The sequence below is a fragment of the Nocardiopsis yanglingensis genome, assembly GCF_045809185.1.
Lineage (GTDB): Bacteria > Pseudomonadota > Gammaproteobacteria > Xanthomonadales > Xanthomonadaceae > Stenotrophomonas > Stenotrophomonas yanglingensis.
Genome location: NZ_JBJNRH010000010.1, coordinates 1 through 56,674, shown reverse-complemented (window position 1 = coordinate 56,674; position 56,674 = coordinate 1). Strand labels below are relative to the sequence as shown.

The window sequence follows — 56,674 nt, the reverse complement described above, 5'->3', positions numbered from 1 at the left end:
ATCGGCAACGTGCCCGTTCACCGCGGCCCACGCCGCGCTCATCGGCGAGGCCAGCAGCGTGCGCGAACCGGGGCCCTGGCGGCCCTCGAAGTTGCGGTTGCTGGTGCTCACGGCCAACTGGCCGGGTGCGACCAGATCGCCGTTCATGGCAATGCACATCGAGCAGCCCGGCTCGCGCCACTCGGCACCGGCCGCGCGCACGATCTCGTGGATGCCCTCGGCCTCGGCCTCGCGCTTGACGATCTCCGAGCCCGGCACCACCAGCATGCGTACCCGCTCGGCGACGCGACGGCCGCGCAGCACCTGCGCCACTTCGCGCATGTCGCTCAGGCGGCCGTTGGTGCACGAACCGACGAACACCACGTCCACCGGTGTTCCGGCCAGCGCCTTGCCGGCCTGGAAATGCATGTAGTCCAGGCCCTTCTGTGCGGCGGCGTCGTTGGCCGCGGGAATTGGCGCATCCACCGCGATGGCGGTGCCCGGGTGGGTGCCCCAGGTCAGGGTCGGGCGGATGTCGGCAGCGTCGATGTGTACTTCGCTGTCGAAGCGCGCGCCCTCATCGCTGCGCAGCTGCTGCCAGCGCGTCACTGCAGCATCGAAATCGGCGCCCTTGGGCCCGCGCGGCGTAGCGGCGACGAAGTCGAAGGTGACCTGGTCGGGAGCGACCATGCCGGCGCGCGCGCCCGCTTCGATCGACATGTTGCACAGGGTCATGCGCTGTTCCATGTCCATCGCTTCGATGGTGCTGCCACGGAACTCGATGACATGGCCGGTACCACCGTTGACGCCGATCACGCCGATGATATGCAGGACCACGTCCTTGGCGCCGACGCCCGGCGCCAGCGGGCCGTCGACGGTGATCGCGAAGGTCTTCGCCTTGCGCTGCAGCAGGCATTGCGTAGCCAGCACGTGGCCGACTTCGCTGGTGCCGATGCCGAACGCCAGCGAACCGAACGCACCATGGGTGGAGGTGTGGCTGTCGCCACAGACGATGGTCATGCCGGGCTGGGTGAAGCCCTGTTCCGGCGCGATCACGTGGACGATGCCGCGGTTGTCCGAAGCCATGTCGAACAGTTCGATGCCGTGCTCGGCGCAGTTGCGTGCCAGCGTGGCGACCTGTGCCTCGGAGGCGGCGCTGGCGTAGGGCAGCGTTCCGTCGGCGGCGGCCGGCAGGGTCGGCGTGGAGTGGTCCATCGTCGCTTTGGTGCGGTCCGGCCTGCGCGGTGACAGGCCGCGTTCGCGCAGCTCGGTGAACGCCTGCGGCGAGGTTACCTCGTGGATCAGGTGCAGGTCGATGTACAGCACGGCGGGCGCGCTGTCGGATTCGGGAACCACCACGTGGGCGTCCCACAGTTTGTCGTACAGGGTGCGGGGTGCGGAAGTCATGCGTATGCCTGGCAGAAGTACGAAATAGCGAACATCAGAAAAGAATGCGGAACGGTCAAGTCAGCGACGGCGGGCGAGCACGCGCAGCCGCACGTAGTCGGCCAGCGGCTGGCCGGCGGCATTGCGCGGCAGCTCCGCCAGCAGCGCGGTTGCGGCCTCGCGCACGGTAGCGCGTGCCTCGGCCGGCAGGTCGTCCAGCAGCGGTGCGGCGAATACCCGCAGCCAGCCGGCCACGCCGGTCGGCAGTGCGGTCGGGCGCGGCGTGCACTCGATCAGTTGCACCTGGAAGCCATGCTGGCGCAGGCGGTCGGCATAGGCATCGGCAGTGGGGAAGTACCACTGGAAGGCACTGGCGCCGTGGCCGTGGGCTACGCGTGCAGCCTGTACCGCAGCAATGATCGTGGCCACGTTGCCATGGCCGCCGAATTCGGCGACGAAGCGGCCACCGGGACGCAGTGCGCGACGCACACCTTCCATCACCCGGTCGGGGTTGCCCATCCAATGCAGTGCCGCATTGCTGAACACCGCATCGAACTCGGCGTTGAAGGTCAGTGCGTGGCCATCCATCACCTGCGCATCGACGCCGCGCGCACGCGCGGCGATCACCAGTTCCGGCGAGGCATCCACACCGTGGATGTGCGCGCCGCTGAGCGCCAGCTCGGTGCTGAGCACACCATCGCCACAGCCCAGGTCGAGGATGCGTTCACCGGCGCGCGGGTCGAGCAGGCGCGATACCGCGCCGCCGAGCAGCGGCACGAAGCCGGCGTCGATTGCATAGTCCTGGGCGTTCCACTGCTGGCCAGCGGTGCTGGTCGGGGTGGGGGTGTCGAAGGCGCTCATGTCGGGTTCCTCAGGCGGTGGCAGGGGTGGCAACGTCGGTGCTGCTGTGGGCGGCAGCCTGACGCTGGCGCAGCAGGCGGTTGGCCACATCCAGCCATGCCAGCGCGGAGGCTTCGATGATGTCCTTGCTGGTGCCGGTGCCGTCGTACTCCACGCCCTCGTGGCGCACGCTCAGATTGGCTTCGCCGCGCGCATCGGCACCGATGCCGACGCTGTGCACGTGGTAGCTGTCCAGCATCAGCTGCACGCCGGTGGCAGCCGACAGCGCGCCGAACAGCGCATCGACCGGGCCGTCGCCCTGCGCGGTCTCGGCTACGCGGTTGCCGTCCGGGTCGGACAGTTCCACCAGCGCATTCGCGCGGCTGCCGACGTCGCTGATGGTCATCGACGCCAGTCGATAGCCCTGTGCATTGGAGCCGCCCTGCATCAGCGTCTGCAGGTCGGCATCGGTGACCACGCGCTGCTGCTCGCACAGGCCCTTGAACTGCTCGAACACCAGCTTCAGCTCGTCTTCGTCCAGCCAGAAGCCCAGCGCACGCAGGCGTGCTTCGACGGCAGCGCGGCCACTGTGGCGGCCCAGCACCATCTGCGAGTCTTCCCAGCCCACGTCTTCCGGACGCATGATTTCGTAGGTGCCGCGATGGCGCAGCATGCCGTGCTGGTGGATGCCTGATTCGTGGGCGAAGGCATTGGCACCGACGATGGCCTTGTTGCGCTGTACCGGCATGCCGACCAGGCGCTGCAGCAGCTGCGAGGTGCCGACGATGCGCGGGGTGTTGATGGAACTGTCCTGCTCGTAGAAGGCCTGGCGCACCTTCAGCACCATCGCGATCTCTTCCAGCGAGCAGTTGCCGGCGCGTTCGCCGATGCCGTTGATGGTGCACTCGACCTGGCGCGCGCCGCCTTCGATGGCGGCCAGCGAGTTGGCCACGGCCAGGCCCAGGTCGTTGTGGCAGTGCGCGCTGAAGATCACATTGGCGGCATTCGGCACGTCGGCGACGCCAGCGATGACCTGCTGGAACATCGCGCGGATCTCTTCCGGCGTGGTGAAGCCGACGGTGTCGGGCAGGTTGATGGTGGTGGCGCCGGCGGAGATCGCCGCGCGCGACACTTCGATCAGGTAGTCCAGCTCGGTGCGGGTGGCATCCTCGGCCGAGAACTCGACATCGTCGATGTACGAGCGGGCCAGCGATACATGCTTGCGTACCGACTCCAGCACCTGCTCGCGGGTCATCCGCAGCTTGTGCTCGCGGTGCAGCGGGCTGGTCGACAGGAACACGTGCAGGCGCGGGTTGGCCGCGGCTTCCAGGGCACGTGCCGAGGTTTCGATGTCCGCCTGCAGGCAGCGCGACAGCACCGCCAGGGTCAGGCTCGGGCGGCGCAGTTCGCGGCCGATCAGTGCCATCGCCTCGCGGTCGGACTGTGAGCTGGCCGGGAAGCCGGTCTCGATGATGTCCACGCCCAGTTCGTCCAGCGCACGCGCCATCACCAGTTTCTGCGGCGGGCTCATGCTGCAGCCGGGGGACTGCTCGCCGTCACGCAGGGTGGTGTCGAAGATGCGGATGCGTGGGGTGGTAATTCGTTCGATGGTGGTCACAGGGAAATCTCCTCGACAGCGGGCGTGACGGCTTGCAGGGGGGAAGGGGAAGAGGTGTGGGAAGCGGTGGCGCTGGCCTTGCTGGGCGAGCGCGGGGATTCGCTGCGTCGTCGCCGCGGTTTGCGTGGCGGGCGCGGACGGATGTCGGTGAGCAGGCCGGCCAGTACGCCGGCATCGATGTTGCCGCCGGAGACCACCGCGCATTTGCGGCGGCCGGCGACGCGGCGGCCGGCGGCCAATGCCAGTGCACCGGCGCCCTCGGCGATGATGTGTTCTTCCAGCGCCAGCCGCACCAGGGTCTCGCGCAGCTCGGCTTCGCGCACGATCACCACGTCGTCCAGCAGCGAGGTGCACAGGCGGCGGGTCAGGAAGCCGGGAATCTTCACCCGCACACCGTCGGCCAGCGAGGCAACGGGAGCGATCTCGCGCACGTCGCCACGGATCGCACGTGCCATCGAATCCACGCCCTCCACCTGCGCGCCGACCACGCGCACGCCCTGTGATTTCAGTGCCAGTGCAACGCCGGAGGCCAGCCCACCGCCGCCGATCGGCACGATCACCACGTCCGGCGCGTGCGCGGCCAGCTCGATGCCGACGGTGCCCTGGCCGGCGATCACATCGGCATCGTCGAACGCGGACAGGAAGCGGTAGCCATGGCGCTGTGCCAGTTCGACCGCGAAGGCGTAGGCCTCGTCATAGCTGGTGCCATGCTGGCGCACGGTGGCGCCCCAGTGAGCGACGCCGGCGATCTTGGTGGCCGGTGCGCCGTGTGGCATCACGGTGATGGCCGGCACGTCCAGGCGGTAGGCCGCCCACGCCACGCCCTGGGCATGGTTGCCGGCCGAAGCGCAGATCACTGGCCGGGTATCGCCGCGCTCGCGACCGGCCAGCAGCGCGTTCAACGCGCCGCGTACCTTGTAGGAGCCGGTGCGCTGCAGGTTCTCCAGCTTCAGCCAGGTGCCGAAGCGTTCGGCATGGTGCAGCGGCGTGGGCGGCAGGAAGCGGCGCAGGCGGGCCTGCGCTGCCAGAACGTCGGCGACGCTTACGTCGCCGACATCGCTTTCCTGGCTGGTGTCAGCGGCCGGCATGGGCCACCAGCGCGGTGCGGAAGACCGCCGCATGCGGGCACGGGCGACGAAGAAGACGCCTCCGTACCGGCACCGTGGTCGCTACGGTACGGGTGTTCATACGGATGCTCCTTCCACGGCGGTGACCTGCACGGACACGCAGTCGTAGATCTTCTCGATCTGCCGGCACAGCGTTTCCGCCGGGCGCTGGCCGTCCACCACCAGCTGCAGGTGCCAGCGGCCATCGTCGGCGGCCACCGGTGCGCCGTTGATCGCACGCGGCGCAAAACCGCGACGTTCGGCCATGCCGATCACGCGCAGCAGCGCGCCTTCGGCCGGGTGCAGCACCAGGTCAAGCCGGTATTGCATTGGGGGTCTCCTGGCGGGCGTGGGCGGGATTGCTTTCCAGCATCGTGCTGTTGGCGGTGTTCGGCGGCACCAGCGGCCACACGTTGGCGCGTGCATCGATGGCCACGTGCAACAGTGCCGGGCCCGGTTCGGCCAGCAGCGCGGCCAGGCCGCCTTCCACGTCGTCGCGGTTGTCGATGCGGGTGGCGGCGATGCCGAACACCTGCGCCAGTGCCACGAAGTCCGGGTTGTCGGACAGGTCGATCTCGCTGTATCGCTCGGCGAAGAACAGCTCCTGCCACTGCCGCACCATGCCCAGCGAACTGTTGTCCAGCAGCACGATCTTCACCGGCAGGCGGCAGCGCGCGATGGTGGCCAGCTCCTGCACGTTCATCATGAAGCTGCCGTCGCCGGACACCAGCACCACGGTGCGATCGGGGCAGGCAAACTGCGCACCCATCGCAGCCGGCAGGCCGAAGCCCATGGTGCCCAGCGCGCCACTGGTCAGGTGGTTGCGCGGGTGGTTGAAGCGGCAGTGCTGCGCCACCCACATCTGGTGCTGGCCGACATCGCAGGCGATCACTGCATCGGCCGGTGCCAGCTCGCTCAGGCGCTTCAGCAGCGCCGGGGCGTAGATGTGCTGGCCCGGCGCGTCGTAGCGTGCTGCGAAACGATCGCGATGCTGTGCACAGCGCTTGCGCCATGCGTCCTGGTGGGCCTTGGGGGAGGGGAAGGCCGCACGCAGGGCGCGGATGGCATGGCCGACATTGCCGGGCACGGCGACATCGGCGCTACGCAGCTTGGAGATCTCGTAGGCGTCGGCATCGATGTGGACGACACGGGCGAACGGTGCGAACTCGGCCAGCTTGCCGGTGGCACGGTCGTCGAAGCGTGCACCCAGCACCAGCAGCAGGTCGCTTTCCTGCACCGCCATGTTGGCCGCGCGGGTGCCGTGCATGCCCAGCATGCCCAGCGACTGCGGATGACTGGCCGGCAGTGCACCCAGGCCGCGCAGGGTCATCACGGTGGGGATGGCGCTGGCCTCGACGAAGTCACGCAGGTCCTGCACCGCATCACCCAGCGCGATGCCACCACCGGCGTAGACCACCGGCTTCTCCGCCGCCGCCAGTGCGGCGATGGCCTCGGCGATGGCGGCCTCGGCCGGCGCCGGCGGCGGTTCGACGCTGCTGGGCAAATGGGCCGGCAGATGGCTGGCATCGGCCAGCTGCACGTCCTTGGGCAGGTCGATCAGCACCGGGCCGGGACGGCCCTCGCGGGCGATGCGGAACGCATCGGCGACCACGCGCGGCAGGTCATCGACGCTGCGCACCAGCCAGCTGTGCTTGACGATCGGCATCGTCAGGCCGAACACATCCAGCTCCTGGAAGGCGTCGGTGCCCAGCAGCGGTGTGCCGACCTGGCCGGTGATGCAGACCATCGGGACCGAATCCAGCATCGCATCGGCAATGCCGGTGACCAGGTTCGAGGCGCCCGGGCCGGAGGTGGCCACGCAGACGCCGACCTGGTTGCTGGCGCGGGCGTAGCCGTTGGCGGCCAGCGCCGCGCCCTGCTCATGGCGTACCAGGATGTGCTTCAGCGACGAATCCACCAGCGCGTCGTAGAACGGCATGATGGTGCCACCGGGATAGCCGAACAGCGTACGGACGCCTTCGGCCTCCAGCGCCTGGGTCAGCCAGCGCGCGCCGTTGGGCGGCGGGCTGCGATGTGTCGAAGAGTTCATGGGGGAACCTTGCAAAGCGGGTGGGGGAGGTCGCGTGGTTACGCGGCCTGTCCTTGCAACCAGACCATCTTGGCGCGCAGTTCCTTGCCCACCTTTTCGATCGGGTGCTCCAGGTCGGCCTGCTTGAACCTGTTGTAGTTCGGCAGACCCGCTTCGTACTCGGCCACCCAGTTCTTGGTGAAGGTGCCGTCCTGGATGTCCTTCAGCACTTCCTTCATGCGTGCCTTGGTGCCGGCGTCGATCACGCGCGGGCCGCTGACGTAGTCGCCGTACTGCGCGGTCTCGGAGATGAATTCCAGCATGCGCGAGATGCCGCCTTCGTAGAACAGGTCCACGATCAGCTTCAGTTCGTGCAGTACTTCGTAGTAGGCGATCTCCGGCTGGTAGCCGGCTTCGACCAGGGTCTCGAAACCGGCCTGCACCAGCGCCGAGGCGCCGCCGCACAGCACCGCCTGCTCGCCGAACAGATCGGTCTCGGTTTCTTCCTTGAAGGTGGTCTGGATCAGGTTGGCGCGGGCGCCGCCGAGGCCGGCCGCATAGGCCAGGGCGTACTCGGCCGCCTTGCCGCTCTTGTCCTGGTAGACCGCCCAGATGCACGGCACGCCACGGCCGATTTCATACTCGCGACGCACCAGCGCGCCGGGGCCCTTGGGTGCGACCAGCACGACATCGAGGTCCTCGCGCGGCGTGATCATGTCGAAGTGCACGTTCAGGCCGTGCGCGAACAACAGCACCGCACCCTGTTTCATGTTCGCAGCCAGCACGTCGTCGTAGAGCTTCTTCTGCACCATGTCCGGGGTCAGCACGGCAACCAGGTCGGCATCCTTCACCGCGTCGGCCGGTGCTTTCACGGTGAAGCCATCGGCCTGTGCCTTGACCTCGGTCGGGCCGCCCGGGCGCAGGCCTACCACCACGTCGAAGCCGGATTCGCGCAGGTTCAGTGCGTGGGCGCGGCCTTGGCTGCCGTAGCCGATGACGGCGATCTTGGTCTGGGGCAGGTCGTTGGTGCTCATGGGGGAGGTTCCTTGCGGTGGGAAGAAAAAAGAACGGCCGGTCGTCGAGGTGACGTGCCGGCCGGTCAGGGGAAAGCGGTGGAGGAGGCGACGCGCATCGCACAGGCACAGCCACCACGAGGCGTCGTGGTGGTGTGGGTCCGGGTTTTGCGTTGGGCGTTGTGCATGGTGGTTGCGTCTGAAACCAGGTTCTGAAATGAAAAAACCCGCACCGGGGCGGGTGCGGGTTTTTGAAGAGTTCCGGTGTGTTTGTTGCTTACACGCTGGCTCGTCCCGCACCTGTTGGTTGGGTAATAAGTACGAGCACAAGAATCGAACGCAGCGAGGCGGCGCCGGTGTCGGCGGCTTCGATGTGGGTTCGCGGTGGCGTGTTGTGATGCAACATGTGATCGAGAGAAACACAGCCGTTTCGGCGATGTCAACCCTCGCGACGGATTTTTTATCGGTTTCCAGTGCATCCAGCGCAATCGCTTGCAGCACAAGGATGGTTGCCGCTGAAAGTGTTTCAGTGAACCCGAATTCACTCCTTTCAGGGCAGTTTTTGCGCGGAATCCGGTGGGTTTTCGCCTTGGTGGGTGCGGACCTTCCGCACCCACCCCAGGATCAACGTCCATGACCTCTGCCCGATACCGCATACAGGCCGCAGCGGCGAAGATCGAGGGACCACCCTTCCATCGGAACCCGACCGTGTCCCGACGCCTTGCCCGTTCCCTGCTGGCCGCCGCTGTACTGGCCGCTGTGCCCGCACTGTCTTCTGCTGCCGACCGCATCACCGGCCACACCTTTGCCACCCGTTCGGAGGTGATTGCCCCGCATGCGATGGCCGCCACCTCACAGCCGCTGGCCACCCAGATCGCGCTGGACGTGATGAAGGGCGGTGGCTCGGCGGTGGACGCGGCGATTGCCGCCAATGCCGCGCTTGGCCTGATGGAGCCGACCGGCAACGGCGTTGGCGGTGACCTGTTCGCCATCGTCTGGGACCCGAAGACGCAGAAGCTCTATGGCTACAACGGCTCGGGCCGCTCGCCGAAGTCGCTCACCCTGGCCGAGTTCCAGCGCCGTGGCCTGAAGGACATCCCGGCCACTGGCCCGCTGCCGGTGTCGGTACCTGGCGCGGTCGACGGCTGGTTCGCACTGCACGACCGCTTCGGTCGCAAGCCGATGGCGGACAACCTGGCGCCGGCCATCCGCTACGCCCGCGAGGGCCACCCGGTGGCCGAAGTGATCGCCTACTACTGGGACCGCTCGGTGCCCAAGCTGTCGCAGTACCCGGGCTTCAAGGAGCAGTTCACGATCAACGGCCACGCCCCGCGCAAGGGCGAGATGTGGAAGAACCCGAATCTGGCCAGCACGCTGCAGAAGATCGCCGACGGCGGACGCGACGCCTTCTACAAGGGCGACATCGCCCGCACCATCGGCGACTACTTCAAGGCCAACGGTGGCTACCTGAGCTATCAGGACATGGCCGACCACCACGGTGAGTGGGTCGAACCGGTCAGCAGCAACTATCGCGGCTACGACGTGTGGGAGCTGCCGCCGAACAGCCAGGGCATCGCCGCGCTGCAGATCCTCAATGTGCTGGAAGGCTACGATTTCTCGAAGATCCCGTTTGGTTCACCGGAGCATGTGCACCTGTTCGTTGAAGCGAAGAAGCTGGCCTTCGCCGACCGCGCGCGCTTCTACGCCGACATGGCGTTCCAGCCAGCGCCGGTGCAGAAGCTGATTTCCAAGGACTACGCCGCACAGCGCCGCGCGCTGATCTCGATGGACAAGGCGCTGAAGGAAGTGCAGCCGGGCACGCCGAAGCAGCTGGAGGAGGGCGACACGATCTACATGACCGTGGCCGACGCCGACGGCATGATGGTGTCGCTGATCCAGTCCAATTACCGCGGCATGGGCAGCGGCATGGCGCCGCCGGGGCTGGGCTTCATCCTGCAGGATCGTGGCGAGATGTTCGTGCTGCAGAAGAACCATCCCAACGGCTACGCGCCGGGCAAGCGCCCGTTTCAGACCATCATCCCGGCGTTCATCACCAAGGGCGGCAAGCCGTATGCCAGCTTCGGCGTGATGGGCGGCGCGATGCAGCCGCAGGGCCACGCGCAGATCGTGATGAACCTGGTGGACTTCGGCATGAACCTGCAGGAAGCCGGTGATGCACCGCGCATCCAGCATGAAGGCTCGACCGAACCGACGGGTCAGGCCACGGCGATGACCGATGGCGGCGAAGTGAATCTGGAAACCGGCTTCCCGTACGAAACGGTGCGTGCGTTGATGCGCAAGGGGCATCGCATCGTGTTCGCCGATGGTCCGTATGGCGGGTACCAGGCGATCATGCGTGATCCGGAATCCGGCGTTTACTACGGTGCGTCTGAGAGTCGAAAGGATGGGCAGGCGGCGGGGTATTGAGGTTTCCCGGCCACCGGGCTGAGCCCCCTCTGCGGTGGATTCCGTAAAGCTGGGTTTGGCCGGGCGGGTGGATTGTCTGGGGGCCGCTGCAAGTACGTCCATGTAAGCTCGGTCGCCGCATCCTTGCGGCTCCCGCCCCCAGCCAATCCACCCGCCCGGCCACGGACAGTTTCCTGTGGCTGCCACCGCAGGAAGAGAAAGAAGAAGATCAAAAGCAAAGGCAACAGCAACAGCAACAGCTGCGCGCTTTGGGTTGGGGTCGGATCCGTTTTCCGGAGGAAAACGAATCCGACCCCTTCTTGTTTTCCGATACACCTCATCCACGCATGGCGTGGAAAACCCACCGTCACACGGAAACTGTCGGAGGCGGGGAGGGGGCAGATGGCGGGACCGTCCACGGCATGGATGCCGTGGCCGAGCCTACAGGGACGTACTTGCGGCGTGTCCCGCCATCTGCCCCCTCCCCGCCAAGCAAGCAGCAACCGAGAGCTGTTCTGGCTTTTGAACTTGCTCTTGCTTGAAAGAAAAGCGGTGCAGCCGCAGGCTGCAAAACCCCCTCAATCCTGATCGTGCGCGCGCGCCGCCTCCGCCTGGGTCTCCTCCTGCGCCGCCATCTCCCGTGCGATCCACGCATCGATCATGTGCCGCTGGCGCTGCGCCTGCCGCCGCTCCCGCGTGTACTCCTGGTCCAGCACCCGGTACAGCGACACCATCACCAGCACCATCAGCAGCGCGAATGGCAACGCCGCAATCGTGATCATGCCCTGCAGTGCATCCAGGCCACCGGCCAGCAGCAACGCCGCTGCGATCAGCGCCACCGCGATGCCCCAGGCCAGCTTGCGCTTCAACGGCGGATCGCCTGCCTCGTCAGTGGACATGCTGGCCAGCACCAGCACCGCCGAATCGGCTGATGTCACGAAGAAGATCATCAGCAGCACCAGTGCGATGCAGGAAAGCAGCAAGGGTAGCGGCATGCTGTCAAACAGGGTGAACAGCACCGTTTCATAGCCGTTGCCCAGCGCCTGCACCAGGTCGGCGTGGCCGAAGATCTGCGCCCACAGCGCAGTGCCACCAAACACCGCGAACCAGAAGAAGCCCAGCACCGTGGGTGCCAGCACGACGCCGATGACGAACTCGCGGACGCTGCGCCCACGCGAGATGCGCGCGATGAACGAGCCGACGAACGGGGCCCAGGAAATCCACCACGCCCAGTAGAAGATGGTCCAGTCCGCTACCCATGTGCTGCCCGAGAACGGCGACATGCGCAGGCTCATCGTCACCAACTGGTTGAGGTACGACCCCAGTGTGGTGGTGAACGTATCGAAGATGAATCCGGTCGGGCCCAGCACCAGTACGGTGGCCGCAAGAAGCGCGGCCAGTGCAAGATTGAAGTTGGACAGCCACTTCACCCCGCGCTCGACACCGCTGGCGGTGGAGGCCATGTACAGCACGAACGCGATGGCGATGATGGTCAGCTGCAGTGGCACACCCGCGTGCAGGCCGAACACGCGTTCCATGCCGGCAGCGATCTGGATGGTGCCGAAGCCCAGCGTGGTGGCCACGCCAATGGCAGTGGCAACAACCGCGGCGATGTTGACCACGCGTCCGATCCAGCCGCGATGGTGCCGGCCGATGATCGGTTGCAGCATGTCACTGACCAGTCCACGGCCGTTGCGGTTGAACTGGAACCAGGCCATGGCCAGGCCGATCAGCGCATAGATGGCCCAGGGGTGCAGGCCCCAATGGAAGAACACGTAGCGCATGGCAGCACGCGCAGCGTCCATGCTTTCAGGTGCCAGCCCTTCCGGTGGCTTGCTGAAGTGCGAAATGGGCTCGGCAGCGCCCCAGAACACCAAGCCGATGCCCATGCCAGCGGCGAACAGCATCGACATCCAGCTGGCGCGCGAGAACTCGGGTTCGGCGTCTTCGCCACCGATGCGCAGGTTGCCGAAGCGGCCAAAGGCCAGGTACATCAGGAACACGAGCGCAAGGAACACGACCAGCAGGTACAGCCAGCCGATGCCGCGGATGAGTTCACCGAGGATGCTCTGCACCACGGTATTGAAGGGGCCGGGGGCAACACCGGCGAGCAGCACCAGCAGCAGAACCAGTGCAATGGAAACGCGAAACACCATGAAGGGGCTTCTCCGATCAAGGGATTGAGGGGAGCGAGCAGAGCTTGCTGCGAGGGGCCGGCGACATGCAGCACAGACCGGGCAGGGGCCGCGAAGGCGGCGAGGAAACACCGGCCGCAGCGGCATGATGCGCGTGCACGTTACTGAATGCGATGTCACGGTTCTGTTAATACAGAAACAGCAGATCCACGCCGTGCGTGGATGGAACCACCAGGAGCTGCAGTGCGTTCTATGCTCTAATGCACACCAAGAAGCGGGGGTACCGCGGCCATGTGGCCACGGTTGAGACAGTCCCTTGGAACCTGATCCGGCTCATACCGGCGTAGGGAAGCTTTGCAATGCAGCCAAGCCCGGGCTCCGCCCAAGGACCGTCCGGGAGCGGCAGCAGTGCGCCGCCGCTTCGTCCCTGACCTTCCTGGACGATGCCCGATGAACGCACAGCTCTCCGCCCTGCAGCAACAGGCCCAGCAACTCTCCGAATCCGTGACCCGGCCGATCCCCGGTTCGCGCAAGATCCACGTGCCCGGTTCACGCCCGGATCTTCAGGTGCCGATGCGCGAGATCGCGCTGACCCGCACGCCGACGCTGTTCGGCGGTGAAGAGAATGCACCGGTCACGGTCTATGACACGTCGGGCCCGTATACCGATCCGGACGTGCGTATCGATCTGTCCGTCGGCCTGCCGACGCTGCGTCGTGGTTGGGTGGAGGAACGCGGTGATACCGAGCAGCTTGAAGGACTGAGTTCTTCGTTCGGCCGCGACCGTGAGCATGACCCGAAGCTTGATGCCGTACGCTTCCCCGCGCGCAGCCTGCCACGCCGTGCACGCGCAGGCGCGAACGTCACCCAGATGCACTACGCGCGCCGCGGCATCATCACGCCGGAGATGGAGTTCGTCGCCATCCGCGAAAACCAGCGGCTGGACGCGATCCGCGATGCCGGCCTGCTGCAGCAGCACCCAGGCGAAGCGTTCGGTGCATCGATCCAGAAGATCATCACACCCGAGTTCGTGCGCGATGAGATCGCCCGTGGCCGCGCGGTGCTGCCCAACAACATCAATCACCCGGAAAGCGAGCCGATGATCATCGGCCGCAACTTCCTGACCAAGATCAACGCCAATATCGGCAACAGCGCCGTGTCCTCCGGCATTGCCGAGGAAGTGGAGAAGCTGGTGTGGGCGATCCGCTGGGGCGGTGACACGGTGATGGACCTGTCCACCGGCAAGCACATCCATGAGACCCGCGAGTGGATCATCCGCAACTCGCCGGTGGCGATCGGTACCGTGCCGATCTACCAGGCGCTGGAAAAGGTCGATGGCCGTGCCGAAGCGCTCACCTGGGAGATCTTCCGCGACACGCTGATCGAGCAGGCCGAGCAGGGCGTGGACTACTTCACCATCCACGCCGGCGTGCTGCTGCGCTATGTGCCGCTCACCGCCAAGCGCGTGACCGGCATCGTCAGCCGCGGCGGTTCGATCATGGCCAAGTGGTGCCTGGCGCACCACAAGGAGAACTTCCTCTACACGCATTTCGAAGACATCTGCGAGATCATGAAGGCCTACGACGTGACCTTCTCGCTGGGGGATGGCCTGCGCCCGGGCTGCATCGCCGATGCCAACGACGCCGCGCAGTTCGGCGAGCTGGAAACGCTGGGCGAGCTGACGAAGATTGCCTGGAAGCATGACGTGCAGACCATGATCGAAGGCCCCGGCCACGTGCCGATGCAGCTGATCAAGGAGAACATGGACAAGCAGCTGCGTGAGTGTGGCGAAGCGCCGTTCTATACGCTGGGGCCGCTGACCACCGATATCGCACCGGGCTACGACCACATCACCAGCGCGATCGGTGCGGCAATGATCGGTTGGTTCGGTACGGCCATGCTCTGCTACGTGACGCCGAAGGAGCATCTCGGCCTGCCCAACCGCCAGGACGTGCGCGACGGCATCATGGCCTACCGCATCGCCGCGCATGCGGCCGACCTGGCCAAGGGGCATCCCGGTGCGCAGGTGCGCGACAACGCGCTGAGCAAGGCGCGCTTCGAGTTCCGCTGGGAAGACCAGTTCCACCTTGGCCTGGATCCGGAGAAGGCCAAGGAGTTCCATGACGAGACCCTGCCGAAGGATGCGCACAAGCTGGCGCATTTCTGCTCGATGTGCGGCCCGCACTTCTGTTCGATGAAGATCACCCAGGACGTGCGCGACTACGCCGAGGCCGGCATGAAGGAGAAGTCGAAGGAGTTCCGCGCCGCCGGCGCCGAAGTCTACCGCCAGGGGTGACCTGGAGCGGGCAGTGCCGGCCACCGGCCGGCACTACCGTTCATCACGCCGCGCCCGGCTATCCTCCGCGCATCGCCCAGGGGAAAGGACGCCATGCCCATTGCCATGACCACCCGCTGGCTGGCCATCGCCCGCCGCCATCCTTCGGCCTGGTTGTTGGCCGCCCAGTTGATCGCGGTGCTGCTGTATCCCGCACTCGATGACACCGCCGGTGGCCGGGCGGCGCTGGGCATGTTCGGCATGGCGGTACTCGGCCTGGCGCTGTGGGTGGTCCAGCGCAGTCCGCTGGGCACGTGGCTGGCGTTGCTGCTGGCCATTCCCTCGGTGGTGTTCTCGCTGGCCGGCGCGCTGTTGGACCGCACCGGCCTGATCACCACGGCGCAGCTGCTGGAGAGCCTGCTGTACTTCTATACGGCCGGGGCGTTGATCGCCTACATGCTGCAGGACCATAAAGTCACCCGGGACGAACTGTTCGCTGCGGGAGCGACCTTCACCTTGCTGGCCTGGGCCTTCGCATTTGCGTTCGCCGTGTGCCAGCAGTGGTACCCGGGCAGTTTCCACGGCACCGGGGGTGGCGATCAGCGCAGCTGGATGGAGTTGCTTTATCTGAGCTTCAGCTTGCTGTCCGGGGTGGGATTAAGCGATGTCGTACCGCTGCACCCGCAAGCGCGGGCTTTGGTAATGCTGGAGCAGTTCGCAGGCGTGATGTACGTCGCGCTTGTGGTGTCGCGGCTGGTCGGATTGACGATGCTGCGACGCATGTGAAAATGAACGCCAGATAAAAATATCGCGCCCAGAAGGGCGCGAATAGTGAAGCAGATTATGTGAATGCGTCGGCGAGAGAGAGCCTGAGTGTCGACCCCGTCATAGGCGGGGTAACCGGCTTAGGCTAATATCCGTATGCGTAATTGTTTTTGCGGTATGCGCCGATGCTTTGTGCGGAATCTGGCTTTTTGTTGTCCCCGCAGGGGGACGGTATCGCTGGTGAAACCTGCCCAGGCCCGTCCCTACTGTATATCGGAAAATGAACAGCAGCGAAATCCAGCCGCCCGACGCTGACCGTATCCAGGTTGGCGAATGCGTCGTCACCTTGTCCTCGCGAGAGGTCGAGGTTGCGGGTGCGCGTCGTCCACGCCGGCTCACGCCAAAGGCACTGGGTGTACTGCGGGTGTTGCTGCGGCAGCCGGGGCGGGTGGTGACCCGCGAGGAGCTGTTTGCCGAGGTGTGGCCCGACACGCTGCCCACCAACGACGTGCTGACCCAGGCGGTCACCCAGCTGCGCAAGGCGTTTGCCAACGACGAAGACAACGGGCAGGCCTACATCGAGACCATCGCCAAGAGCGGCTACCGCCTGTTGGTGCCGGTGCAGGTGCTGGACACGCCCGAGCCTGTCGTGGACACCGTCGAGTTGGCCGATCCGTCCTTGCCATTGGCAGGCGCCGTAGTTGCGGCCCCGGCCGGTGCTGCGTCGCCGGTGCCGGGTCTGCGCAGGACATGGCGGCAGGTGCGGCGCCAGATATTGCTGGCCACCGGCATCTTGATGCTCGTGACGGTGATCGTGCTGACGATGCTGTTGCTGCGGCGCGCTCCGGCGGCAAGTTCACCGGTCGACGAGGCTGTCGAGAACGGTGTCCGTGTGATCGGCAGCCCGCAGCGGCCGTACCGGCTGATCACCGCGACCAGTGGGTTCGAGACATATCCAACGCTTTCGCCGGATGGCTCACAGGTTGCCTACGAAGGTGCCAATGAGGACGGCAACGGCGGCGGAGCGATCAAGGTGCAAACGTCCGGCAATGCGCCCGCCCGCCAGTTGTTGGCGCCCCCGGCCGGAGCCAGTGATCGTTTCCCGAGCTGGTCGCCGGATGGGCGCGAGATCGCATTTGCGCGGTTCAGTGCCGATGGCGGCTGCCAGGTGCTGATTGCCAGTGCCACGGGCGGCGCCCTGCGCCAGGCCACGCGCTGTGATGGCACCGAACTGCTCAGCTTCGACTGGACCCCGGACGGCCGTGGACTGGTGTTTGGCAGCATGGTCGGGCGCTACGCGCATCGCGGCATCCGCGTGCTCGACCTGGCCAGTGGCCAATGGCGCGACCTGGACTACAGCGTCGATGCCGATGACTTCGACTATGCGCCGCGTTATTCGCCCGACGGCAAGTGGCTGGTGTTCGTGCGCAATCCACAGATGGGTGATCTGTGGCGGATGCCCGCCAGTGGCGGTACTCCGGAGCAGCTGACCAACGAGGCGGCGGAACAGCGGGGCTGGGCCTGGCTGGAGGATGGCCGCACCATCGTATTCGGCCGTCGCGTCGACAGCGAAGTGCGCCTGTATTACCTCGACGTTGAGCGCCGTACGCTGCGCGACGCGGGCCTGGACGATGCGCAGTGGCCCGCGGTCTCGCGGCATGGCGGTGTATTGGCGTTCGTTCACCGGCGTGCACAGTTCGGCGTATTCAAGGTGCCCACCGAGGGAGGCCACGCGGAGCGCCTGTTTGCCTCCAGTGGCCGTGACGGCCAGCCGATGGCCGCGCCGGATGGTCGGCAGCTGGTTTTCACCTCCGACCGTTCCGGCAGTTTCGCCCTGTGGTGGGCGGACATGCAGCGGCCGGATTCGCTGCGGCCGATCGAAGGCCTGCGGCCGGAGGGACGGCAGGCACCGGACTGGTCCGCCGACAGCCGCCACCTGCTGGTGGTGGGGCGTGATGAACACGGGCGCACGGTGGTCTATGAGATCTCACCACGCGATGAGCGCCTGCAGCCGTTGCCGGTGCCCGCGGAACAACCGTTGCAGGCGTTGTACGCGGCAACCGAGAACCAGCTGCTGGTGGTCGAGCGCGACGCCGACCAGCGCACCCGCTTGAGCCTGTTTGATCGCAGCACACAACCGTGGCGTCGGTTGGCCAGCATCGATGGGGTGTCGCAGGCGCGTTTCGATCGCGGCAGCGGACGCGTCCTGTTCACGCGCCTTGCCGCTGGCGGGCTGTGGTCGGTCGATCCTGCATTGTCGTCGGCCAGCGTGCGCCAGATCAGTGAGGACCGGCCGAGCCGCTGGCGCTATCGCACCTGGACCGTGGCCGGCAGCGGTGGCGTCGGCTATCTCGGAACCTCCACCCAGTGCGGCACGACCCTGGTCAGGATCGAGGCGGGAACCGAGACGCCGGAGCGCTGCCTCGACCCGCAGCGGCTCAGTGCAGGCAATGGAATCAGTGCCAGCGCCGATGGGCGCGACCTCTATGTGGCCCTGGCGGTCAGTGACGGTGCAGACATTGGCGTCATGCGTCTGCCCGAGCAAGCCCCGACGCTGTTTCCGGCGTTCTCCAGAGTATTGATTCTCAAGAAGAATTTTTCTTCGTAATTCTTTCGTGTGGTTCTCGTCGCGAATTCGTGGCGATCTCGGCTGACTTTCCTGACACGCTGCCGCCCGATTGGGCAAAACGGAGGCCTGTACTTGGCAAATCCGTGGTGCCCCCATGCGTCAACTCTCACTGGCCGATCGTGGCCAAACCGTTTCCCTCGACAAGGCCCTTGATGACGTGGCGCCCACCTGCCTGGGGGTTGCCCGGCTGGGCAGCCTGCAGACCGCGGGCAACAACTTCACGGTCTGGATGCAGGTTCGTGGCAGTTCCTGGGTGGAGGCCAAGGAAGGTCGCTTCCGGTTGCGTCAGGGCGAGTGGATCGCCTTCGAGAAGGAATCCCGGCCGTTGGTGCAGGCGGGCCGCAACGGGCTCTGCGTGGGATTGAACCTGAATGTCGAAGCGCTGCGGGTGCTGACCGAGATGGCCGACTGTGGCCTGTATGCCGGCCGCGGCCGGATGGGGCGCAGTGATGCGCGGGTCGGCCTGCGGCTGTGGCGCGATGCGTTGGCCAGTGGCCAGCCCGCCCAGGCTTTGCGGCCCCTGCTGCTGCACCTGGCCAGCCTACAGCGGGGCCTGGCCGAGAACGTGCAGCGCTGCCCGGGGCGTTCGCGCAGCCGCAAGCGCCAGGTGTTCGGGCGCATGCAGCGCGCGCGGCTCTACCTGGAGGGCAACAGCCACCGCGTGGTGCGGATCGGTGAGCTGGCCGAGCTGACCAACTTCTCCAGCTGGTACCTCTCCAAGACCTTCCAGAGCCTGTACGAAGAAAGCCCGCAGTCGCTTTCGGCCCGGTTGCGCCTTGAGCGTGCGGCTGACCTGCTGCGTGATACCGACATGATGGTGGGCGAAGTGGCCGCTGCCAGCGGTTTCGACAACTGCTGCAGCTTCGCGCGTGCCTTCCGCGCCCGTTATGGCCAGTCGGCTTCGCGGTTCCGCGAGAACGGCGGTCTCCTGCCGCCACATTCTGCAAAGTCTCCGGTTGGGTCGCGCAAATACAGCGTCGCAACGCAATCGTAACGTGCTGGGGTGTTTTAACACACTGCTAACACGTACCTTGGAGAGATAGATGAACGTTTGTAATCCCGCAGTGCGGCTCGGCCTGCTGCCCGCCGGCATCGCGCTGGCGCTGGCGCCGGCCTTTGCTTCCGCTCAGGAAGCAAAGGCCACGACCGACCTGGACCGCATTTCGGTCACCGGCTCGCGCATCCGCCAGGCGAGCATGGAAACCGCGCAGCCCGTGATCGCGCTGCAGCGTGCCGACATCGAGAAGCAGGGCTTCACCAGCGTCGGCGACATCGTGCAGAACCTGTCGGCGACCGGTTCGCCGGCCATCAGCCGTGCCGATGCCCTGACCTCGGGCGAAGAAGTGGGCGGCCAGTACGTCGACCTGCGTGGCCTGGGCCCGGAGCGCACCCTGGTGCTGCTGGACGGCAAGCGCATGGGCGTCAGCACCGGTGGCTACACCGACCTGGCCTCCATCCCGACCTCGGTGGTCGAGCGCATTGAAGTGCTGACCGACGGCGCTTCGGCGATCTACGGCTCCGACGCCATCGCCGGCGTGATCAACATCATCACCCGCAAGAACTTCGACGGTCTGGAAGCCAGCGTCTACGGCGGCCAGTACAGCAAGGGCGACGGCGAAAAGCAGGTCTACAACTTCGTCTACGGCCAGACCGGTGAGCGTGGTTCGATCACCTTCGGCGCCGAGTACAGCAAGGAAGATCCGGTCTGGGCGAAGGATCGTGCCTTCAGCCGCTACCCGAACGGTCAGTTCCACCCGAACCCGACGGATACGGACGCCAACGGCTGGTCGCCGGCGTCCAACCACGGCGTGCTGATCGACAGCAACGACAACTGGTACACCCGCGCCAACAACGGCTCGGGCAACACCATGGCCGATTTCCGCGAGTTCGGCACGGCCGACTACACCAATGCCAGCCAGGAAATGTGGCTGCAGAACAAGCTGACCCGTCGTTCGGTGTTCGCCAACGGCAACTACGACTTCACCGACAACATCCGCGGTACCGCGAATGTGCTGTACACCAAGCGTACGGCGACCCAGCAGATCGCTGGCTATCCGTACCAGTCGGAGGTCTATGAGACCCCGCTGTCGGCCGACAGCATCTACAACCCGCTGGGCACGGACGCGAACTTCATCCGTCGTACGTCCGAAGTGCCGCGCCAGACCGAATCCGAGCAGGAGACCTTCCGCTTCTCGGCCGGCCTGGAAGGTTCGTTCGAGTTCGGCGACAAGTTCTGGGATTGGGACGTGGGCTACGTCTACAACCAGAACAAGGGCGTGAAGACCGGCACCGGCAACCTGTTCATTCCGAACGTGCAGAACGCGGTCGGCCCGTCCTTCATGGATGGCGACGTTGCCCGTTGCGGCACCCCGGGCCATGTCATCGCAGGCTGCACCCCGTGGAACCCGCTGGCACCGTACGGCTCGACCGGCAACGGCTCGCTGGCCGATCCGGCGCTGCAGGCCTACCTGTACCTGCCGAGCCACGATACCTACACCAACACCACCAAGGCATACAGCGCCAACATCGGTGGCTCGCTGTTCTCGCTGCCGGCCGGTGAGCTGGCCATCGCCGCCGGTTACGAGCACCGTGAAGAAAGCGGTGAGTACAACCCGGATGCGCTGCTGCAGTCCGGCCTGAGCACCGATCTGGCTGGCAAGCCGACCAAGGGCAGCTACAAGCTCGACGAGTTCTACGTCGAACTGAACGTGCCGGTGCTGGCCGACATGCCGTTCGCCAAGGAGCTGTCGCTCGACATGGCCGGCCGTTACTCGGACTACAACACCTTCGGCGATACCATCAACAGCAAGTTCGGCCTGAAGTGGAAGCCGATCGACGACCTGCTGGTGCGTGCGACCTACTCGACCGGCTTCCGCGCCCCGAGCATCTCCAACATGTACGGTGGCACGTCGCAGACCTTCGACGCCTACACCGATCCGTGTGACAGCAGCTTCGGCTCGGCCGCACGCAACGCCTCGGTGGCGGCCGCCTGCCAGGCACGCGGCGTTCCGGCCAACTTCCGCCAGATCACCTCCGGCGGTGCGCAGTCGACCGGCCCGGGCACCCAGTCCTACAGCGCTTTCGAGTCGGGCTCCAACCCGGAACTGAAGCCGGAAACCTCCAAGACCTGGACCGCCGGCCTGGTGTACAGCCCGAACTTCGTGCAGGGCCTGGACGTCAGCCTCGACTGGTGGAAGATCCGCATCAACAACGTGATCGCCGCCGAGTCGGTGACCTCGATCCTCAACCAGTGCTACGTGCTGGGCGTGGCATCGGCGTGTGAGCGTTTCGAACGCGGTACCGACGGCCGTGCCGTCAACCAGGTGGTCGACGTCACCCGTACCCTGATCAACGGTGGTTACCAGGAAACCGCAGGTTACGACCTGGGCGTCAAGTACCGCCTGCCGGAGTTCTCCTTCGGCAAGTTCGTCATCGACTGGAAGACCACCTACGTCGATTACCTCGAGTACAAGCGTGACAACGAAGCCGAAACCCCGGTCGAGCAGCACAACAGCTGGGCGACCGGCGATTGGGGTGCCAACTTCCGCGTCCGTTCGAACCTCAATGTCGACTGGACCCTGGGCAACCTGGGCGTGAACTGGGGCGTGCGTTACTACTCGGGCATGAAGGAGCCGTGCTCCTACGATACCGAGTGCAACCTGCCTGACTTCACCTCGGCCTACACCCTGGGTCAGCCGAGCCGCAAGGTGGGTTCGAACACCTTCCACGACGTGCAGGTGCGTTACAACCTGCCGTGGGAAGCCACTGTCTCGCTGGGCGCCAACAACGTGTTCAACCACGAAGGCCCGGTCATGTACAGCCAGCCGAACTCGAGCTTCTCCTACTACGGTGGCTTCGATATCGGTCGCTTCTACTACATGAAGTACACCCAGCGCTTCTGATCGTTCGAAGTGCGATAGCAGTACCGGGAGGGCGGACCGCAAGGTCCGCCCTCCTTCTTTGTAAGGGAATTCCGAAATATCTCGGAAGGTGAGCGGAGTCACGTTCCTGTCGTGTCGTAATCAACACAGTTGCTGGGTCCACTTGCGGACACTTGCACATGGAGAGAGCGATGAAGAGCACGCTGTTGCACAAACTGTCTGCTGCTGCACTGATCTATGCAACATTGGTGGGTGCGGTGTTCGCCCAGACCGGTGGCGTCTGTGGGGGCGGGCTGTACTGCGAGGAGCTGCGTCAGGAATGCCTGGCCGCAGGCAAGTCGAAGGTCCTGTGCGATCTTCAGTATCGTCACTGCGTGCAGGACGCCTGCGGCGCGCGCTGATGCAAAAAAGGGCGCGCCGTCAGGCGCGCCCCTTGAGTCTTCCTGGCATGCAGGGGGCTCAGGCGTCGCTGGGTACCAGCCCCATCAACGCATTGGCATGCTCGCGCCATTGCGGCAGCTTGTTGAGCACACCTGCGCGCTGCAGGTAGTCCTCATCCACCGGATCGCCATTGACCAGTGCCAGCGCCACATGCACCGCGCCGGTCACCCAGAAGCTGCGCGTATTGGCGCGTTGCGGCTGCAGGTGGAACGCCACCGCTTCGATGATCGGCATCGGCAGGCCCCACAGGCCAAGCAGATAGGCGCCGGCTTCGGCATGACCCGGGCGGGTGTCACCGGCCAACGATGGCTCGGTGCGCTCGTTGCGTACCCCCGGCAGCAGCAGGCCGATGTCGGCCAACAGGGCGGCGGTCGCGCCCAGTTCGGCGCTGGATTCGGGCAGCAGGCGTGCGGCCAGGCGCGAGGCGAGCAGGGCACGCTGCTGCAGCGAATTGCGTTCGGCCGTGGACAGTGTCGGTGCCGAGAACACCTCGCTGGCCAGCACCAGGTCGCGCAGCGTCGACAGGCCGAGGCGGGTCACGGCGGTGCGCAGGTCGGCAATGGTGCGGCCCTGGCTGAAGAACGCCGAGTTCGACAGCTGCAGCACCTTCGCGGCGATGGCCGGATCGGCCGCCACCAGCTTGGCGACGTCGGCGCTGTCGGCGTCATCGTCATGTTCCAGTGCCTGGGTCAGGCTCAGGTACAGGTGCGGCGGCGAGGGCAGCTTCTCGATACGGCCGATGGCATCGCGCAGGCGTGGGCTGTCCAGCACTTCGCGCAGCTCTTCCAGGCTGGTCAGCGCTTCCAGCAGCACTTCCGGCGCCAATGGCAGCGGCAGGAAGCGATGGGCCACGCCGATCAGGCGTGCCGGCGGCGGCCGGTTGCCATGCTGGGCATCCACCAGCGCAATGCGGATGGTTTCCGGGCGCAAGGTCCGGATCTGGCCCAGCAGCGTGGTGGCATTGAGGTCCGGCAGCTGTGGGCAGACGATCACCGCATCCACGCCCTGCGTGGCCACCGCGGTCATCGCGGTCTGGCCATCGGCGGCGGTCAACGGCTGCCAGTCTTCCCCAAGATCGGCAATGAATTCGGTCAGCTCAGCCGGCAGGCTGGCTGCATCCCCAACAAGCAGAATACGCACGACACATTCCCCTGGCTGTCTCGACGATGGATGTCGACGACGTGTGAAGTGACGCAATTTACCTAATACGGCGGCAAGAGTGATGTGCCGTCGTCATGAAACGTGACCCGCATCGCTCCGGCGGGGTGCCGCCGGAGCGATCCGGTTCAGGCTCAGGCCTTGCTGTCGAGATGGCGCTGGTGCGCCTCGATCAGGATCTGCTTGGCCTCAGCGGCGCCGCCCCAACCGTCCAGCTTGACCCACTTGCCCTTCTCCAGGTCCTTGTAGTGCTCGAAGAAGTGGCCGATGCGCTCCAGCCAGTGGCTGGACACCTGGGCGATGTCTTCGACGTGGGCGTAGCCACTGAAGATCTTCGAGACCGGCACGGCCAGGATCTTCTCGTCGCTGCCTGCCTCATCGCTCATCTTCAGCACGCCGACCGGGCGGCAGCGCACGACCGAGCCCGGCACCAGCGGCAGCGGCAGCACCACCAGCACGTCGGCCGGGTCGCCATCGCCACACAGGGTGCTCGGCACGTAGCCGTAGTTGCACGGGTAGCGCATGGGGGTGGACAGGATGCGGTCGACGAAGATCGCGCCGGTTTCCTTGTCCACTTCGTACTTCACCGGCTCCGAGTCCTTCGGGATCTCGATGATGACGTTGATTTCTTCCGGCGGGTTCTTGCCGGGCGAGACGAGTTCCAGACCCATGGTGTGCTCCAGGTGGGGGATATAGACGGATAGCTCCCCATTTTATGCCTTTGCCGGGCGCTGTGCAGGGGAGGGGGCCGACAGTACGGCACGGCGGCCGCCCACACGTGCTGGTGGGGTTGCCCGATGGGGACGTCGGGGCGCCGGGTGCAGGCTGGAACCCTCATCCCAAGGAGCTCCCGCATGAAAGTATCTGCCCTGTCGATCGGCCTGACCTGCGCGCTGCTGATGGTGTCGCCGGTACAGGCGTTTCCCTATGTCGACCTGATCGACTACCCGCACCAGGAGGCCAACTGGGACCGCTTCTTTGCCCTGGAAGGCCGTTTGCAGCATGGCTTCGATGCCATCTGTGGCGACACCTTCTGCGAGGGCGAATACAGCGACATCCAGGCGCTGCGCCTGCGCTGTTCGGTGGATGCGGTGCGCGGCACCGTGCACGAGTGCCTCTGGGCATTTGCCGCCAGTGACCTGGCCGTATCGCGGAATGACGGTGCGATCGTGGCCCGGCAGCCGACCTGGCTGTGCCGGCTGCCGCTCATGCCGGGCACGGCGGTGGAGGACTTCCATGCCGCGCTGGCGGCTCGCAATCCGCTGCACGACCCGCTACCGGGGACGTCGCAGAGCGTCTACGACGGACTGACCGAGTGCATCCACTGATGAGAACGTGACTGATTCGTATTTACGGAGTAGCATGCGCGGCGCCTTCTGCCTGTCGTCCCGGTTCCGCGCATGTCCTCCAATGTCGCCTCCCTTACCGAACTGCTGATCCGCGAGCGGCCCGCGCTGCTGCGCCGGGTGCAGCGCATCCTCGGCGGCGACAACGGCGCCGAGGACGTGATCCAGGCGGTGTGGTTCAAGGCCCGCGGGGTCGACGACAGCCAGGCCATCGACAACCCGCGGGCCTATCTGTACCGGCTGGCCGCGAACCTGGCCACCGACCACGGCCGCGAATCGACCCGTCGCAGCCGCCTGCTGGCCGACCACTACCTGTGGGGGCCGGACGAGGTGATCTCGACCGAGGAGCAGGTGATGGCACAGGACGAGTTGCAGCGGGTGCTCGACGCGGCAGGACACCTGCCGGAGCCGACCCGCACCATCTTCCGGCTCAACCGCCTGCAGGGCCTGACCCAGGCCGAGATCGCCCGCCGCCTCGGGGTGTCGGTGACCACTGTCGAGAACCATGTGCGCACCGCACTGCAACGCCTGGCCTGGGCGCGCAGCGGCCGATGATCGCCCCGGCTTGGGGCTGGCTCTCGATGAAACGTCTTGATCACTGGACCGTGGATGCGGTCTAGTTCCTCCGTCCGCGCTTGAATGCGCCTGTCCGCCAGCCGATGAGCCCGCCGAACACGCTGCCCGCCGCCAATGACGATGCCCTGGCCGAACAGGCCCGGGGCTGGATCGCGTGGCTGGCTTCGGGTGACATCGGCGAGGGGCGCATGCACGAGTTCGAGCGCTGGCTGGCACAACCGGGGCACCGACGCGCTTTCGAACACGAGCGCGCGCTGTGGCGCAGTGTCGGGCCGCGCCCGCAGGCCACGCCCGTCGAACGCCGGCGCCCGCATCGAATGCGCTGGGCAATGGCCGCTGCAGCTGCGCTGGCGATGCTGGTGGCATGGCCGGAGGCCTGGTTGCGGCTGCAGGCCGACCATCGCAGTACGCATGTCGTGCAGAACGTGCAATTGCCCGATGGCAGTCGCGCCGTGCTGGATGCGGACAGCGCGATTGCCGTGCGCTTCGATGCACATGCACGCGAGATCGAGCTGCTGCGCGGGCGGGCCTGGTTCGAGGTCAGCCCGGATGCGCAGCGACGTTTCAGCGTGCGTGCGGGCAACGGCGTGGTCGAGGACATCTCGACAGCGTTCTCCGTCGCACGCGACAACAATCAGGTGGAAACCCAGGTCGGACAGGGCAGGGTGCGCGTGGCCAGCCCGGCCGACGGTGGCTGGACCTACCTACAGGTGGGACAGCGCGCGGTCTATGGCGAGCGCAGTGGCGTGACGCGTCTGCAGGATGTGGCGGCCGACAGTGTCGGTGCCTGGCGCCAGGGCGAGCTGCTGCTGGAGCAGGCCAGCGTCGCCGACGCCGTGCAATGGGTGGGGCGCTATCGTGCCGGCCCGACCTTCGTGCGCGGTGACCTGTCGCGACTGCCCGCAGTGAGCGCCGCATTGCGCATCGATCGCCCGGAGCAGGCGCTGGATGCGTTGGCGGCAACAGCAGGTTTTCAGGTCACCCGCCTGCCGCTCGGCGTCGCCATCATCCATCAGTAGATCCACGCCATGCGTGGATGACGGTCCCTGTGCCGACCAACGGTTGGCACCCACCGCAGCAACCAGCCGACCCACGGTCGGCACCCACCGCGACCGCAAATCGCCCTTGGGGTTGCCACGCTTTCATCCGTCTTACTTGGCGAACGTACCCGCCGCCGCCAGTACGTCGCCGTGTCCGCCCGTGTTGCGGATGACGCCGCGCCCGCGGCACTGATTACCTGACAGGTTCCCCCATGTTCGATTTCCATCGTCCGGGCCGCATGCCGCGCCCGTCCCGCCTGTGCATCGCCCTGCTGGCGGCCGGCCTGGCCAGCGCCGCGCCGTCGGTACTGGCGCAGAACACCAGCGGTGACCACGCTGCCGTGCAGCGCTTCGATATCCCCGCGCAGCCGCTGGATGAAGCGCTGCGCAGCTATATGCGCCAGTCCGGCGTGCAGGTCGTGTATCCGGCCACCCTGGCCCGGGGTGTGACCTCGCGTGCGGTCAGCGGCAGCCTGTCGGCCAGCGAGGCGCTGCAGCATCTGCTGCAGGGCAGTGGCCTGGTGGTGCGCCGGGTCAGTGCCGATGCGGTCACCCTGGAAGCGGCAGCGTCGGCGCAGGCCGACAGCGGTGTGATCGTCACCGATACGCTGAGCGTGGCCGGCGACCGTATCGACAGCGGCGCAACCAGCGACGAGGCGCGCCTGCTCGACGGCTATCGCAGCGTCGGCTCCACCACCACGCTCAACCGCACGCACCTGGAGCGATTCCGCGGTACGTCCAACGGCGACATCGTCAAGGGCGTGGCTGGCGTCACCGCCGGTGATCCGCGCGTGGGCAACGGCTTTGACGTCAACATCCGTGGCATCCAGGGCCAGGGCCGCGTGCCGGTGATCATCGACGGTGGTCAGTCCAGCATGGATACCTACCGTGGTTATGCCGGCCAGTCGCAGCGCACCTACCTCGACCCGGACCTGATCTCCAGCCTGACCATCACCAAGGGCCCGAGCTTGCAGGCCAACGCCTCCGGTGGCATCGGCGGCGTGGTCGAGATGGAGACGCTGAAGATCGGTGACGTGCTGCGCGAAGGCCGGGACTTCGGCGTGCGCGTGCGTGGCGGCCTGGCCAACAACAGCGCCAACAACCTGCCGTCCTACAGCGCCGCGCCGCGCAGCGACCGCAGCGCCACTGGCAGCCAGTTCTTCAACGTGGCCGCTGCGGGACACTGGGATCGCTTCGATCTGGTTGCCGCCTATGCCTACCGCGACAACGGCAACTACTTCTCCGGCAAGCATGGCTACGATGACTTCCCGCAGACCCGGCGCACGCTGGCGCCGCTGAACCCGCCGCGTACCGAGGTGTTCAATACCTCGGCGCGCTCGAAGTCGGCGCTGCTCAAGGGCACCTGGCGCATCGACGATGCACAGACACTGGAAGCAGGCTATCGCCGCTACGAAGGCACCGCCGGCGAGATCATGGCCTCGCAGATCATCCGTGTGGATCGTGACCGCATTCCGCAATGGGACCCGGGCCACGTCGACATGGACAGCTACACCCTGCGCTATCGCTTCAACCCGGACAGCGAGCTGGTCGACCTGCGCGTCAATGCCACGTACACCGACACCGACAGCGTGATGTACAACAGCCTGACCGGCATCACCCCCTGGTACTTCGATCGTCGTACCGAGTGGTACGACGCACCCAGCTTCAGTGGCGACCCCGGCTACAAGGATGCCTACCGCAACCCGCTCCGACAGAAGCGCTTCGGCCTGGACGCCAGCAACACCTCGAAGTTCGATACCCGCGCCGGCGCGTTCACCCTCGACTACGGTCTGTCCTACAGCGACGAAGACATCGCGCCGGGCAGCTCGGGGCCGGTCATGCACGACGATCTGATCAACAACCGCTTCCTGCGCAACGCCGAGCGCAAGGAATACAGTGCCGTGGCCTCGCTGAAGTGGCAGCCCGATGAGCATTGGGAACTGCTGGCCGGCGGCCGCTGGAACCGCGTGGATGTGCACGATCGCAACCGCCTGGCCACGCCCGATGCCTATGAGGTGCAGGGCCAGTACCGCTACACCGAGCTGCTCAATGGCAACCCGGCGCTGCCGTCGTGGCGGGCCAAGCGCATCGCGCTGCTGAACTGGTATCCGGATGCCAACGGCAACTTCACCCAGGAATCGCTGCTGGCCTCACCGTACAAGAAGGGCACGGTGGGCGACATCGGTGGCTGGAACTTCTACGACGCCGGCAAGGCGCAGGACCTGGAAGTGCCGGTCAGCTGGACCTGGTCGCAGCCGATCCGACGTCGTGACACCGCGTTCTCGCCGACCGCCAGCGTGGCCTACCGCTTCAGCGAAGACACCATGGTCTACGTGAAGTATGCCGAAGGCACCAAGCTGCCGAGCCTGTTCGAGACCACGCTGGGCCTGTTCACCGCCGCCAAGCCGGTGGGTGAGCTGAAGCCGGAGCGTGCGCGCAGCTGGGAGATCGGTGCCAGCACCATCCGCTATGACCTGTTCACCGCCGGCGACCGCCTGGCGCTGAAGCTGGCGTACTTCGATACCCGCATCGACGACCTGATCACCCGTGACTACCGCACGCTGTCGGCAGGCCTGATCCGCAACGTCGACCAGTTCAAGGTCTCGGGCATGGAGTTCCAGTCCAGCTATGACAGCGGCAAGGTATTTGCCGATCTGTCCGCGCACTATTACTTCAAGGCCAAGACCTGCGCGCCGGACATCGCCGCCGAGCGCCGTGCCTATGGTGCACAGCGCAGGAACGATGAACTGGCCAACACGCCGAACTGTGTGGATGGCGGCTTCGAGGGCTCGTACACCAATACCCAGAACCCGCCGCGCTACATGGTCAACCTGACCCTGGGCTCGCGCCTGTTCGACGAGCGCCTGACCTTCGGTACCCGCGTGGTCCACAACGCCGGCCCGATCAGCAAGCTGGACAAGGACTGGAACGTGGGTCTGTCGGCGATCCAGCAGCTGTACCGGCCGACCACCCTGGTGGATCTGTTCGCCAGCTGGAGCTTCAACGACCAGCTGTCGGTGGAAGCCGGCGTGGACAACCTGACCGACCGCTATTACCTGGACCCGCTTGCCCTGGGCGTGATGCCGGCCCCGGGCCGTACCGCGCGGCTGGCGCTGACCTGGAAGTACTGATCGTCGGGGTCGGATCCCTTTCCTTGGGGAAAGGGCTCTGACCCCAGCGGGAGACAACGGTAGCGCCGGGCCATGCCCGGCGCCTTCCTCCAGGCGCTTACAGCCCGTTCGCCGCCTTCACCGCATCTTCGTGCAGCGACTCGTTCAGCTCATCCACCACCGTGCTCCATGCGGCATCGGCCTGCAGTGATTCGGACAGGAACTGGCGCTGGGCATCGTTCCAGTACGGCGCTTCGACCACTTCCACATCGGTGGCCAGCTGGTGTTCGCGGATGAAGCGGGCGATGCCCTCGGCGCTGGCGTCCAGGCCCAGCTGCAGGAACAGGTTGGTCATGCGCGGTTCGGTGGTGATCATCGTCGGTACCTGCGGGAAGAAGGGATACGCCATTATCGGTGTACATGACCTTGGGGAAAGCCCCATGGCGAACGTCTACAGCAGGACGACCCCCCTTGGCATCCCCCATGAACGCACACATCGCCCCTGAAGACAGCCGCAGCCTGCGGCTCAAGGCCGCCACCCGCGACAGCCATGGCGCGCTGGACAAGCGCATCATGGCCGGCGACATCTTCGCCGACCGCAGCAACTTCGCCCGTTTCCTGCGCGTGCAGTACCGCTTCCACCGCAGCATCGATGCGCTGTATGCCAACCCTGCGCTGGACGCACTGCTGCCCGATCTCGGTGAGCGCCGCCGCCTGACCCAGGTCGCGCGCGACCTGCAGGACCTGGAGCAGACCCTGCCGGGTGCCGACATCGCACCGTTGCCGTCCGATCTGGCGCTGCCCGCCGCGTTGGGATGGCTGTATGTGGCTGAAGGCTCCAACCTGGGCGGCACCATTCTGTACAAGATGGCTGCCAAGCTCGGCCTGGACCGCGATTTTGGTGCCCGTCACCTGGCCGCACACCCGGATGGCGCCGCGCGCCACTGGCGTGAGTTCACCGCCGCGCTGGACGCGGTGCCGCTGAGCGCCGAGCAGGAGCAGCAGGTGATCGATGCGGCCGATTCTGCGTTCCGCAGCGTGCACGGCCACGTTGAAGTGGAATTCGCCTGATGCACGTCTCCCGCCTATCGGCGCAACGCTGATGCGCTGGCTCTGGTTCGCGCTGGGCTGGCTGATGGTCGGTCTCGGGGTGATCGGCGCGCTGCTGCCGGTGATGCCGACCACCATCTTCCTGATCCTGGCCGTGGGCTGCTTCGCGCGCAGCTCGCCGAAATTCGAGCAACGCCTGCTGGCGCACCCGCGCTACGGCCCGTCACTGCGGCTGTGGCGTGAGCAGGGCGCGGTGTCGCGCAAGGGCAAGGCGTTCGCCAGTGCGGGCATGGCGGTGGGCTTCGCGCTGTTCTGCTGGGGCGCACATCCGTCCTGGCGGCTGCTGCTGGGCGTGGGCCTGTTCTTCGCGGTCAGTGCCGGCTACGTGCTCAGTCGGCCCGCACCGCGGCTGGAGCCCAACCCGGTCGTGGAAGTGGACGACGCCAATGATCCGCGCACGGCACGCCGCCGTGCAGCGACCCCTGATGCTGATGGAAAACGAGACGATGCTGCCTGCTGACCTGGCCCCCGTGGCTGCCCCTGCACTGACGCCCTGGGGCATGTATCTGGCCGCCGACGTGGTGGTGAAGACAGTGATGATCGCGCTCGCGCTGGCGTCGCTGGCCACCTGGACCGTGCTGCTGGCCAAGGGCTGGGAACTGGCCCGCCAGGCACGGCAGCTGCGCGCAGCGCGTGCGCTGCTGCTGCAGGCGTCGAGCCTGCCCGGCGAGAGCGCCGACGCCAGTGTGCAGCGGGGCACCGCACTTGCCATGCTGGACGCAGCGCGCACCGAACTGCGCCTGTCGCAGGATCTGGATGGCCGCGACGGCATCAAGGAACGCGTCGCCTCGCGCCTGGACCGCATCGAACTGGAAACCGCGCGCGTGCAGCGACGCGGCATCGGCGTGCTCGCCAGCATCGGCGCGGTGGCGCCGTTCGTCGGCCTGTTCGGCACGGTGTGGGGCATCATGAACAGTTTCATCGGCATCGCCCACAGCAACACCACCAACCTGGCGGTGGTTGCGCCCGGCATCGCCGAGGCCCTGCTGGCGACCGCGCTGGGCCTGGTTGCAGCGATTCCCGCCGTGCTGGTCTACAACCACTTCAGCCGTGTGCTGGCCGGCCTGCGGGGTCTGCTCGGCGATCTGTCGGCGGCTGTGCAGCAACTGGTCTCGCGCGATCTCGATCGTGCCGTTCCGCGCACCGCAGCCGCGCCGCTGCGTGCGGTGCACTGAGGCGCGACGATGGCGATCAGGACCGCGTCGGACCGCGAAGATACGCCCGAAGAAGCGCACGAGATCAACGTCACGCCCTTCATCGACGTGATGCTGGTGCTGCTGATCATTTTCATGGTGGCCGCGCCGCTGGCCACCGTGTCAGTGCCGGTGCAGCTGCCGGCCAGCAGCGCCAGCGCCACGCCGCCGGAACAGGCACCGGTGTACGTGACCGTGCAGGCCGATCTGTCGCTGCGCGTTGGCGAACAGGCCGTGGCGCGCGACGGGCTGGCGCCTGCATTGCAGGCGGCCACTCACAGTGACACCACGCAGCGCATCTTCCTGCGCGCCGATACCCACGTGCCCTACGGCGAACTGATGGCGACGCTGGATGCGCTGCGAGCGGCCGGCTACCTGAAGGTGGCGCTGGTCGGCCTGGAGCAGGGCGCACGATGAGTGGACTGCGGCGCTGGGCGACCAGCCTGGCGATCGTGCTGCTGGTGCATGCGTTGTTGATCGGCGCGGCCTGCTGGCGGGCGACGCGCGCGCCGGTGCTGGCTGCGACGGCGCCGCCCGCTGCGCTGATGCTGGAACTGGCGCCGATGGCGCAGGCACCGCCGGTGCCGCCGCGCGAGGTTGCGACCGGCCCGCTGCAGCAGCAACAGCAGCGGCAGGCGCCGAAGCCGGCCCTGCGCGAGCAACCGAAGGCGCCGGTGCAGCTGCAGGGCGACCTGCCACCGCCGCGTATGCCGGAGCCGACGCCCTCGCCGGACACCGCTGACGCCAACGTCGCGCAGACCAGCGCACCGCCGCAGGTGGCGGCCGACGCGGCCGCACGCTACACCGCACCGCAGACCACGGCGGGCCAACGCAGTCGCGCCGAGGCTACCTGGGAAGGGCGCCTGCTCGGGCATCTGCAGAAGCACCGGCGCTATCCGCGCCAGGCCGAGCGGCTGCGCCAGCAGGGCGTGGTCTACGTGCGCTTTGCGGTTGCCCGCGATGGCGCGGTCTCGGGGTTGAAACTGGGTCGCAGCAGTGGTTTTGAGCTGCTTGACCAGGAGACGCTGGACACAGTGCAGCGCGCCAGTCCGGTACCGGCGCCGCCGGCCGAAGTGGCCGGCGACCCGGTGGAAGTGATGGTGCCGGTGTCCTTCTTCCTGCGCGGGCGGTGAACGCCATCGGGGTCGGATCCCTTTTCGCAGGAAAGGGCTCTGACCCCGTCAAGCCTGCCATCCACGCATGGCGTGGATCTACAACAGCGGCACCAGCAGCAGCGCCACGATGTTGATGATCTTGATCAGCGGGTTGATAGCCGGGCCGGCCGTGTCCTTGTACGGGTCACCGACGGTGTCGCCGGTCACCGCGGCCTTGTGCGCCTCGCTGCCCTTGCCACCGAAGTGGCCATCCTCGATGTACTTCTTGGCGTTGTCCCAGGCGCCGCCGCCGGTGGTCATCGAGATGGCCACGAACAGGCCGGTCACGATCGTGCCGATGAGTAGACCGCCCAGTGCGCGCGGCCCCAACAGCAGGCCAACCACCACCGGCACCGCCACCGGCAGCAACGAGGGCACGATCATTTCGCGGATCGCCGAGCGGGTCAGCATGTCCACCGCCTTGTCGTACTGCGGCTTGCCGGTGCCCTGCATGATGCCGGGGATCTCGCGGAACTGGCGGCGCACTTCTTCTACCACCGCACCGGCGGCGCGGCCGACCGCTTCCATCGCCATCGCACCGAACAGATACGGAATCAGGCCGCCGATCAGCAGGCCGATGATCACCGTGTGGTCGCTGAGGTCGAAGCGGAACTCCTGCCCCGGATGTGCTGCCTGCAGGTTGTGAGTGTAGTCGGCGAACAGTACCAGTGCGGCCAGCGCCGCCGATCCGATCGCGTAGCCTTTGGTCACCGCCTTGGTGGTGTTGCCAACTGCATCCAGCGGATCGGTGATGTCGCGGATCTCCGAGGGCAGCTCGGCCATCTCGGCGATGCCGCCGGCGTTGTCGGTGATCGGTCCGTAGGCATCGAGGGCGACGATCATGCCAGCCATCGACAGCATCGCGGTGGCGGCGATGGCGATGCCATACAGGCCGCCCAGCGCGAACGCGCCCCAGATTGCCGCACACACCGCAACCACCGGCAGTGCGGTGGACTTCATCGAGATGCCGAGGCCGGCGATGATGTTGGTGCCGTGGCCGGTGGTCGAGGCCTGCGCCACGTGCTGCACCGGCTTGTACTGGGTGCCGGTGTAGTACTCGGTGATCCACACGATCAGGCCGGTCAGCACCAGCCCGATCAACGCGCAGCCGTACAGCGCCACCGGGCCGTGCACGTTGTCACTCATCAACCCGGTGGTGATCGGGTAGAACGCAATCGCGGCCAGCACGCCGGAGACGATCACGCCCTTGTACAGCGCGCCCATGATCGAACCGCCTGGCTTCACCTTGACGAACAGTGCGCCGATGATCGAAGCGATGATCGATACGCCGCCCAGCACCAGCGGATACAGCACCGCATTGGCGCCGGCCTCGGCCAGCATCAGGCTGCCCAGCAGCATGGTGGCGATCACGGTCACCGCATAGGTCTCGAACAGGTCGGCGGCCATGCCGGCGCAGTCGCCGACGTTGTCACCGACGTTGTCGGCGATCACCGCCGGGTTGCGCGGATCGTCCTCGGGAATGCCGGCTTCCACCTTGCCGACCAGGTCGGCGCCGACGTCGGCGCCCTTGGTGAAGATGCCGCCGCCCAGACGCGCGAAGATCGAGATCAGCGAGGAGCCGAAGGCCAGGCCGACCAGCGCGTGCAGTGCCTGTTCCATCGGCAGGCCCATGCGCAGCAGCAGTGCGTAGTAGCCGGCCACGCCCAGCAGGCCGAGGCCCACCACCAGCATGCCGGTGATCGCACCGCCACGGAAGGCGACATCCATCGCGGCACTGATGCCGTGGCGCGCGGCTTCGGCGGTACGCACATTGGCCCGCACCGAGACGTTCATGCCGATATAGCCGGCTGCACCGGACAGCACCGCACCGACCGCGAAGCCGATTGCGGTGTACCAGCTGAGGAAGACGCCAACCAGCACGAACAGCACCACGCCAGCGACGCCGATGGTCAGGTACTGGCGGTTGAGATACGCACGCGCGCCTTCCTGGATCGCCGTTGCGATGGCGATCATGCGTTCATTGCCGGTGGGTTGGCGCAGGATCCAGCGCGCCGAGACGATTCCGAACAGGATCGCGAGAATGGCGCAGCCCAGCGCCAGTGACAGCCCGTGACGTTCCAGCATTAGACCCCTCCGCAGAATGGATGTAGGCATCCAGTGGCGATGAACGGCACCACGAGGGGGACGACGGGCTGCAGCCTGGAACCAACCCGTACCGACCTTGGCGGTCGTCCGACGTATGGCGGTGTTCAGCATTCCCTGGTGCCCGCAGTATGCGTGCACCTGCGCCCGGATGGTAGCGCCGGGCCATGCCGCGCCGCATGATCCGTGGGCGCCCTGCAGATGAACGCATCGCCATGCGCGCGGAACCCGCCGCCGGTCCATGGGCATGCTTTGAGAGCCGCAGAGCCTTTGCACCCCGTTAAGCCAACCTCTGCAAGCCTGCGCACAGCCCCGTAGGAGATTCCCCGATGCGCCTGTCCCTGTTGATGCTTGCCGCCCTGGTCCCGGCTGTACCGGCACTCGCCGCGGAAACCCCGGAGCTGCAGCGCGCCGTGGGTGCCCCCCAGGCAGTGGGCGCGGTGCACACCCTGCGCCAGATCCCCGAGGCCTGCGCGCGCCTGGAAGGTGCCTTCACCGGTCAGGCGGCCGAGCCGTATCGCTTCGCGCCGGTGCGGACCAGCGAGCAGTGCCAGCCGCGCGCGCGCTTCGTCGACTATGCCAAGGCGCAGCCAAGTGCCGACAAGGGCTGGAAGCTCAATGATGTGATCCGCGTGCCCAGCGCCGCGTGCCCGGCACAGCAGGCCGTGGTGCGCGTGTGGCGCCTGCCGTCGAGCAACAAGGTCGAGCTGGACGGTCAGGGCCAGTCGCGCATCTATCTGGAAGAGGCGAAGAAGCAGGCCGCAGCCGGCCAGATTCCGCAGGTGACGATGTTCGCCGCGCAGCTGCAGATGGAAGGCAAGGCCTGCAATTGAAATTGCGTGGGCAGTGTACCCACGCGGTCATCCACGGGTAGTGCCGGGCACTGGCCGGCAACCCTGCAATCATCACTCCGCCAGCGTCGCCCCGCGCGTCACCAGCAGCTCGCGCAGGGCCTTGCGATGGCAATGCGCTTCATCCTCGCAGTAGCACCCCACGCTGATGTCGCTGTGCCGTGACATCGCGGCCAGCAGGTCCAGCGCGTGGGCCGCATCCGGCGCCTTCATCTCGGCCTTGTAGTGGCGGAAGAACGCATTCCAGTCGGCGGCCGTCTTCGCCTCGTGCGCCCGCTTCACCAGTTCCGCACTGGGTGACAGGGTCGGGAACCAGACGTCGTACCAGTCCTGAGTCGCGAATTCGCTGCGTGGTACGCCGCGCGGTGGTCGCCGCACGGTACCGATACGCAGGCCCTCGCCGGGAGCGCGCGGCGTACCCAGTCGAACAACTCGCAGTGCCATGGTGTGCCTCCACTAGAAGGGGACGGAGGGGATTAAGTCGTATCCGACCCACTGCTGACACTGTAGGAGAGGACGGAGGGGCGGATGCGACTTAATCCCCTCCGTCCCCTTTTTCGGCTCAGCCTTCGAAGGCCGGCAGCTTCTGCTTCACCGCCACGTTCTTCAGGGTGACGTACCTGGGCAGGCCGTCGGTGCCGTACGGCAGCGGGGCTTCGCCCTTGATCAGCGGCGACAGGTAGGCCCGCGCCTTGGCGGTGATACCGAAGCCGTCGCGGCGGATGAAGCCGGCCGGCATCTTCTTCTCGTGGTTGGCGATCTTCGACAGCGGTGCCGCTTCGATCTTCCAGCGGTACGGCGCATCGCTGCTGCGCACGATCACCGGCATCACCCCGTTCTGGCCCTTCAGCGCCAGCTGCACGGCGGCCTTGCCCACCGCTTGCGCCTGCTCCCAGTCGGTCTTGCTGGCCAGGTGGCGGGCCGAGCGCTGCAGATAATCGGGCAGCGCCCAATGCACCTTCAGGCCCAGCTGGTCCTTGACCCGGCCAGCCAGATGCGCGGCCACGCCGCCCAGCTGCGAGTGCCCGAACGAATCCTTGCCACCACCGGCGTCGGCGACGAAGCGGCCATCGGCGGTCGCGATGCCTTCCGACGCTACCACCACGCAGTAGCCGACGCGGTCGACCACGGCCTTGACCTTGGCCAGGAACACCGCCTCGTCGTAGGCGCGTTCGGGCAGCAGGATGATGTGCGGTGCTTCGTCATCGCCGTTGCCGGCCAGGCCGGCGGCCGCGGCCAGCCAGCCGGCGTGGCGGCCCATTGCCTCGTAGATGAAGACGCGGGTGGAGGTCTCGGCCATCGCCGCCACGTCCAGCGCCGCTTCGCGCACCGAGACCGCGGTGTACTTGGCCGCCGAGCCGAAGCCGGGGCAGGTGTCGGTCACCGCCAGATCGTTGTCGATGGTCTTGGGCACGCCGATGCAGGTCAGGTCGTAGCCGGAGGCCTTGGCCAGCTGCGAGACCTTCAGCGCGGTATCGGCCGAGTCGTTGCCGCCGTTGTAGAGGAACCAGCGCACGTCATGTGCGCGCAGCACCTGCAGCAGGCGGTCGTAGCGGGCACGGTCGGCGTCCAGCGATTTCAGCTTGACCCGGCACGAGCCGAAGGCGCCACCCGGGGTATGGGCCAGCGCGCGGATGGCCGCAGCGCTCTCCTTGCTGGTGTCGATCAGTTCCTCGCGCAGCGCGCCGAGGATGCCGTTGCGGGCGGCCAGGACCTTGATGCCCTTGGCCCGGGCCTGCTCGATCACCGCTGCCGCCGTGGCGTTGATGACGGCGGTGACACCGCCGGACTGGGCATAAAGGAGAGTACCGTTGCGCATGCTTCTACCTGCTCGGGGGAGGGGACATTGCAGGGACATTACCCGGATGCGGTAAAGTGGCGCTATTGCGGTGCAGCGATACCGGTCCGTCCGGGACGCGAACCTTCTTTGTTTTCAACACGTTGGAGTCAGGTCAATGCGATTGGTTCTGTTGGGACCGCCCGGTTCGGGCAAGGGGACACAGGCGACGCGCCTGAAGGAAAAGCTGGGGATCGCCCACATTTCGACCGGTGACATGCTGCGCGCGGAAATCGCCGCGGGCACGGAGCTGGGCAAGCAGGCCAAGACGGTGATGGATGCCGGCAACCTGGTGTCGGACGACATCCTGCTGGGCATGCTGGAGTCGCGCCTGACCCAGGCCGACGTCGCCAAGGGCTTCATCCTCGATGGCTACCCGCGCAATGTGGCCCAGGCCAATGCGATGGACGGCCTGCTGGCCAAGATCGGTCAGCCGCTGGATGCCGTGGTGCAGCTGGACGTGGCCACCGAGCTGCTGGTCGAGCGCATCGCCGGTCGTGCCAAGGAGCAGGGCCGCGCCGATGACACGCCGGAAGCGGTGCGCCAGCGCCTGCAGGTCTACAACGACCAGACCGCCCCGGTGGTCGACTTCTACGCCGGCCGCGGCACCCTGGCCCGCGTCGATGGCGTCGGCGAGCTGGACGAGATCGAAGCCCGCATCCTGGCGGCGATCAAGGGTTGATCCTGCAGGGCCGGTGCAGTGCCGGCCCTTCGGGCGCAAAAAAATACAGGCCTGGTCCGCGAGGACCAGGCCTGTGTCGTTTGATAGGCGCCAGCAGAGGGCTTGCTCAGGGCCCCGCAGCATGAGCTCCCTTGGGGATGGCCTCTTGGGGAGTAGGACCGGTTCGGGTACTGCGGCTGGCAGTTCGAATTGTGTCCGGGTTCACAGAACATCGCTATCGGGATTTCCCTGACAGATGATTGGAGTTTTCTCACATCCTGTGTAGGACTTGTCTTACCCCGGATCGGACATTGGCCCTATACAGCCGTCATCGGTCACAATCCTCGGTCATGAGCAGCGTACATATCCTTGCAATCGCCGGCACCTTCATGGGTGGCGTGGCCGCCCTCGCGCGGGAACTGGGCCATACGGTCAGCGGCAGCGACCAGGCCATCTACCCGCCGATGTCGACCCAGCTCGAACAGCTGGGCATCACCCTGGACCAGGGTTACCGCGCCGACAGCGTGCCGGCCGACACCGACGAGGTGGTGATCGGCAACGCGCTCTCGCGCGGCAACCCGGCCGTGGAGGCCGTGCTTGATGCCGGCCAGCGCTACATCTCCGGCGCCCAGTGGCTGTCCGAACAGGTGCTGCCGGGCCGCGACACCCTGGCCGTGGCCGGTACCCACGGCAAGACCACCACCACCACCATCCTCACCTGGCTGCTGGAAAGCGCCGGTCGTTCGCCCGGCTTCCTGATCGGCGGCGTCGCCGAGGATTTCGGCGTCTCCGCCCGCCTGGGCCAGGGCCGCGAGTTCGTGGTCGAGGCCGACGAGTACGACACCGCCTTCTTCGACAAGCGCAGCAAGTTCGTGCACTACCGGCCGCTGGTGGCCATCCTCAACAACCTTGAATACGACCACGCCGACATCTTCCCGGACGTGGCCGCGATCCAGCGCCAGTTCCACCACCTGGTGCGCACGGTGCCGGCACGTGGCCGACTGATCGTCAACGGCGAGGATCAGCATCTGGCCGAAGTGCTGGCGATGGGCTGCTGGACCCCGGTCGAGCGCTTCGGATTCGATCCGTCGCTGGAATGGCATGCCGAGCTGCTGGCCGCCGATGGCAGCGCGTTCCGCGTGCACCATCGTGGGCAGGCGCTGGGCGATGTGCAGTGGTCGCTGCTGGGCCGCCACAACGTGCTCAACGGCCTGGCCGCGTTGGCTGCCGCACATGCGGTGGGCGTGGCGCCGGCCGAGGTGATCCCGGCACTGGCGCGCTTCCGTAGCGTCAAGCGCCGCATGGAAGTGATCGGTCACCATGACGGCATCACCATCTACGACGATTTCGCCCACCACCCGACCGCAATCGCCACCACGCTGGAAGGCCTGCGTGCCAAGGTGGGCGATGCGCGCATCGTGGTCGCGATGGAACCCCGCAGCAACTCGATGCGGCTGGGCGCACATGCGCAGGCGCTGGCACCGTCGCTGGCGCTGGCCGATGAAGTGGTGTTCCTGCATCGCCCGGAACTGGCCTGGGATGCTGCTGCGGTGATCGCCGCAGTGCGTGGCCAAGCGCACGCCGTGCCCGATACCGACGCGCTGCTGGCGCAATTGCAGGCCAGCGCGCGCAGTGGTGACCACGTGGTGTTCATGTCCAACGGTGGTTTCGACGGCGCACCGCGCCGCTTCCTTGCCGCGCTGCAGGCCCGATGAGCGTCGACGGGTCGCTGCCGCTGTTTCCACTGCACACCACGCTGGTGCCGGGTGCGGCGGTGGGCCTGCGCGTGTTCGAACGCCGCTACCTGGATCTGGTCCGCGACAGCGGCCGCAGTGGCGAGGGCTTTGGTGTCTGCCTGATCCTCGACGGCCAGGAAGTGGGAGCTCCGGCGACACCGGCGGCGTATGGCGTGCAGGTACGCATCGAAGACTTCGATGTCGGCGCCGACGGCGTGCTGCAGCTGCGCCTGCGCGGCACCCGCCGCTTCCATGTCGAGCGCACCCGCGTGCGCGACAACGGCCTGGTGGTGGCCGACGTGCGTTGGTGCGATGAAGACCCCGACGATGAACTGCGGCCGCAGCATGCGCTGCTGGCCACGGTGCTGGGGCACATCATCGAACAGGCCGGCGAGGCCTATGCGCCGGCCAATCCGGCGCTGCTGGACCAGGCCAGCTGGGTCGGCTGGCGGCTGGCCGAGCTGCTGCCGCTGAGCGAGCAGCAGCGCCTGCAGCTGCTGCAGATGGACGACCCGCACCAGCGGTTGCAGCAGTTGCTGGGCTGGATGCCGTAGCAGCCTGCCTCGGGTGGGTGTGCACCTTGGGTGCACACGCTGGGGCATGGGTGGAATGCCATCCATGCATGGCGTGAAACTACTGGAACCGTCATCCAGGCATGGCGTGGATCTACTGTAGAGCCGAGCCCATGCTCGGCTTGCTGGATCCCGCGAAGAGCAGCCGAGCGTAGGCTCGGCTCTACACGGTCGCGGACAGGTAGCGCCGGGCCATGCCCGGCGGCTCCATCACGGCGTCGTCTTCAACCGCAGCACCGGCAACCCGGTTTCGCTGTGCACATCCTCACGCTGCGGCAGATCCTGCACGGCGTCCTTCACCGCGTTCAAGGCCGGGTCGACGCCGCGCAGCGGATGCCACATGCCGATCCACTCGAAGTGGCGCTCGTAGCGCAGGGTCTGCGCGCTGCCCAGCCACAACGGCGTGTTGCCTGGCTGCAGCTGTGCCGGTGCCGGCCACAGGCGCAGCACGTAGCGCTCATCCGGCCGCGCACCCTGGCGCACCATCAGCAGTGCTTCCACACGTGTTTCAAGCGTGGCCGGCAACACCGGCAGTTCGTCGGCGCCGGTGTTCTTGTCCAGCATCAGCAGCGCCTGCTGCCAGCCGGCCTGTTCCTGCCGCTTCCAGCCGCGTGCTTCCAGCTGTGCCTGCAACGGTGCCAGCGGCCCGGCCACCTGCACGTCAAGCGGCCAGCGCTGATCGTCGTCGAACTCGTTGCGGCGCGCCGGCAGCGTGGCCCAATCGTGCTGCCACCAGGCCTGCGCATCCATCGCCTGCGGTGCCGGCAGGGTCGGCTCGAAGCGTTCCAGCTTCACCGGAATGTGGCGCGGTGCGTACCACATCGCCGCTACCGCGAACACGCCATAGAACAGCCAGGCCACCGGCTTTACCCAGAACGAGCGGTTGAAGCGGCGGCGGTAGGCGATGCCCAGCACCAGCAGCCAGAACGTGCCGAACAGCATGCCGCCGATCACATCGCTCAGCCAATGCGCGCCCAGGTACAGGCGTGAGAAGCCGATCAGGCTGACCACGATGCCCGACACCAGGTAGGGCCAGACGCGGGTGCGGCCGGGCATCTCGCGGGCGATCAGCACCGCGAAGAAGCCGAAGGTGATGGTCGCCATGGTCACCGACACCGACGGGAAGCCGAAGCCACTGCTGGCATCGACCGGTCGCACCACATCCACGGTGGCGCCAAGCAGCATGGTCAGCGCCAGGCCGAAGGCGAGGGCGGCCAGCCAGTGCGCGGCCGCCATCCAGCGCCGGCGCCAGATCAGGTAGCCCATCGCCGCCGCAGTGGCCGGCAGCAGTACCTGCCAGGCGCCTAGCGACGCCAGCGCGGCCATCGGGTAATCGGCCAGCGGGTTGCGCAGGGCCAGCATGGCCTGGTGCACCAGCAGATCGATCGCCAGCGGTTCACCGTGCGCGACCACCACGGTCAGCAACGCGAACCAGCCCCAGCCCAGCACCAGCAGCATCAACGCCAGCATCGCCAGCGGCACCGACTCGCGGCGCTTGGGATCAAGCACGCCAACGGTGTAGCGGCCCAGCGTCGGGTGGCGGTTGGACCAGTCCAGCAGGCGCGCCAGCCAGTTGTCCATGCGCGCGGCCGACCAGCGGTAGCCGTACAGCACGATCGCCCAGACCAGGCCGAGGATCACCGCCAGCAGGCCGACCACCACCACCAGTCGGCCGGCCACCGCAGCCACCGCATCGTAGGCCTCACCAAGCACCCAGCCCGGTGCCAGGAACAGCACCGCCCACGAAATGCTGGCGATACCACTGGCCTGCATGTAGCGGCTGGCGGGCATCTTCATCATGCCGGCGATGGCCGGCACGAACGGGCGGATCGCGCCCACGTAGCGTGCGATCAGGATGCTTTTGAATGCGTTGCGGCGGAACAGGTTCTCGCCGCGGTCGAGCAGCTGCGGGTAGCGGCTGAACGGCCAGATCCCGCGCAGGCGGTCGCCCCAGCGTCGGCCGATCCAGTAACTGATGCCGTCACCAGCGAACGCACCCAGGGCTGCTGCCGCCACCGCGTACGGCCCGGAGATCTGGCCCAGGCCGATGAACACGCCCACCGCGAACAGCAGCGGCAGCGCCGGCACGATGGCACCGAGAATGATCACCGCATCGCAGAAGGCGATGAGGAAGATAACGGCACCCGCCAACACGGGGTGAGCGGCAATCCACGCGAGCGTGGCGTCGATCCATGAAGAGTCCATTGCCCGATTATAGGGGCGTGAAGGTGACTGGTTCCCAGCCGCTTCGTGACCGTTTGCAACCGGCGCCATCGCCTAGAATGGGCGCATGCCGCAGACGCCAGACGCTCCACCGCACGCTTTGAAGGCCGACAGCTTCGGCCGCATCCTCCTTGTGGAAGGGCCTGATGGCCCCTTCGTGCGCCGTGATCTGGGCGCCACGCCGCTGTGGTTGCGGCTGCCTGCGTGGTGGCTGGCCCGCCGCGAAGCCCGCGCGCTGCAGCACATCCATGGCATGGCCGATGTGCCGCAGCTGCTGGCCTGGAATGGCCATCACCTGGATCGCAGCTTCATGGCCGGCGATGCCATGTACCAGCGCCCGCCGCGCGGTGACCTGGCCTGGTTCCATTCCGCGCGCAGGCTGCTGCAGCAGCTGCATCGCAACGGCGTGGCCCACAACGATCTGGCCAAGGAAGCCAACTGGCTGGTGACCGAAGACGGCCGCCCGGCGCTGATCGACTTCCAGCTGGCGGTGATCGGCAACCCGCGCTCGCGCTGGATGCGCCTGCTGGCCCGCGAGGACCTGCGCCATCTGCTCAAGCACAAGCGCATGTACTGCCGTGAATCGCTCACCCCGGTGGAGAAGCGCGTGCTCAAGCGCACCTCGTGGGTGCGCGAGCTGTGGTTCGCCACCGGCAAGCCGGTCTACCGCTTCGTTACCCGCCGCATCCTGCATTGGGAAGACAACGAAGGGCAGGGGCCGAAGCCGTGAGCCGTGCGTCCGTCGTGAGCAGGCCGCCAACTGCCGGCAGCGTGCTGCGTGCGCAGTTGCCTGGTGCTGACTTCGTGCACGCCTGCCAGGCGACGACCTGTCGTGATGGGCGCTCGGCCCTGCAGGCCTATCGCGATATGGCGGCGACCATTCCCGGCTGGTTCGATGGGCTGATGGCGCTGCGCAATCGCGGCATGCGCCTGCTCGGCATGAAGCACCTGGGCTCGTTGCGTGCGGTGCAGGTTGTTGAGGATCCTCGACCCGGCCAGCGGCTGGGCATCTTCACCCTGCAGTCGCTGGACGACGATGCCATCGTGCTGGAAGACAACGACCGCCATCTTCGCGTGCAGCTGGCGCTGCAGTGGCAGGGCGACGTGCTGGAAGTGGCCACCGTGGTGCATACCCATAACGCGTTCGGCCGGGTCTACATGCTGCCGGTGGCGCCGGTACATCGATTGATCGTGCCGCACCTGTTGAAAAAGCAGGTGCGCGCTTATCGGTAGCGCCGGGCCATGCCCGGCGGCAGCATTGAACGTTGCGTCCGCCGGGCATGGCCCGGCGCTACCTGCTTACGGCGTTGCCGGCACGACCTGCTGGCCGATGAAGTTGCGCTTGGCGTCGAAGTCATAGGCAATCTGCAACTGCCCCACATCCGGGCAGGCGTGGCAGTCGCGCAGCGGCGTGCGGTACAGCAGGCGGATGCCGCCGTTCTCCAGCGGCGAGGCGCCGGCCGACTGCGCCGGTGCGAACGGCGTGGCCTGCGGGTTGGCCTTCAGCAGTTCCTGCACGGTGGGGTCGGCACGCAGGGTGTCGTCCAACTGCACGGCATCCACATCGATGCGCTTGCCGCCGGCATCGACCAGGCGGGTGCCTTCATTGGTGTTGGCGCGGAACGGGTATTCCACCGTGGCCACGCCGAGGCCGTCGCTCTCATGCCATGCGGTCACATAGGCCAGTTCGCCGCCGGTGGACAGCTGCTCGGCGGCGGTGATGGCATCGGCACTGGCGCCCCCGGCGCGCATCGCGTCGCGAAGACAATCACGGGTGGCCGCATTCTCGCCCTGGCGGCAGGCGTTGAGGTCGCCATCCCAGACCACTGCCTCGCTCCAGCGCATCCTGCCGTCGGCGGCAGCCTTCTCCGCACTGGGCGCGTCACCGGCGGGCGGCTCCTTTCCGGGTTCCGGCGAACGGCCCTGGCAGGCGGTCAGCAGGGCAAGCCCCAGGGCAGGCAGCAACAGGCGGGAACGGCGCATGGCGTGGACCTCGTGCGTTGTCTGGAGGCCCGAGTATCGTCAAGGCCGGGTGAACTCCGCGTCGGCGCGGCATACTAGCGGCTCAATGCATACGCTGGAGTGTGGAACGTGGGCAGTCTGCAGGGCAAAACGCTTTTCATCACCGGTGCCTCGCGTGGCATCGGCCTGGCCATCGCACTGCGCGCTGCGCGCGACGGCGCCAATGTGGCCATTGCGGCCAAGTCGTCGGTGCCGAATCCGAAGCTGCCGGGCACCATCCATACCGCGGCCGAAGCGGTAACAGCCGCGGGCGGCCAGGGCCTGGCGCTGAAGTGCGACATCCGCGAGGAGGAGCAGGTACAGGCCGCAGTTGCGGCCACGGTCGACACCTTCGGTGGCATCGACATCCTGATCAACAACGCCAGCGCGATCTGGCTGCGCGGCACGCTGGACACGCCGATGAAGCGCTTCGACCTGATGCAGCAGGTCAATTCGCGTGGCAGCTTCCTGTGTGCGCAGGCCTGCCTGCCGTACCTGCTGCAGGCGCCGAACCCGCACATCCTCACCCTGGCGCCGCCGCCGAGTCTGGAGCCGAAGTGGTGGGGCGCGCATACCGGCTACACGCTGGCGAAGATGGGCATGAGCTTCGTCACGCTCGGCCTGGCCGCGGAATTCGGCCCGCAGGGCGTGGCGGTGAACGCGCTGTGGCCGCGCACGGTGATCGCCACGGATGCGATCAACATGATTCCGGGCGTGGATGCGGCTGGCTGCCGTACGCCGCAGATCATGGCCGACGCCGCGCACGCGGTGCTGGTGCGTGAAGCGGCCGGCTTCCATGGCCAGTTCCTGATCGACGATGAAGTGCTGGCGCAGGCGGGCGTCACCGATCTTTCGGGCTATGCGGTGGATCCGTCGCGTCCGTTGTTGCCGGATCTGTTCCTGGATTGACCACGCGTCGCCGGAAGAGGCCGAGGGCTGCGACCCTCGGCCTGCTGCGCTAGAATGCGCGGCTGTAATCGTTTTCAACAGGGATGTGAGCTCATGTCACGCACTCTTTCCGTCGCGGCGCTGGCCGCTTCGCTGTCGTTGATCCTGACCGCCTGCGGTGGCAAGGCCCCCGCAGCTGCGGGCGCCGCCGCTGCCTCCGGCACGCCGGACGCCAGCGCGGCGCCGTCTGACGCACAACAGCAGTTGACCGCAAAGCTCAACGCTTACATCGGTTGCTTCAACGCGCTGGATTCGAAAACCCATGGCAGCATCCAGTCCTACACGCGCTGGATCAAGGACGTGGAGGCCGGCCCGACCGGTCGCGAGACGCATGTGTACGGGCCGTTCGAGATCAGCGACTACGACATGAAGCAGTGCGACGCCCCGGTGACCGAGGCGATTGCTGCCAAGCCGGCGTTGGCCGATCTCGATGCCGCTGCCAGCCATTACCAGCAGGTGCTGAAGGCGCTGGTGCCGCTCAGCAAGGACGCCCACGACTACTACGATCGCCAGGACTACGAAGACGACCAGTTTGCCAAGGGCAAGCAGCTGCACGCGCCCTTGATGGCCGCCTTCAAGGATTTCGTGGCTGCCAGCGAAACGTTCAATGCCGAGCTGGAGCGTCAGAACGACGCCGCCCAGCGCGAGCAGCTCAAGGCGCTGGAGCAGGCCGAGGGGCGCACCCGCGAGTACTACCGTCTGGCAATGATGCTGGAAGCCAAGGCCATCGTGGAGCTGATGACCGAGGACGCGTTTGATCAGGCCAAGGCCCGCGAGCGCCTGGATGCCTTCAACCGCATTTCCGATGAAGCGCACGCCAAGGTTGCCGACCAGGAACCGGGCAAGTCGGACTGGGAAGGCTTCGAACGTGGGGCCGAGAATTTCCGACGCGAGGGCAAGGAGCGGCTGCAGCGCGTAAGTGAGAAAAAGCCTTACAGCGATTTCGAACGACGCATGCTTGATTCGCCGTCGATGGCGCCGCGCGGCTCTGCCAACAAGCTGATGCAGGAATACAACACGCTCGTTTTCCAGAGCAACCGCCAGTAAGCGGAGTGTTCAGCGATTCATTTTTGTCGCAATCGAGCAGGTTGATTGCGGCATGACGCATCGCGTGGCCCTGAATGCCAGCACCTTGGCGAGGTGCTGGAGCGCGTTCTTGCGCCATGCACGACGATGCCTGCAGTTTTCACTTGTGCAAGGAACTGATTTGAATGCATCCACACGCCTGATTCCTGTCCTCCTGCTCGGCGCGCTGGCCGGCTGCAACAACCCGGCAGGCCTGGCTGTTGCCGATCCGGGGTTGGAAAAGATCAACGCCTACATCGAGTGCTACAACGGCGTCGAACAGCCCATCCACGAAGGCTTCCAGACCTACACGGGCTGGATGAAGGACCCCAAGGCGGGCCCGACCGGCAAGGAAGCGCAGCCGCGCTCACCTGGCAAGGTGCTGTCGCACCGCGTCGAGTACTGCGGCCAGCCGCTGACCGATGCGCTGGCAAAGACGCCTGCCACGTCGCTGGATGCGCCCGCGCGGCAGTACCAGCAGGCGTTCCAGGCACTGAACATCCTGGTCGAGCGCGCCGATGGCTACTTCACCCGCGAAGATTATCGTCGCGATGGTGGTGAAGGGATGCGCAGCCAGCATGCCCCGCTGATGCAGGCCTATGCTGATTTTTTCAAGGCCAGCGAAGCGATGGATGCGGCGCTGGAAAAGAACGAGAACGATCGTCGCGCCGCGCAGCTGAAGCAGATCGAGGAACGCGAGGGCCGCTCGCTGGCGTATTACCATCTGCGCCTTGTCGGTGACGGCAAGCAGCTGGCGATGGCGTTCCAGGGTGACGCACCGGATGTGGCGGTGCTGCGCAGGCAACTGGCCGACTATCAGGCGTTGGTGACGGAAATCCAGAACGGTAGTGTCGGCAAGGACGACCCGATGTGGGGCCATGTGCAGCGCTCGGCGGACAAGCTGGTACGCACGGCCGGGCGCGGTCTCGAGCGCCTGGAGCAGGGCAAGCCGATCACCGCCGATGCGCTGGCGGCCGAGCGCAAGGCATCGGGCAGCTGGCTCACCACCGATCCTGAGGGGGCGCAGTCGACGATTCTGGATGCCTACAACGACCTGGTGACCACCAGCAACCGCATGCGTTGAGGAGGATCCACGCATGGCGTGGATCTACCGAGGGTAGTGCCGGCCGCTGGCCGGCATCTGCCTCAATGGCTGAACGCATCCGGAAGTTCACCCCCGCATTTGCGGCAGTGGCGTGCATCCGGTTCGTGCCCTTCCAGCCCGCAGTGCGGGCAGCCACGTGAATCGCGGCGCGCGGCCAGTTCGGCATCGCGCATGGTGCTGGCCAGTTCGGCGGTGTAGATGCCGGTGGGCACGGCGATGATGCTGTAGCCGATCAGGATCAGCACCGAGGTGACGAAGCGGCCGAGCACAGTCTGCGGCACGATGTCGCCGAAGCCGACCGTGGCCATGGTCACCACCGCCCAGTACATGCTGCTGGGAATGCTGGTGAAGCCATGGTTCGGTCCCTCGATCACGTACATCAGCGTGCCGGCGATGATCGTGATGGTGACCACGGTGAACAGGAACAGCAGGATCTTGCGCCGGCTGCGCCACAGCGACTGCATCAGTACACCGCTTTCTTCAATGTAGCGGGTCAGCTTGAGGATGCGGAACACGCGCAGGATGCGCAGCGCGCGCACCACCAGCAGGCTCTGCGCACCGGGAATGAACAGCGACAGGTAGGTCGGCAGGATCGAGGCTAGGTCGATGATGCCCCAGATGCTCACCGCGTAGCGCAGCGGGCGCTTGACCACCACCAGCCGAAGCACGTATTCGGCGGTGAACAGCACGGTGAAGCCCCATTCCAGCACGTACAGCCAATCGGCATGGGCGATGTGGAAGCGCTGCACGCTGTCGAACATCACCACCAGCACGCTGGCGATGATCGCGTAGACCAGCAGCAGGTCGAAATTGCGCGACGGCCGGCTGTCATGGCGGTAGATGATGTCGAACCACCGACGGCGCCAGCCGGTCTCGGTGGCAGGGTTCAGCTGGGGGGCGGAAAACGGTCGCATGGGCGCATTGTGCCGCAGGGGTTCCGGCGCGAGAATGGGGATTCCTGAACCCTGCCGACTGCCATGACCGCCGCTACCGATCCGCTGATCTCCCTTTCGCACTATTACCTGCCGGTCTACAAGCCCCGCCAGGTGGTACTGGAGCGCGGCCAGGGCGCCCGCGTGTGGGACAGCCAGGGCCGTGAGTTCATCGACCTGGCTGCCGGCATCGCCGTGTGCGGCCTGGGCCACAACGATCCGGACCTGGTGGCCGCGCTGGTCGAGCAGGCCGGCAAGCTCTGGCACACCAGCAATGTGTTCTACAGCGCACCGCCGCTGCACCTGGCCGAGGAGCTGGTAAAGGCCAGCCGTTTCGCCGAACGCGTGTTCCTGTGCAACTCCGGCGCCGAAGCCAACGAAGTGGCGATCAAGATGGTCCGCAAGTGGGCCTCCAGCCAGGGCCGCCCGGCTGACAAGCGCGTCATCATCACCTTCCGCGGCAGCTTCCACGGCCGCACCATGGGCGCGGTGACCGCGACTGCCCAGCCGAAGTACCAGGAAGGCTACGAGCCGCTGCCCGGTGGCTTCCGCTACATCGATTTCAACGACGAAGTGCAGCTGGAAACCGCGATGGCCGCCGGCGATGTGGCGGCGGTGATGCTGGAGCCGATCCAGGGCGAGGGCGGCGTGATGCCGGCCAAGTCCGGTTTCCTCAAGCGCGTGCGCGAACTGTGCGACCAGCACAACGCACTGCTGGTGCTGGACGAGATCCAGGCTGGCATGGGCCGTACCGGCACGCTGTTCGCGCACTGGCAGGACGACGTGGTGCCGGACATGGTCACCCTGGCCAAGGCGCTGGGCGGTGGCTTCCCGATCGGTGCGATGCTGGCCGGCCCGAAGGTGGCCGAGACCATGCAGTTCGGTGCGCATGGCACCACCTTCGGCGGCAACCCGCTGGCTGCCGCAGTGGCCCGCGTGGCACTGCGCAAGCTGGCCTCGGCGGAGATCGCCGCCAATGTCAGCCGCCAGTCGAAGGCGCTGCGCGATGGCTTCGCCCGCATCAACGACGAGTTCGGCGTGTTCAGCGACGTGCGTGGCCGTGGCCTGATGCTGGGCGCGGTGCTGAGCAAGGACTTCGCCGGCCAGGCCGGTGCGATCCTCGACCATGCCGCCGAGCAGGGCCTGCTGACCCTGCAGGCCGGCCCGGACGTGCTGCGCTTCGTGCCGTCGCTGAACATCACCGACGAAGAAGTGGCCGAAGGCCTCAAGCGCCTGCGCGCGGCGATTGCCGCGTTCATCGCCGCGCGCTGAATCCGCTGGGGTCGGACCCCTCTCCTGCGGAGAGGGCTCTGACCCGGCTGCCGCGGAATCCCTGTAGAGCCGAGCCGATGCTCGGCTCATCGTGATGTCAGGCAACTGCAGCCGAGCATGGGCTCGGCTCTACAGCGGGTCATCCGATCCGATAGCGTTTCAACACCTTGCCCAATCCCCGGCCATCACGCACGGTTTCCGCGTGCAGGCCGGCGGCGCGTGCGCCGCGCACATTGGCGAACAGGTCATCGACAAACAGCGTGCGCGCAGGCGCCATGTCCAGTGCTTCCAGCGTGCGCAGGAATACCGCAGGCACCGGTTTGCGCAGACCGAAATCCGCGCTGCAGAACACGCGGCCCTGCAGGGCCGGGAACAGTTCCGGCAGCAGGCTGGGCAACGCCTGTACCATCAGCGCGCCATTGTTGGTCAGTACGGCCAGCGGCAGCTGCAGGGCCTGCAGCCGCTGCAGCACCGCGTGCTGCGGATGACTGGCGGCCTGGCGCGCCGCGGTCCAAGCAGCCACATCGACTGTCGTGCCTAGAAGCTCTCCCAACTGCGCCAGATAGGCCGGGCCATCGAGCGTGCCATTGTCATGCGCGGCTTCCAGCCCGCTGTCGTACAGCGCGGCCTGCACGGTTTCCGGCGCGACATCCAGCGCCCGCGCCAGGTGCAGCACGCGCTGCGCGCGCTGGTACTGCACCAGCACGCCATCCACATCCAGCAGCAACAGGTCGATCCGCATTGGCCGAGCATGCCATTGCAGTGAACACGCGGGAAACCCTGGACCAGCCATGCGACAGACGGTCGCAGACGCGGCCACAGGCGCCTGCCTAGAATGGCGCTTGAATCCGCAGGAGATGCAACGATGAAGGCTTGGATGGTGGCAGTGGGATTGGGCGCGCTGATGCTGGCGCCGTCGGCGATGGCGCGGGTGTGCGCGGTGAGCATCGACAGCACCGACCAGATGAGCTTCAGCAGCCGCGAGATCAAGGTGGCGGCCGACTGCACCGCCGTCGACCTGACCCTGCGCCACACCGGCAAGCTGGCCGCTACCGCGATGGGCCACAACTGGGTGCTGACCCGCACTGCCGACTACCAGCCGGTGGCGATGGCGGGCATGCGCATGACCCTGGCCGACAGCTACCTGCCGAAGGCTGACAAGCGCGTGCTGGCACACACCAGGGTGATCGGCGGCGGCGAGACCACGCGTGTGCGCTTCTCTACCCAGGGCCTGCAGAAGGGCGGTGACTACACCTTCTTCTGCTCGTTCCCCGGCCACTTCGCGATGATGAAGGGCAAGTTCGTCTTCGGTTGAATGCAGCCACGCATGGCGTGGCTCTACTGGTAGATCCGCGCCATGCGTGGATGGGCCACGGCAGTAGATCCACGCCATGCGTGGATACGGTGCAAGGCAGTGCCAACCAAGGTTGGCACCCACCATGAGCAGGGCTCAGCCCTTGGCGGCCTTGAACGCCACGCGTGCTGCGACCAGCGTGGCCTCGATCACCGCATCGTCGTGCGCGCTGGACAGGAAGCCGGCTTCGTACGCCGACGGTGCCAGGAACACGCCCTGGTCCAGCATCGCGTGGAAGAAGCGGTTGAACGCCGGAATGTCACAGGCGGTGGCCTGCGCATAGGTCTCCACCTTCTCACTGGTGAAGAACAGCCCGAACATCGCGCCCACGCGGGTGGTGGTCACGGCCACGCCGGCTTCGGCGGCGGCCGCTTCCAGGCCGGCACACAGGCGCGCGGTGCGCTCGGCCAGGTCGGCGTGGAAACCCGGCTGCTGGATCAGCTCCAGCATCGCCAGGCCGGCGGCCATCGCCACCGGGTTGCCGCTCAGCGTACCGGCCTGGTAGATCGGGCCGGCCGGGGCGATCTGCTGCATCAGCTCGCGACGACCGCCGTAGGCGCCCACCGGCATGCCGCCGCCGATGATCTTGCCGAAGGTGGTCAGGTCCGGGGTGATGCCGTAGTGCGCCTGCGCACCGCCGAGGGCGACGCGGAAGCCGGTCATCACTTCGTCGAAGATCAGCAGCGCGCCGTGCTTCGTGCACAGTTCGCGCAGGTGCTGCAGGTAGCCCTCGCGCGGCGGGATGCAGTTGGCGTTGCCGACCACCGGCTCGATGATCAGGCCGGCGATATCGTCGCCCTGCTGCTCGAACAGCGCGGTGGCCGCTTCGAAGTCGTTGTAGGGCAGGGTCAGGGTCAGTTCGCTCAGGCCTGCCGGCACGCCCGGCGAGGTCGGCACGCCCAGGGTCAGCATGCCGCTGCCGGCCTTGACCAGGAACGAGTCGCCATGGCCGTGGTAGCAGCCTTCGAACTTGACGATGCGGTTGCGGCCGGTGGCGCCACGCGCCAGGCGGATCGCCGACAGCGTGGCTTCCGTACCGGAGTTGACCATGCGCACCATCTCGCACGACGGCACCAGTCGGGTGATGGTCTCGGCCATGGTCACTTCGGCCGCGCACGGCGCACCGAAGGACAGGCCGTTGTCGATCGCCTTCTTCACCGCCTGGCGCACGGCCGGGTGGTTGTGGCCGACGATCATCGGGCCCCAGGAACCGACGTAGTCGATGTAGCGGTTGCCGTCGACGTCGTACAGGTAGGCGCCGTCGGCACGCTCGACGAAGAACGGCTCGCCGCCGACCGACTTGAACGCGCGCACTGGCGAATTGACGCCGCCCGGCAGCAGCTGCTGGGCGCGGGAGAACAGGGCGTGGGACTGGTCGTGATTCATGCGGATTTCCTGGGCATTACGCGAACTGGGCGAGGTAGGCGCGCTGGACCGCAACCGGGTCTTCGGCGGCGAACACGCTGCTGACCACGGCGACCAGATCGGCGCCGGCGTCGATGATGGGACCGACATTGTCCGGCGTCAGGCCGCCGATCGCCACCCGCGGCACGCCCAGTGCGGCGCTTTGCCGCAGCAGGTCGGTATGGGCGCGGCTGGTGGTGATCTTGGTGGTGGTCGGGAAGAACGCGCCGAAGGCCACGTAGCTGGCGCCGGCCGCCACGGCCCTTTCGGCATTGGCCAGCTGGTCATAGCAGGAGGCGCCGATGATGGCCTCGGCACCGAGCAGGGCGCGCGCGCTGGGGATGTCGCCGTCGGTGCCGCCCAGGTGCACGCCGGCTGCGCCGACCGTCTTGGCCAGCGCCGGGTCGTCGTTGACGATCAGCGGCACGCCGTGTTCCACGCACAGCGCCTGCAGGGCGGTGGCCTGCTCGCGCCGCAGCGCGTCACTGGCGGTCTTGTTGCGGTACTGCAGCCAGGTGACGCCCGCGGCCAGCAGTGGCGCGGTGCGGGCCAGCAGGCGCGCGGTATCGGGCTCGTCCGGGGTGATCAGGTAGACGCCGCGGGGCGCCGGGGAAGCAGAAGTCATCGATGGCTACCGGTGAGTGGACCGCGATGGGACAATGGCGGCCCGTGAATCCAGCCCTGATTATCCGATGAGCGATGCCACCCCCACCACCTTGCGCACCTGGATGTGCGTGGTCTGCGGCTTCCTTTACAGCGAAGCGGAAGGCTTGCCGGAGGAGGGCATCGCGCCGGGGACGCGCTGGGAGGACATTCCCGAGACCTGGACCTGCCCGGACTGCGGCGTGACCAAGGCCGACTTCGAGATGGTCGAGGTCGATTGAGGGAGGGGCCTGCAGGCCCTTCTGTGGGTGCGGACCGTTGGGGTGGGTGCGGACCGTTGGTCCGCACACCTGAAAGAATCAATGCAGCCGCGGCACCGGCCCACCCAGGTCGATCAGCTTCTCGCGCAGCCACTGCGCATCGCTGGCCTCGGGATTGCGCTTCAGGTACTGCCCCAGGTCGTGGCGGGCACCGGCCAGGTACTCCAGCTGCAGGTAGGCCAGGCCGCGGTCACGCAGCGCATCGTCCTGCTCCGGGGCCAGCTTCAGCAGGCGGTCGGCACTGCGCGCGGCGCGGTCCCATTCGCCGGCTTCGGCGTAGACGCCGTGCAGGTTGCGCAGCATGCGCATCAGGATCGCGCGCGCCGGCGCCGGGTCGAGGATCTGTGCCAGCACCTGGTCGTCGGGCATCTGCCCGCCCAGATGTGACTTGGCCCGCTCGCGCAGCTCGTCCACGTCCAACGGGCGGCCACCGTTGAACGGATCCATCACCAGCACGCCGTCGTCCACCGGCAGGCGCACCAGGAAGTGGCCGGGGAAGGACACGCCATCCAGCGGAATGCCCAGCCGACGCGCGACTTCCATCTGCACCAGGGCCAGTGAGATCGGGTTGCCCAGGCGGCGTTCGAACACCTGGTTGAGGTAGCTGTTGCGTGGGTCGTAGTACTCGTCGTGGTCGCCGCTGTAGCCCAGCTCGTCGAACAGGTGGCGGTTGATCGCCGCCATCTTCAGCGGGCTGTTGTCGATGCTGTCCACTTCCGAGCGGAGGTGGTCGACATGGCTCTGGATCAGCGCGTCGTAGGTGGACGGCTGCAGATCGGGGTATTCATCGCGCGCGATCAGCAGCGCGGTCGGCAACAGTGGCAGCGCCTCGTCTTCGAGGTCGGCCAGTGCATCCCAGTCGGGGAGTGAGATCCGGTCCTGCATGACCACAGACTGGCGTCATTCGCAGGCGGTTTCAAGCGGTATCGCGTGAAAAGAACATCGTCTTGGAACTGTCGTGTCGATCAAGGTCGACATCTACCAACAGCCGCCGGCCAACTGTCAGAGGTGGGGCGGTGTGGGCTTGCAGGACCGCAGGCGCCATGGATGGCGCCTACGAGCCCCCAGGGTGAAGTGCCCCCCGGGAGTTGGACGCCAGATCCAACCCCGAGGGATACATGAACAAATACGACGCGCGTTTCAAACTGCAGGTCGCCAAAGAGGCCTGCAAGACCTCCACATCGGTCAAAGCCATTGCCCGTCGCCACGGCTTGGAGTTCTCCACGGTCAGGCGCTGGGTAGCGACCTATCGGCTGCACGGTTGGCGTGGGTTTCGCCGCCAGCCCCGGTCCTATGACCTCGCCTTCAAGCTGGCGGTCCTGGAGAAGATGAGCCGGGACGGCCTGTCCGGGCGGGAGGCCACCACCTACTTCCAGATTGGCGATGCCGGCGCAGTCGGGCAGTGGCGGCGCCTGTATGCTCAGGGTGGTGCCCAAGCGTTGGCACCGCCCCTGCCGCCGCCCCGAAAGCCGATGAAAAAGACCCGTTCGTCCAAGCCGCCTGAGGATATGAGCCGCGATGAGCTGCTCAAGGAAGTCGCCTATCTGCGTGCGGAGACCGACTACCTAAAAAAACTCGATGCCTTGATCCGGGAAGAGCAGGCGGCGCAGGACGCAAAGCGCAAGCCATCCAAGGATTGAGGCAGGTTCATACGTTGTCGCTTCTGCTCGAAGCGGCAGAGCTGTCACGCAGTACGTTCTATTACCAGAACCATGTCCTGGCCCATCCGGATCAGGATGAGGCAGCCCTGTGCGAGCGCATCCGTGCAATCTACGATCAAAGCCAAGGGCGTTATGGCTATCGCACGGTGACGCTGGAATTGGCCAACCAGGGCCATCGGACCAATCACAAGCGGGTACAGCGCCTGATGGGGAAGATGGGCCTGAAATCACGGGTACGCGTGAAGCGCTACCGGTCCTTCAAGGGGGCCGCCAATGTTGTGGTTGGCAATGAGCTCAATCGCCAGTTCCATGCCCAGCGGCCCAACCAGAAGTGGGTGACTGACGTGACCGAGTTCAAGGTGCAAGGCATGAAGCTATACCTGTCGCCGATCATGGACCTCTACAACGGCGAAATCGTGGCTTATCAGATCAAGCGCCAGCCCGTGTTCGATCTGGTAGGCCAGATGCTGGACGAAGCCATCAGCAAGCTTTCTCCGGATGAGCGCCCCATGATCCACTCCGACCAGGGCTGGCAGTACCAGCATGAAAACTACCGGCACATGCTGGAAAAGCACTCGTTGAAGCAAAGCATGTCCCGGCGTGGCAACTGCTTGGACAATGCGGCGATGGAGAGCTTCTTTGGGACGCTGAAGTCGGAGTTCTTCTACCTGAACAGCTTTGACAGCATCGAGAGTCTGGAGGCCGGGCTGGTGGAATACATCCAGTACTACAACGAAGAGCGCATCAAACTGAAACTGAAAGGCCTGAGCCCGGTACAGTACCGGGAGCAGGCCCAATCGGCCGCCTGAAACCGTCCAAGTCTCGGGGGTCACTTCA

Annotated in this window: 50 protein-coding genes and 1 riboswitch (1 of these 51 cut by a window edge); of the genes, 29 read left to right on the top strand and 21 right to left on the bottom strand. The window is 66.5% G+C overall.

The window, feature by feature from the left end; genetic code table 11:
• The 7 genes from leuC to ilvC all read right to left on the bottom strand — a co-directional run.
• Positions 1-1,386, bottom strand: the 5' portion of a protein-coding gene (gene leuC, locus ACJ7C5_RS14115) for a 3-isopropylmalate dehydratase large subunit (RefSeq protein WP_088027040.1). Its footprint begins 33 nt before the window's first position; 1,386 of the gene's 1,419 nt are visible here — the first part of the coding sequence; the start codon lies at positions 1,384-1,386; its stop codon lies beyond the left edge, outside the window.
• Between the two features lie 60 nt (positions 1,387-1,446).
• Positions 1,447-2,226: a class I SAM-dependent methyltransferase gene (locus ACJ7C5_RS14110; protein ID WP_412704245.1), complete on the bottom strand. Its 780-nt coding sequence runs from the start codon at positions 2,224-2,226 to the stop codon at positions 1,447-1,449.
• A gap of 10 nt (positions 2,227-2,236) precedes the next feature.
• Positions 2,237-3,823: a 2-isopropylmalate synthase gene (locus ACJ7C5_RS14105; protein ID WP_412704244.1), complete on the bottom strand. Its 1,587-nt coding sequence runs from the start codon at positions 3,821-3,823 to the stop codon at positions 2,237-2,239.
• Positions 3,820-4,911 carry a threonine dehydratase gene (locus ACJ7C5_RS14100; RefSeq protein ID WP_088027037.1) on the bottom strand — a complete coding sequence of 364 codons (1,092 nt, stop codon included), beginning with the start codon at positions 4,909-4,911 and terminating at the stop codon, positions 3,820-3,822. Before ACJ7C5_RS14100 ends, ACJ7C5_RS14105 begins: the two co-directional genes overlap by 4 nt.
• A 96-nt stretch (positions 4,912-5,007) precedes the next feature.
• The gene (locus tag ACJ7C5_RS14095) at positions 5,008-5,259 is read right to left on the bottom strand and encodes an ACT domain-containing protein (RefSeq protein ID WP_125430810.1); all 252 of its coding nucleotides are present in this window, start codon (positions 5,257-5,259) and stop codon (positions 5,008-5,010) included.
• Positions 5,243-6,979 (bottom strand): acetolactate synthase 2 catalytic subunit, encoded by a 1,737-nt coding sequence (gene ilvG / locus ACJ7C5_RS14090; RefSeq protein ID WP_412704243.1) that lies wholly within the window; start codon positions 6,977-6,979, stop codon positions 5,243-5,245. Before ilvG ends, ACJ7C5_RS14095 begins: the two co-directional genes overlap by 17 nt.
• Before the next feature lie 38 nt (positions 6,980-7,017).
• A complete protein-coding gene (gene ilvC, locus ACJ7C5_RS14085; protein WP_088027035.1) occupies positions 7,018-7,992 on the bottom strand; it encodes a ketol-acid reductoisomerase in 975 nt (324 codons plus the stop codon).
• A 612-nt stretch (positions 7,993-8,604) separates the two neighbouring features.
• Between ilvC and ggt the strand changes: the two genes are divergently transcribed.
• Positions 8,605-10,398 carry a gamma-glutamyltransferase gene (gene ggt, locus ACJ7C5_RS14080; RefSeq protein WP_412704242.1) on the top strand — a complete coding sequence of 598 codons (1,794 nt, stop codon included), beginning with the start codon at positions 8,605-8,607 and terminating at the stop codon, positions 10,396-10,398.
• Positions 10,399-10,955: 557 nt separating this feature from the next.
• Here ggt and ACJ7C5_RS14075 read toward each other — a convergent pair.
• A complete protein-coding gene (locus ACJ7C5_RS14075) occupies positions 10,956-12,533 on the bottom strand; it encodes a BCCT family transporter (RefSeq protein WP_412704241.1) in 1,578 nt (525 codons plus the stop codon).
• Between the two features lie 245 nt (positions 12,534-12,778).
• Positions 12,779-12,880, top strand: a riboswitch (TPP riboswitch).
• An 82-nt stretch (positions 12,881-12,962) separates the two neighbouring features.
• Here ACJ7C5_RS14075 and thiC point away from each other — a divergent pair.
• From thiC to ACJ7C5_RS14045, 6 genes are all read left to right on the top strand, one after another.
• Complete coding sequence (gene thiC / locus ACJ7C5_RS14070) at positions 12,963-14,807, top strand: phosphomethylpyrimidine synthase ThiC (protein WP_094002182.1); 1,845 nt, start codon at positions 12,963-12,965, stop codon at positions 14,805-14,807.
• 93 nt (positions 14,808-14,900) lie between these two features.
• Positions 14,901-15,572 (top strand): ion channel, encoded by a 672-nt coding sequence (locus ACJ7C5_RS14065; protein ID WP_094002183.1) that lies wholly within the window; start codon positions 14,901-14,903, stop codon positions 15,570-15,572.
• Positions 15,573-15,831: 259 nt separating this feature from the next.
• The gene (locus ACJ7C5_RS14060; protein WP_097049830.1) at positions 15,832-18,159 is read left to right on the top strand and encodes a winged helix-turn-helix domain-containing protein; all 2,328 of its coding nucleotides are present in this window, start codon (positions 15,832-15,834) and stop codon (positions 18,157-18,159) included.
• 115 nt (positions 18,160-18,274) lie between these two features.
• A complete protein-coding gene (locus ACJ7C5_RS14055; RefSeq protein ID WP_049444442.1) occupies positions 18,275-19,174 on the top strand; it encodes a helix-turn-helix transcriptional regulator in 900 nt (299 codons plus the stop codon).
• Positions 19,175-19,223: 49 nt separating this feature from the next.
• Positions 19,224-22,082 carry a TonB-dependent receptor gene (locus ACJ7C5_RS14050; protein ID WP_412704240.1) on the top strand — a complete coding sequence of 953 codons (2,859 nt, stop codon included), beginning with the start codon at positions 19,224-19,226 and terminating at the stop codon, positions 22,080-22,082.
• A 170-nt stretch (positions 22,083-22,252) separates the two neighbouring features.
• The gene (locus tag ACJ7C5_RS14045) at positions 22,253-22,462 is read left to right on the top strand and encodes a hypothetical protein (protein WP_010483987.1); all 210 of its coding nucleotides are present in this window, start codon (positions 22,253-22,255) and stop codon (positions 22,460-22,462) included.
• A gap of 58 nt (positions 22,463-22,520) precedes the next feature.
• On the opposite strand, the gene ACJ7C5_RS14040 is transcribed toward ACJ7C5_RS14045, so the two are convergent.
• The gene (locus ACJ7C5_RS14040; protein WP_088027028.1) at positions 22,521-23,642 is read right to left on the bottom strand and encodes an HDOD domain-containing protein; all 1,122 of its coding nucleotides are present in this window, start codon (positions 23,640-23,642) and stop codon (positions 22,521-22,523) included.
• Positions 23,643-23,794: 152 nt separating this feature from the next.
• Positions 23,795-24,331, bottom strand: a complete 537-nt coding sequence (gene ppa / locus ACJ7C5_RS14035; protein WP_005410935.1) for an inorganic diphosphatase — start codon at positions 24,329-24,331, stop codon at positions 23,795-23,797.
• Positions 24,332-24,514: 183 nt separating this feature from the next.
• Between ppa and ACJ7C5_RS14030 the strand changes: the two genes are divergently transcribed.
• The 4 genes from ACJ7C5_RS14030 (at position 24,515) to ACJ7C5_RS14015 (ending at position 29,753) form a co-directional block, all read left to right on the top strand.
• Positions 24,515-24,988: a hypothetical protein gene (locus ACJ7C5_RS14030; RefSeq protein WP_094002187.1), complete on the top strand. Its 474-nt coding sequence runs from the start codon at positions 24,515-24,517 to the stop codon at positions 24,986-24,988.
• Positions 24,989-25,060: 72 nt separating this feature from the next.
• Entirely contained in the window at positions 25,061-25,561 is a 501-nt protein-coding gene (locus ACJ7C5_RS14025; RefSeq protein WP_088027026.1) for an RNA polymerase sigma factor, read from the top strand.
• A 104-nt stretch (positions 25,562-25,665) separates the two neighbouring features.
• Positions 25,666-26,601 (top strand): FecR family protein, encoded by a 936-nt coding sequence (locus ACJ7C5_RS14020; RefSeq protein ID WP_412704239.1) that lies wholly within the window; start codon positions 25,666-25,668, stop codon positions 26,599-26,601.
• Positions 26,602-26,834: 233 nt separating this feature from the next.
• A complete protein-coding gene (locus ACJ7C5_RS14015) occupies positions 26,835-29,753 on the top strand; it encodes a TonB-dependent receptor (RefSeq protein ID WP_412704238.1) in 2,919 nt (972 codons plus the stop codon).
• Positions 29,754-29,850: 97 nt separating this feature from the next.
• On the opposite strand, the gene ACJ7C5_RS14010 is transcribed toward ACJ7C5_RS14015, so the two are convergent.
• On the bottom strand, positions 29,851-30,108 hold the full coding sequence (locus ACJ7C5_RS14010) for a DUF2789 domain-containing protein (RefSeq protein WP_412704237.1): 258 nt from the start codon (positions 30,106-30,108) through the stop codon (positions 29,851-29,853).
• Positions 30,109-30,215: 107 nt separating this feature from the next.
• Here ACJ7C5_RS14010 and ACJ7C5_RS14005 point away from each other — a divergent pair, with 107 nt between their 5' ends.
• Genes ACJ7C5_RS14005 through ACJ7C5_RS13985 form a run of 5 tightly spaced genes read left to right on the top strand, consistent with a single transcriptional unit; the run spans position 30,216 to position 33,168 of the window.
• Entirely contained in the window at positions 30,216-30,803 is a 588-nt protein-coding gene (locus ACJ7C5_RS14005; protein WP_088027023.1) for a biliverdin-producing heme oxygenase, read from the top strand.
• 31 nt (positions 30,804-30,834) lie between these two features.
• Entirely contained in the window at positions 30,835-31,302 is a 468-nt protein-coding gene (locus tag ACJ7C5_RS14000; protein WP_088027022.1) for a YbaN family protein, read from the top strand.
• Positions 31,289-32,017 (top strand): tonB-system energizer ExbB, encoded by a 729-nt coding sequence (gene exbB, locus ACJ7C5_RS13995; protein ID WP_412704236.1) that lies wholly within the window; start codon positions 31,289-31,291, stop codon positions 32,015-32,017. The genes ACJ7C5_RS14000 and exbB overlap by 14 nt, the downstream gene beginning before the upstream one ends.
• 9 nt (positions 32,018-32,026) lie before the next feature.
• Positions 32,027-32,452 carry a TonB system transport protein ExbD gene (gene exbD / locus ACJ7C5_RS13990; RefSeq protein WP_412704235.1) on the top strand — a complete coding sequence of 142 codons (426 nt, stop codon included), beginning with the start codon at positions 32,027-32,029 and terminating at the stop codon, positions 32,450-32,452.
• Positions 32,449-33,168, top strand: coding sequence for an energy transducer TonB (locus tag ACJ7C5_RS13985; protein ID WP_412704234.1), 720 nt, complete (start codon positions 32,449-32,451; stop codon positions 33,166-33,168). The genes exbD and ACJ7C5_RS13985 overlap by 4 nt, the downstream gene beginning before the upstream one ends.
• Positions 33,169-33,246: 78 nt before the next feature.
• Here the strand turns inward: ACJ7C5_RS13985 and ACJ7C5_RS13980 are convergent, their stop codons facing one another.
• Positions 33,247-35,274: a sodium-translocating pyrophosphatase gene (locus tag ACJ7C5_RS13980; RefSeq protein ID WP_094002195.1), complete on the bottom strand. Its 2,028-nt coding sequence runs from the start codon at positions 35,272-35,274 to the stop codon at positions 33,247-33,249.
• A 347-nt stretch (positions 35,275-35,621) separates the two neighbouring features.
• On the opposite strand from ACJ7C5_RS13980, the gene ACJ7C5_RS13975 reads away from it, so the two are divergent.
• Complete coding sequence (locus tag ACJ7C5_RS13975; protein ID WP_010484000.1) at positions 35,622-36,125, top strand: hypothetical protein; 504 nt, start codon at positions 35,622-35,624, stop codon at positions 36,123-36,125.
• 72 nt (positions 36,126-36,197) lie between these two features.
• On the opposite strand, the gene ACJ7C5_RS13970 is transcribed toward ACJ7C5_RS13975, so the two are convergent.
• Both ACJ7C5_RS13970 and ACJ7C5_RS13965 read right to left on the bottom strand, forming a co-directional pair.
• The gene (locus ACJ7C5_RS13970; RefSeq protein WP_088027017.1) at positions 36,198-36,587 is read right to left on the bottom strand and encodes a DUF488 domain-containing protein; all 390 of its coding nucleotides are present in this window, start codon (positions 36,585-36,587) and stop codon (positions 36,198-36,200) included.
• Between the two features lie 118 nt (positions 36,588-36,705).
• Complete coding sequence (locus ACJ7C5_RS13965; protein WP_412704233.1) at positions 36,706-37,962, bottom strand: 6-phosphofructokinase; 1,257 nt, start codon at positions 37,960-37,962, stop codon at positions 36,706-36,708.
• A gap of 136 nt (positions 37,963-38,098) precedes the next feature.
• Between ACJ7C5_RS13965 and ACJ7C5_RS13960 the strand changes: the two genes are divergently transcribed.
• From ACJ7C5_RS13960 to ACJ7C5_RS13950, 3 genes are all read left to right on the top strand, one after another.
• On the top strand, positions 38,099-38,662 hold the full coding sequence (locus ACJ7C5_RS13960) for an adenylate kinase (RefSeq protein ID WP_032128385.1): 564 nt from the start codon (positions 38,099-38,101) through the stop codon (positions 38,660-38,662).
• A 329-nt stretch (positions 38,663-38,991) separates the two neighbouring features.
• Positions 38,992-40,356 (top strand): UDP-N-acetylmuramate:L-alanyl-gamma-D-glutamyl-meso-diaminopimelate ligase, encoded by a 1,365-nt coding sequence (gene mpl, locus ACJ7C5_RS13955; protein ID WP_412704232.1) that lies wholly within the window; start codon positions 38,992-38,994, stop codon positions 40,354-40,356.
• Positions 40,353-40,931, top strand: a complete 579-nt coding sequence (locus ACJ7C5_RS13950; RefSeq protein ID WP_010484006.1) for an LON peptidase substrate-binding domain-containing protein — start codon at positions 40,353-40,355, stop codon at positions 40,929-40,931. The genes mpl and ACJ7C5_RS13950 overlap by 4 nt, the downstream gene beginning before the upstream one ends.
• Positions 40,932-41,159: 228 nt before the next feature.
• Here ACJ7C5_RS13950 and ACJ7C5_RS13945 read toward each other — a convergent pair whose 3' ends face one another.
• Positions 41,160-43,154, bottom strand: a complete 1,995-nt coding sequence (locus tag ACJ7C5_RS13945; RefSeq protein WP_412704231.1) for a bifunctional DedA family/phosphatase PAP2 family protein — start codon at positions 43,152-43,154, stop codon at positions 41,160-41,162.
• Between the two features lie 85 nt (positions 43,155-43,239).
• On the opposite strand from ACJ7C5_RS13945, the gene ACJ7C5_RS13940 reads away from it, so the two are divergent.
• Together ACJ7C5_RS13940 and ACJ7C5_RS13935 are read left to right on the top strand one after the other, a co-directional pair.
• Positions 43,240-43,902 carry a serine/threonine-protein kinase gene (locus ACJ7C5_RS13940; RefSeq protein WP_412704230.1) on the top strand — a complete coding sequence of 221 codons (663 nt, stop codon included), beginning with the start codon at positions 43,240-43,242 and terminating at the stop codon, positions 43,900-43,902.
• A gap of 14 nt (positions 43,903-43,916) precedes the next feature.
• Positions 43,917-44,405: a DUF2867 domain-containing protein gene (locus ACJ7C5_RS13935; RefSeq protein WP_412704229.1), complete on the top strand. Its 489-nt coding sequence runs from the start codon at positions 43,917-43,919 to the stop codon at positions 44,403-44,405.
• A gap of 66 nt (positions 44,406-44,471) precedes the next feature.
• Here ACJ7C5_RS13935 and ACJ7C5_RS13930 read toward each other — a convergent pair whose 3' ends face one another.
• Positions 44,472-45,155 carry a hypothetical protein gene (locus tag ACJ7C5_RS13930; protein WP_412704228.1) on the bottom strand — a complete coding sequence of 228 codons (684 nt, stop codon included), beginning with the start codon at positions 45,153-45,155 and terminating at the stop codon, positions 44,472-44,474.
• Positions 45,156-45,263: 108 nt separating this feature from the next.
• On the opposite strand from ACJ7C5_RS13930, the gene ACJ7C5_RS13925 reads away from it, so the two are divergent.
• The 3 genes from ACJ7C5_RS13925 to ACJ7C5_RS13915 all read left to right on the top strand — a co-directional run bounded on the left by ACJ7C5_RS13925 (position 45,264) and on the right by ACJ7C5_RS13915 (position 48,270).
• Positions 45,264-46,082 carry an SDR family oxidoreductase gene (locus tag ACJ7C5_RS13925; RefSeq protein WP_014038366.1) on the top strand — a complete coding sequence of 273 codons (819 nt, stop codon included), beginning with the start codon at positions 45,264-45,266 and terminating at the stop codon, positions 46,080-46,082.
• Between the two features lie 93 nt (positions 46,083-46,175).
• The gene (locus ACJ7C5_RS13920) at positions 46,176-47,168 is read left to right on the top strand and encodes a YiiG family protein (protein WP_014038365.1); all 993 of its coding nucleotides are present in this window, start codon (positions 46,176-46,178) and stop codon (positions 47,166-47,168) included.
• Between the two features lie 160 nt (positions 47,169-47,328).
• Positions 47,329-48,270, top strand: a complete 942-nt coding sequence (locus ACJ7C5_RS13915; protein WP_412704227.1) for a YiiG family protein — start codon at positions 47,329-47,331, stop codon at positions 48,268-48,270.
• A 62-nt stretch (positions 48,271-48,332) separates the two neighbouring features.
• Here ACJ7C5_RS13915 and ACJ7C5_RS13910 read toward each other — a convergent pair whose 3' ends face one another.
• Complete coding sequence (locus ACJ7C5_RS13910; RefSeq protein ID WP_412704226.1) at positions 48,333-49,205, bottom strand: ion transporter; 873 nt, start codon at positions 49,203-49,205, stop codon at positions 48,333-48,335.
• Between the two features lie 63 nt (positions 49,206-49,268).
• Between ACJ7C5_RS13910 and ACJ7C5_RS13905 the strand changes: the two genes are divergently transcribed.
• Positions 49,269-50,495, top strand: coding sequence for an acetylornithine transaminase (locus ACJ7C5_RS13905; RefSeq protein ID WP_006467246.1), 1,227 nt, complete (start codon positions 49,269-49,271; stop codon positions 50,493-50,495).
• Between the two features lie 139 nt (positions 50,496-50,634).
• On the opposite strand, the gene ACJ7C5_RS13900 is transcribed toward ACJ7C5_RS13905, so the two are convergent.
• Entirely contained in the window at positions 50,635-51,237 is a 603-nt protein-coding gene (locus tag ACJ7C5_RS13900) for an HAD-IA family hydrolase (protein WP_412704225.1), read from the bottom strand.
• A gap of 123 nt (positions 51,238-51,360) precedes the next feature.
• On the opposite strand from ACJ7C5_RS13900, the gene azu reads away from it, so the two are divergent.
• Positions 51,361-51,810, top strand: coding sequence for an azurin (azu, locus tag ACJ7C5_RS13895; protein ID WP_100435203.1), 450 nt, complete (start codon positions 51,361-51,363; stop codon positions 51,808-51,810).
• A 135-nt stretch (positions 51,811-51,945) separates the two neighbouring features.
• On the opposite strand, the gene hemL is transcribed toward azu, so the two are convergent.
• Complete coding sequence (gene hemL, locus ACJ7C5_RS13890) at positions 51,946-53,235, bottom strand: glutamate-1-semialdehyde 2,1-aminomutase (protein WP_412704224.1); 1,290 nt, start codon at positions 53,233-53,235, stop codon at positions 51,946-51,948.
• 16 nt (positions 53,236-53,251) lie between these two features.
• Positions 53,252-53,878 (bottom strand): thiamine phosphate synthase, encoded by a 627-nt coding sequence (thiE, locus tag ACJ7C5_RS13885; RefSeq protein WP_412704223.1) that lies wholly within the window; start codon positions 53,876-53,878, stop codon positions 53,252-53,254.
• Positions 53,879-53,945: 67 nt separating this feature from the next.
• On the opposite strand from thiE, the gene ACJ7C5_RS13880 reads away from it, so the two are divergent.
• Positions 53,946-54,137, top strand: a complete 192-nt coding sequence (locus tag ACJ7C5_RS13880; protein WP_012512010.1) for a rubredoxin — start codon at positions 53,946-53,948, stop codon at positions 54,135-54,137.
• Between the two features lie 78 nt (positions 54,138-54,215).
• On the opposite strand, the gene ACJ7C5_RS13875 is transcribed toward ACJ7C5_RS13880, so the two are convergent.
• Positions 54,216-55,061 (bottom strand): SirB1 family protein, encoded by an 846-nt coding sequence (locus tag ACJ7C5_RS13875; RefSeq protein ID WP_010484022.1) that lies wholly within the window; start codon positions 55,059-55,061, stop codon positions 54,216-54,218.
• Between the two features lie 233 nt (positions 55,062-55,294).
• Between ACJ7C5_RS13875 and ACJ7C5_RS13870 the strand changes: the two genes are divergently transcribed.
• A protein-coding gene (locus ACJ7C5_RS13870) for an IS3 family transposase (RefSeq protein WP_088026290.1) occupies positions 55,295-56,646 on the top strand; the annotation gives its coding sequence in 2 pieces (ribosomal slippage) (positions 55,295-55,742 and positions 55,742-56,646; 1,353 coding nt in all).
• Positions 56,647-56,674 lie beyond the last annotated feature (28 nt).

Coding starts and splice junctions, on each gene's coding strand:
- ACJ7C5_RS14110 (WP_412704245.1), bottom strand. CDS start 2,226: ATGAGCGCCTTCGACACCCCCACCCCGACCAGCACCGCTGGCCAGCAG.
- ACJ7C5_RS14100 (WP_088027037.1), bottom strand. CDS start 4,911: ATGCCGGCCGCTGACACCAGCCAGGAAAGCGATGTCGGCGACGTAAGC.
- ACJ7C5_RS14095 (WP_125430810.1), bottom strand. CDS start 5,259: ATGCAATACCGGCTTGACCTGGTGCTGCACCCGGCCGAAGGCGCGCTG.
- ilvG (WP_412704243.1), bottom strand. CDS start 6,979: ATGAACTCTTCGACACATCGCAGCCCGCCGCCCAACGGCGCGCGCTGG.
- ilvC (WP_088027035.1), bottom strand. CDS start 7,992: ATGAGCACCAACGACCTGCCCCAGACCAAGATCGCCGTCATCGGCTAC.
- ggt (WP_412704242.1), top strand. CDS start 8,605: ATGACCTCTGCCCGATACCGCATACAGGCCGCAGCGGCGAAGATCGAG.
- ACJ7C5_RS14075 (WP_412704241.1), bottom strand. CDS start 12,533: ATGGTGTTTCGCGTTTCCATTGCACTGGTTCTGCTGCTGGTGCTGCTC.
- thiC (WP_094002182.1), top strand. CDS start 12,963: ATGAACGCACAGCTCTCCGCCCTGCAGCAACAGGCCCAGCAACTCTCC.
- ACJ7C5_RS14065 (WP_094002183.1), top strand. CDS start 14,901: ATGCCCATTGCCATGACCACCCGCTGGCTGGCCATCGCCCGCCGCCAT.
- ACJ7C5_RS14060 (WP_097049830.1), top strand. CDS start 15,832: ATGAACAGCAGCGAAATCCAGCCGCCCGACGCTGACCGTATCCAGGTT.
- ACJ7C5_RS14055 (WP_049444442.1), top strand. CDS start 18,275: ATGCGTCAACTCTCACTGGCCGATCGTGGCCAAACCGTTTCCCTCGAC.
- ACJ7C5_RS14050 (WP_412704240.1), top strand. CDS start 19,224: ATGAACGTTTGTAATCCCGCAGTGCGGCTCGGCCTGCTGCCCGCCGGC.
- ACJ7C5_RS14045 (WP_010483987.1), top strand. CDS start 22,253: ATGAAGAGCACGCTGTTGCACAAACTGTCTGCTGCTGCACTGATCTAT.
- ppa (WP_005410935.1), bottom strand. CDS start 24,331: ATGGGTCTGGAACTCGTCTCGCCCGGCAAGAACCCGCCGGAAGAAATC.
- ACJ7C5_RS14030 (WP_094002187.1), top strand. CDS start 24,515: ATGAAAGTATCTGCCCTGTCGATCGGCCTGACCTGCGCGCTGCTGATG.
- ACJ7C5_RS14025 (WP_088027026.1), top strand. CDS start 25,061: ATGTCCTCCAATGTCGCCTCCCTTACCGAACTGCTGATCCGCGAGCGG.
- ACJ7C5_RS14020 (WP_412704239.1), top strand. CDS start 25,666: ATGAGCCCGCCGAACACGCTGCCCGCCGCCAATGACGATGCCCTGGCC.
- ACJ7C5_RS14015 (WP_412704238.1), top strand. CDS start 26,835: ATGTTCGATTTCCATCGTCCGGGCCGCATGCCGCGCCCGTCCCGCCTG.
- ACJ7C5_RS14010 (WP_412704237.1), bottom strand. CDS start 30,108: ATGATCACCACCGAACCGCGCATGACCAACCTGTTCCTGCAGCTGGGC.
- ACJ7C5_RS14005 (WP_088027023.1), top strand. CDS start 30,216: ATGAACGCACACATCGCCCCTGAAGACAGCCGCAGCCTGCGGCTCAAG.
- ACJ7C5_RS14000 (WP_088027022.1), top strand. CDS start 30,835: ATGCGCTGGCTCTGGTTCGCGCTGGGCTGGCTGATGGTCGGTCTCGGG.
- exbB (WP_412704236.1), top strand. CDS start 31,289: ATGCTGCCTGCTGACCTGGCCCCCGTGGCTGCCCCTGCACTGACGCCC.
- exbD (WP_412704235.1), top strand. CDS start 32,027: ATGGCGATCAGGACCGCGTCGGACCGCGAAGATACGCCCGAAGAAGCG.
- ACJ7C5_RS13985 (WP_412704234.1), top strand. CDS start 32,449: ATGAGTGGACTGCGGCGCTGGGCGACCAGCCTGGCGATCGTGCTGCTG.
- ACJ7C5_RS13980 (WP_094002195.1), bottom strand. CDS start 35,274: ATGCTGGAACGTCACGGGCTGTCACTGGCGCTGGGCTGCGCCATTCTC.
- ACJ7C5_RS13975 (WP_010484000.1), top strand. CDS start 35,622: ATGCGCCTGTCCCTGTTGATGCTTGCCGCCCTGGTCCCGGCTGTACCG.
- ACJ7C5_RS13970 (WP_088027017.1), bottom strand. CDS start 36,587: ATGGCACTGCGAGTTGTTCGACTGGGTACGCCGCGCGCTCCCGGCGAG.
- ACJ7C5_RS13965 (WP_412704233.1), bottom strand. CDS start 37,962: ATGCGCAACGGTACTCTCCTTTATGCCCAGTCCGGCGGTGTCACCGCC.
- ACJ7C5_RS13960 (WP_032128385.1), top strand. CDS start 38,099: ATGCGATTGGTTCTGTTGGGACCGCCCGGTTCGGGCAAGGGGACACAG.
- mpl (WP_412704232.1), top strand. CDS start 38,992: ATGAGCAGCGTACATATCCTTGCAATCGCCGGCACCTTCATGGGTGGC.
- ACJ7C5_RS13950 (WP_010484006.1), top strand. CDS start 40,353: ATGAGCGTCGACGGGTCGCTGCCGCTGTTTCCACTGCACACCACGCTG.
- ACJ7C5_RS13945 (WP_412704231.1), bottom strand. CDS start 43,154: ATGGACTCTTCATGGATCGACGCCACGCTCGCGTGGATTGCCGCTCAC.
- ACJ7C5_RS13940 (WP_412704230.1), top strand. CDS start 43,240: ATGCCGCAGACGCCAGACGCTCCACCGCACGCTTTGAAGGCCGACAGC.
- ACJ7C5_RS13930 (WP_412704228.1), bottom strand. CDS start 45,155: ATGCGCCGTTCCCGCCTGTTGCTGCCTGCCCTGGGGCTTGCCCTGCTG.
- ACJ7C5_RS13920 (WP_014038365.1), top strand. CDS start 46,176: ATGTCACGCACTCTTTCCGTCGCGGCGCTGGCCGCTTCGCTGTCGTTG.
- ACJ7C5_RS13910 (WP_412704226.1), bottom strand. CDS start 49,205: ATGCGACCGTTTTCCGCCCCCCAGCTGAACCCTGCCACCGAGACCGGC.
- ACJ7C5_RS13905 (WP_006467246.1), top strand. CDS start 49,269: ATGACCGCCGCTACCGATCCGCTGATCTCCCTTTCGCACTATTACCTG.
- ACJ7C5_RS13900 (WP_412704225.1), bottom strand. CDS start 51,237: ATGCGGATCGACCTGTTGCTGCTGGATGTGGATGGCGTGCTGGTGCAG.
- azu (WP_100435203.1), top strand. CDS start 51,361: ATGAAGGCTTGGATGGTGGCAGTGGGATTGGGCGCGCTGATGCTGGCG.
- hemL (WP_412704224.1), bottom strand. CDS start 53,235: ATGAATCACGACCAGTCCCACGCCCTGTTCTCCCGCGCCCAGCAGCTG.
- thiE (WP_412704223.1), bottom strand. CDS start 53,878: ATGACTTCTGCTTCCCCGGCGCCCCGCGGCGTCTACCTGATCACCCCG.
- ACJ7C5_RS13880 (WP_012512010.1), top strand. CDS start 53,946: ATGAGCGATGCCACCCCCACCACCTTGCGCACCTGGATGTGCGTGGTC.
- ACJ7C5_RS13875 (WP_010484022.1), bottom strand. CDS start 55,061: ATGCAGGACCGGATCTCACTCCCCGACTGGGATGCACTGGCCGACCTC.